The sequence below is a fragment of the Sphingomonas trueperi genome, assembly GCF_040545665.1.
GTDB classification, from domain to species: Bacteria; Pseudomonadota; Alphaproteobacteria; order Sphingomonadales; family Sphingomonadaceae; genus Sphingomonas; species Sphingomonas trueperi_B.
The window spans coordinates 452120-506791 of sequence record NZ_JBEPMH010000004.1; the positions used below are offsets into that span (position 1 = coordinate 452120).

A 54672-nucleotide genomic window follows, 5' to 3' on the forward strand; every position below is an offset into this window, starting at 1 on the left:
CCCCGCAGCTTCCACGTTACGCCCGAAGTTCGGTGCTGCAACGCAACAATCCATGCCTCGGGTCTAGGCCGTCACTTGGGTCCAAAACATGGCGGGTCCATGGATTCTTGTGGCGTACATCCGGCAGAAAGGTTGCCGGTGGCATGCCGCGCCACTCGCCTCTAGAAAGGGCTTCATGTTCTCACGTCCGCGCATGCCGCGCTTCGCCCTGCTTCTCCTCGCACTCGCTGCTCCGTCGCTGCCCACCCCGGTGCTGGCGCAAGGCCGGCCCGAGGGCGTCCAGACCGCCGAGGATCCCTGGCTCTACAAGGGCAGCGACCTCGTCCATGACGATAAATGGAAGTTCGGGCGGCTTTCCAACGGCGTGCGCTATGCGGTGCGCAAGAACGGCGTGCCGCCGGGGCAGATCTCGATCCGCGTGCGCATCGACGCCGGCTCGCTTATGGAGCGCGACTCGGAGCGCGGTTTCGCCCATCTGCTCGAACATCTCAGCTTCCGCGGCTCGACCTATGTGCCCGATGGCGACTCGAAGCGGATCTGGCAGCGTCTGGGCGTCACCTTCGGCTCGGACAGCAACGCCGCGACGACCTTCATCAGCACGACCTACAAGCTCGACCTGCCCAACGCGACGCCGGAAGGGCTGGACGAAAGCTTCAAGATCCTCTCCGGCATGATGGCCAATCCGGCGATCACGCAGGCGTCGCTCACTGCCGAGCGGCCGGTGGTGCTGGCCGAGGGCCGCGAGCAGCCCGCGCCGCAGAAGCGGATGCAGGACGCGCTCTACCAGCTGATCTTCGCCGGCCAGCTGCTCGCCGATCGCGAGCCGATCGGCACCGTGGAGGCGCTCAACGCCGCGACGCCCGCCAGCGTCCAGGCGTTCCACGATCGCTGGTACCGCCCCGAACGCGCCACCGTAATCGCGATCGGCGACGTCGATCCGGCGGTGCTTGAGGCGATGATCAACAAGTATTTTGCGAGCTGGCAGGGCAAGGGCGAGGCGCCCAAGACGCCCGATTTCGGTAAGCCCGAGGCCGATCACCCTATCGCCGCCAGCATCGTCGAGCCCGCGCTGCAGCCGGTCGCGCTGATGGCGATCGTGCGGCCCTGGACGGTCTATGCCGACACGGTGATCTTCAACCAGAAGCGCATGATCGACATGGTGGCGATCCGCATCCTCAACCGCCGCCTCGAATCGCGCGCGCGCTCGGGTGCCTCGTTCCTCGGGGCGGGGGCGGATCTCGACGACATCGCGCGCTCGGCCAACGTCACGACGCTTACGGTGCTGCCGACCGGTGACGATTGGGAAAGCGCGCTCCGCGACGTCCGCGCCACCGCCGCCGAGCTGATGGCCGCCCCGCCGAGCCAGGCGGAGATCGACCGCGAACTCGGCGAGATCGACGCGGTGATGCGCAACCGCATCTCCACCGCACCGGTCGAGTCGGCCGTGTCGCTGGCGGACGACCTCGTCCAGGCGGTCGACATCAACGAGACGGTCACCACGCCCGAGGCCTCCTACGCGATCTTCAAGGGCGCGATCGCGGCGCGCATGTTCACGCCGGCGGCCGTCCAGGCTTCGGCCAAAAAGGTGTTCGAGGGCACCGCGACCCGCGCGCTGGTCAACACCCATGCCCCCGATCCCGACGTGGTCCGCAAGGTGACCGCCGCGCTCCAGGCAGACGTGAAGGCGGCGGTGATGAAGCGCCGCGCGCTCAACGTGAAGTTCGACCAGCTGCCGCGCATCGGCGCGCCGGGCAAGGTGGTCGAGCGCAAGCGTATCGACCCCGATCTCGCCATCGACGAAGTGACCTACGCCAACGGCGTCAAGCTGCTGATGCGCGAGGACACGTCCGAGACTGGCAAGGTGTGGGTCAATATCCGCTTCGGCCGGGGCCTGCGCGCGCTGCCGGGCGACAAGCGGGTGCCGGGCTGGGCGGGCAAGACCGCGCTGATGGCCAGCGGCATCGGCAAGTTCGGCCAGGAGGAGCTCGACGCGCTGACCGGCAACCGCCAGATCGGCCTCGGCTTCGACATCGAGGAAGACGCCTTCGTCTTCCAGGCGCAGACCAACAAGCAGGACCTCGCCGACCAGCTCCGCCTGTTCGCGACCAAGCTCGCAGCGCCCGGCTGGGATCCCAACCCGATCACCCGCGCCAAGGCGGCGACGCTCGCGTCGTACGCGGGCCTCTCGTCCTCGCCCGACGCGGTGCTGGGCCGCGACCTCGACGTGCTGCTCCACGACGGCGATCCGCGCTGGGGCGTGCCGAGCCGCGAGGAAGTTTCGGCGCTCACCCCGCAGGCGTTCCGCGCCTTGTGGGAGCCGCTGCTCCAGACCGGCCCGATCGAGGTCGAGATCTTCGGCGACATGAACGCCGATGCGACGGTGCAGGCGGTGGCGGCCAGCTTCGGCGCGCTGAAGCCCCGCGCCGAGGGCAAGGAAAGCGGTGCGCCGGTGCGCTTCCCCGCGCATGTCGCGACGCCGGTGGTGCGCACGCACACCGGTGCGGTGGATCAGGCCGCGGCGGTGATCGCCTGGCCGACGGGGGGCGGCAGCGCGGGTCTCGCCGAGAGCCGCAAGCTAGAGATCCTGACCGCGGTGTTCCGCGACCGGCTGATCGAGCAACTGCGCATCCAGGCGGGCGTGAGCTATTCGCCCAACGTGATGAGCGACTGGCCGCTGGGCTTGGCCGCCGGGGGCAAGATCGCAGCGCTGGGCATGGTGCCACCGGAAAAGACCGACTTCTTCTTCAAGCTCGCCCGCGACATCGCGGCGGACCTGGCGGCGAAGCCGATCGACGCCGACGAGCTCAACCGCGCGCTGACCCCGCTCAAGCAGCAGCTGCTGCGCATGTCGAGCGGCAACATGTTCTGGATGAACCTGGTCGAGGGCGGCACCCAGGATCCGGCGCGGATTGCTGGCATGCGCAGCCTGGCGAAAGACTATGCGGCGACCACGCCGGCCGAGCTGCAGGCACTGGCGGCCAAGTATCTGCGGTCGGACAAGGACTGGACCATGGTCGTGCTGCCGGAGAAGGCGGCGAAGTAAGGTTTGGATCCTCCCCGTTTTGGGGAGGATCTATCAATACAGCTCGTCCAGCCGTTCCGCGTACACCGCCTTCAGCACGTGGCGCCGGATCTTCATGCTCGGCGTCAGCTGCTCGTTTTCGATGGTGAAGGCCTGATCGGCGAGGATGAACTTGCGCACCCGCTCGATCACCGAGAGATCCCGGTTCACCCGTTCGACCGCCGCGCCGATCGTCGCCTTGAAGTCGGCGTCCCGCGAGAGGTCGCGGAACTTGCACGGCGTCGCGGTCTTGGCGCAAAACTCCTGCACCCATTCGGGATCGGGGACGATCACCGCGGTCATGTAGGGCCGCTTGTCGCCATAGATCATCGCCTGCAGGATCTCGGGCTGGAGCGTCAGCATGCCCTCGATCTTCTGGGGCGAGACATTGTCGCCCTTGTCGTTGACGATGATGTCCTTCTTGCGATCGGTGATCTTGATGCGACCCTTGGCGTCGATCTCGCCAATGTCGCCGGTGTGGAGCCAGCCGTCCTTCAGTACGCGCTCGGTCTCGGCCTCGTTGCGCCAATAGCCGTGCATCACCAGCTCGCCGCGCACCAGGATCTCGCCGTCCTCGGCGATGCGGACTTCGACATCGTCCATCGGCGGCCCGACCGTGTCCATCTTGAGGCCGACCTTGGGGCGGTTGCACGAAATGACCGGGGCGGATTCGGTCTGGCCATAGCCCTGGAGAAAGGTGAGACCGAGCGACTCGAAGAAGATGCCGACTTCCGGGTTGAGCGGCGCGCCGCCCGAGACCAGCGCCTTGATTCGGCCGCCGAAGCGCTTGGCGAGCTTGGGACGCAGCGTGGCGTTGAGCAGCAGGTTCATCGGCGCGTCGGCGATGCCCGACTTGCCCACCGCCTTGCGCGCACCGATCGCCACCGCCTTTTCCAGCAGATAGGTGGCGAAGCTGCCCTGCTTCTCGACCTGCTTGGTGATGCGGGTGCGCAGCACCTCAAACAGCCGCGGCACCACGACCATGATGGTGGGGCGCACCTCCTCGATGTTCGAGGCGAGCTTTTCCAGCCCCTCCGAATAATAGATCTGCCCGCCCAGCGCGATCGGGAAGAACTGGCCGCCGGTATGCTCATAGGCGTGGGAGAGGGGGAGGAAGGACAGGAACACCTCGTCCGCCCAGCCGAAATCCTCGGAGATGATCGCGGTGCAGCCCTGGCAATTGTGCAGGATCGCACCGTGGTGCTGCATCACCCCGCGCGGCGATCCGCCGGTGCCGCTGGTGTAGATAATGCAGGCCAGGTCCTCGCGCCGGAACGTCGCCTGTGCGGCGGCGGTGGCGGCATCGCTGGGATGCGCTGCGATCAGTTCGCGGAAATCATGGACTTCGAGCGTCCCCTGCTGGCCGAGGCGGACATCGTCGATGCCGATCACGATGCGGCCCGCCGAGGAGCGCAGCATCGCCGGCAGCAGCGTCTTGGCGAGCTTGGTGTTCGAGACGATCACCGCGCAGGCGCCCGAATTCTCGAGAATGTGCTGGTGATCGCGCTCGGTATTGGTGGTGTAGGTCGGCACCGTCACGCAGCCCGCCGCCATGATCGCGAGGTCGCTGATGCAGAATTCGGGGCGGTTTTCGGAAACGAGCATCACCCGGTCGCCCGGTTTCAGTCCCAGCGCCTTGAGCGCCGCGGCGAGGCTCGCCACCTGCCGCGCCGCCTCGGCCCAGCTGGTCGGGTGCCAGATGCCGCCGGCCTTGTACCAGAGGAACGGCGCGTCGCCCTTCTCCGCCGCCCGCGTGAAAAACATCGCCACCAGATTATCGAAACGTTCGAGCTTGCGCATTCCTACTCCCCCTGCAGGCGCCCCATCTTATCCTTGGGCGTCCCGCGTCATTCCGACGGGCGGTTGGGCTTGGCGCCCACCCGCTGTATAACCGTTACCGCGCCGTTCTGATCCATCGCCACGCCTTCGCTGCGCGGATCGGCAGCACCGACCCAGCGGCCGCCCACGCGCTCGATCGCATTGGCCTTGAGGCCCATCGGCGCGGTACGGACGTCCTCGCCGAGCGCGCGCAGCGCCGGCAGCATCGCGTCGAGCTGGGTGCCCTGCTCGGCGGTCGCGGTCCTGCCCGGCGCATAGAGCAGCCCGAGCCCGATCGCGTCCTGCGCGGAGAGCTTCCAGTCAACGACGCCGACGATCGCCTTCGCCACCTGCGCGATGATCGTCGATCCGCCCGCCGCGCCCACCGCGAGGCGCACCTTGCCGTCGGGGCCGAACACGATCGTCGGCGCCATCGAGCTGCGCGGCCGCTTGCCGCCCTCGACTCGGTTGGCGACCAGATACCCATCCTTCACCGGCACGATGTCGAAATCGGTGAGCTGGTTGTTGAGGATCATGCCGTCGACGGTCAGCCCGGAGCCGAACGGGCCTTCCACGGTGGTGGTGACTTCCGCGACATTGCCTGCCCCGTCCGTCACCGCGAGATCGGTGGTGCCGGCGACTTCCTGCACCTTGGCCAGCACGCGCTTCGGCGCACCCGACGGGGTGCCGGCGGCGATGCGGGTCATCGTCCTGGCGGGATCGATCAATTTCGAACGGCTGGCGATGTAGCGGCGGTCGAGCAGCCCCTTCAGCGGCACCTGCACGAAGTCCGGATCGCCGAGATACAGGTCGCGATCGGCATAGGCGAGGCGCGAGCTCTCGGCGAACAGGTGCCAGGCGGTGGCCGAATCCTTTCCGAGCTTCGCCATGTCGAAGCGTTCGAGCTGCGCCAGGATCATCAGCACGGTGATGCCGCCCGAGGATGGCGGGCCCATCGAGCAGACCTTGTAGCCGCGATAGCGCCCACACAGCGCCGGCCGTGCCTTGGCGTCATAGGCGGCAAGGTCGCCGGCGGTCATCTTGGAAGGATTGCGCGCCGCGCCGTTGACCGCCGCGACCAGCTTGGTCGCCTGCGGACCGACATAGAAGCTGTCGGGCCCCTGGCTTGCGATGCGTTCGAGCAGTGCGGCCTGCTCCGGGTTGCGCACCGTGGTACCGGCGGGCAGCGGCTTGCCGTCTGCGCCGAAGAACAGCGCGCGATAGGCGGGATCGACATGGCCCGAGAACTGGGTCAGCGAATTGTTCATCCGCGGGCTCAGCACGAAGCCGTCGCGGGCAAGGCGGATGGCGGGGGCGAACAGCTGGGCCCAGGCGAGCTTGCCCGAGCGGCGGTGCGCCAGCGCCATCGCGCGCACCGCGCCGGGCACGCCGACGCTGCGCCCACCCGGCACCGCGGCGAAATGGCTCAGCGGCTGGCCGTCGGCGCCGTAGAACCAATGGTCGTCGGCGGCCATGGGCGCGGTCTCGCGGCCGTCCACGGTGGTCATCGCCTTGGTCCTGGCGTCGTAGAGCACCAGGAAGCTGCCGCCGCCGAGCCCCGAGCTCTGCGGCTCGACCACGCCCAGCGCCAGCATCGTCGCGATCGCGGCATCGGTGGCGCTGCCGCCTGCGCGCAGGATCTCCACGCCCGCCGCCGCTGCGCGCGGATCGGCGGCGCTCACCATGCCCTGGGCATGGGCGAGCAGCGGCGTGAACAGCAGGAGGAGCAGCGCGACCATTTTCTTCATGGCGCCTAGGCGTAGCGCGCTTTGCCCCGGAGGCAAGCGGTCAGGCGAGCGCCTTGGCGATGCTCCGTGCCAGACCGGTGCCGCGATAGAGCAGCGCCGAATAGACCTGGACCAGCACCGCGCCCGCCTCGATCCGGCGCTTGGCCTCGTCCGGCCCGTCGATGCCGCCTGCCGAAATCAGCGGCAGCTGCCCGCCCGAGGCCTCGCGCGCCTCGATCAGCTTGGCGCGGGCGAGCTCCTTGAGCGGCTTGCCCGAAAGCCCGCCCGCCTCCCCGGCCTGGGGCGAGGCGAGGGGCGGGCGCGAGATAGTGGTGTTGGAAACGATCAGCGCGTCGACATGATGGTCGATCGCCGCGCGCACCGCGCCTTCCAGCCCAGCGCGGTCGAGATCGGGCGCGACCTTGAGGAACAGCGGCGTGGTGCCGCGCGCGGCATGCGCGGCCGCCAGCAGCTCGTCGAGCGCGGGGCGCGATTGCAGGTCGCGCAGGCCCGGCGTGTTGGGGGAACTCACGTTGATCGTGATGTAATCGGCGTGCGGCGCGGCCTTGGTGACGCCCAGCGCGTAATCGGCGACGCGGTCGGTCGACTCCTTGTTGGCGCCGACATTGATGCCGAGGATGCCGGGCCGCTGCTTCAGCCGGGCGATCCGGGCCAGTGCGGCGTCGATCCCGCCATTGTTGAAGCCCATGCGGTTGATCACCGCCTCGTCCTCGACCAGGCGGAACAGGCGGGGCTTGGGATTGCCGGGCTGCGGGCGGGGGGTGAGCGTGCCGACCTCGACCGCGCCGAAGCCGAGTCCGAACAGGCCGGCGATCGCCTCGGCATCCTTGTCGAGCCCCGCGGCCAGGCCGATTCGATTGGGGAAGGTCAGCCCTGCCAGCGTCACCGGCGTCGCCGACTCTGGCCCGCCACCGAAGGGCGCACCCGCGCCGCCCCAAAGCGCCAGCGCGCGAATCGCAGCGCGATGTGCCCGCTCCGGATCGAGCGTGAAGACCATGTTGCGAAGAATCTTGCCCATGAAAGCGCTCATGCATCGCAAGGCAAACGTCGTCAAAGGCCAGAATGTCGATTCCGTACAATACCGGGCCTCCCGAATCGGGTAGAGCATCCTTGCGACCCGAGGGGTTCCGCTTAACGGGGGGAACCCTTTCCTTTGGGCCCGGCCGGGCAACCGGCCGGGCCTCTTTTCCGTTGCGCTTTTCGCGCGTCCATGCTCCAGCTGTGCGACGAACCGAAGCACAGGGGAACAGCTTCGCATGCGTGGCGCCGACGAGGGCCAGGTTGCAATTGCCGCGCGCAGTGGCGCGGGGGCGGGACAGCCTTTGGATATTCGCTTTCAACCGTCCACCGGGCGGCTGATACCGCATGTCGAGAGCTTTTATCTCGCCCATATCGACGCGCCGTGCATCGAGGGCGTCGAGCGCGTCGATCTCGGCCAGTGGCGCTTCTGCCTGGAGGGGGAGGGCGTTGTCCGCTTCCCCGACGAGCATAGCGAGACAACGCTGCCGGTGATGGTCAACGGCCCCGGCACTGCGCACTGGACCTACCGGATCCAGGGGCCCTTCCGCTGCTTCGGCATCTCCCTGCGCGGCATCGGCTGGCGCACGCTGGTCGGCCGGCCTGCGGACCAGGTGGCCGATCGGCTGGTGGATGGCGGCGAGATTTTCGGGGCGGAGGTGCATGCGCTGCACGCTCAGCTCCGCACGCTCGATACGCTGGAGGCGATGGTCGCCGCGGTCGAGCCGTTCCTGCTGCGCCGGATCGACACCGCGCGGCGCGTGCCCAAGGCGCATGTCGCCTTTCTACGCATCGTCCGCGAATGGGCGGCCTCGGGCGATCCGACGATCGACGCGCTCTATGACGCGATGGAAGCCGAGACCGGCATGGGCCAGCGCCAGGTCCAGCGGCTGTGCAAGGAATATTTCGCCGGCCCGCCCAACCATCTGCGCCGCAAGTTCCGCGCAATCGGCGCGGCGATGCGCATTCACCAGGGCGCGCCGCTCGCCGAGGTGGTGGCGCCCTTTGCCGACCAGTCGCACATGATCAATGAGATCAAGCATTTCACCGGCCAGACACCTGGCCTGCTCCGCGACAGCATCGATCCGGTGCTCGCCGCAACGCTCGAGCACGAGAAGTTCCACTTTCTCCCCGATGTGATCCCCGAGACAGTTGACCTCGGCGGTCGCTAGGCCCACATGCCCAATCGGATCAACTTTGTCCGATTGGGAGTCGATGCGTCTTTCGAGCCTTGCCGACTATGCCGTGGTGATGTTGGCCGCTGCTGCGCGCCACTGCGGTGCGTCGTGCCGGCTCAACGCGACGCTGCTGGCGAACGAGACCGGCCTGCCGCTGCCGACCGTGCAGAAGCTGGTGAGCAAGCTCTCCGCTGCAGGCCTGATCGAAAGCGCGCGCGGCACCGGCGGCGGTTTCCGCCTCGCCCGGCCGCCCGCGGCGATCAGCCTTGCCGAGATCGTCGAGGCGATCGAGGGACCGATCGCGCTGACGGTCTGCGTCGATTCGGCGCGGCATGATTGTGCCGTCGAGGGCAACTGCCGGGTAAAGCCGCACTGGGGCGTGGTGAGCGATGCGGTCCGCTCGGCGCTCGCCCAGGTCAGCCTTGCCAGCCTCAGCAGTCCTCCCGCGCTTGCAGCGCCGGCACTGCCGGTGCATGGGCTCGCGCCTTCCACTTCCGACCTTTCTTCTCCTTCTCCGGCGCTCGTCGGGGAAAGCCAGGTATCTTTCTGATGGCCACCAAGAATGCTGAGGCGCTCGCCGCCGCGAACAAGAAGTACGAATGGGGCTTCGCCTCCGACGTCGAACAGGAGTTCGCGCCCAAGGGGCTGAGCGAGGATACCGTCCGCTACATCTCCGCCAAAAAGAACGAGCCGGAGTGGATGCTCGACTGGCGGCTCAAGGCCTTCCGCCTGTGGCAGACGCTGGAGGCGCCGGACTGGGCCAAGCTCAACGTGCCGCCGATCGACTATCAGGACGCGTATTACTACGCCGAGCCGAAGCAGAAGAAGACGATCGCGAGCCTCGACGAGCTCGATCCGGAAATCCGCCGGACCTATGAGAAGCTCGGCATCCCGATCGAGGAGCAGAAGGTGCTCGCCGGCGTCGAGGGCGCGCGCAAGATCGCGGTCGACGCGGTGTTCGACTCGGTCTCCGTGGCGACGACCTTCCGCGCGGAGTTGAAGGCGGCGGGCGTCATCTTCCTGTCGATCAGCGAGGCGATCCGGGAGTATCCCGAACTGGTCCAGAAGTGGCTGGGCAAGGTGGTGCCGCAGCGCGACAATTATTTCGCCACGCTCAACAGCGCGGTCTTCTCCGACGGCACCTTCGTCTATGTGCCCGAGGGCGTCCGCTGCCCGATGGAGCTTTCCACCTATTTCCGCATCAACGCGGAGAATACCGGCCAGTTCGAACGCACGCTGATCGTCGCCGACAAGGGCGCCTATGTCTCGTATCTGGAAGGCTGCACCGCGCCGATGCGCGACGAGAACCAGCTGCATGCCGCGGTGGTGGAACTGGTTGCGCTCGACGATGCCGAGATCAAATACTCGACCGTCCAGAACTGGTATCCCGGCGACGAGAACGGCAAGGGCGGCATCTACAATTTCGTCACCAAGCGCGCGCTGTGCCAGGGTCGCAACTCCAAGGTGAGCTGGACCCAGGTCGAGACCGGCTCGGCGATCACGTGGAAATACCCGAGCTGCGTGCTGGCGGGCGAGAACAGCGTCGGCGAGTTCTATTCGGTGGCGGTGACCAACAATCGCCAGCAGGCCGATACCGGCACCAAGATGATCCATCTCGGCAAGGGCAGCCGCTCGACCATCGTGTCGAAGGGCATCTCGGCCGGGCGCAGCGACAACACCTATCGCGGGCTGGTCCGCGTGGCGGCGAGCGCGGAGAATGTCCGCAACTTCACCCAGTGCGATTCGCTGCTGCTCGGCGACCAGTGCGGCGCGCACACCGTGCCGTACATCGAGGTGAAGAACCCGAGCGCGCAGATCGAGCATGAGGCGACCACCAGCAAGATCAGCGACGACCAGCTGTTCTACGCGCTCCAGCGCGGGCTGGACCAGGAAGCCGCGGTGGCGCTGATCGTCAACGGCTTCGCGCGCGAGGTACTGCAGCAGCTGCCGATGGAGTTCGCGGTCGAGGCGCAGAAGCTGCTCGGCATCTCGCTCGAAGGCTCGGTGGGGTGAGCCGCCCCGCTGCCCCCGCTCAGCCTGCGCTCATGTCGGCTGATATAGTGACGACGCAGGGCCGCGTTCCGGGTCCGCAGGAGTATCGTGCATGTTGAACGCCCTTCTTGCCGTTGCCTTCGCCCTCCAGGGCGGCGTCGCGATCGACAGCGCGGCGCAGTTCGGTGCGGCGACCAACCACGCGCGCTGCATCGTCCGCGCGATCGGCACCGCGCCGGCGGACGCGGCCGCGCGCACGGCCAAGGTCGCCGGCGCGATCAAGCAGTGCCGGGACTTCCTCGATTCCGACTTCCAGGCCGGCCGCCTGCTGCTCAACGATCGGCCCTACCAGCCGAGCGCCTGGCACAAGCTGACCCCGGTGCTCGATGCGATCGAGGCCGACATCAAGGCCAGCGTCACCGCGCCGAAGCAGTACAAGATCATGTGGAAGCTGCCCGACGGCGCCATGGTCGATGCCTATGATGCGGGCGCCAAGCCCAAGACCCTTTCTCTCGTGACCGTGGCGATCTGAACCCCATGCTGAACATCCAGAACCTGCACGCCGAAATCGACGGCAAGGAAATCCTCAAGGGCCTGACCCTGTCGCTGAACGCGGGCGAAGTGCACGCGATCATGGGGCCGAACGGTGCCGGCAAGTCGACGCTGGGCTACGTCCTCGGCGGCCGCAACGGCTATGACGCCACCAGCGGCAGCGTCACCTTCGACGGGCAGGATCTGCTGGAGCTGGCGCCGCACGAGCGCGCCGCCGCCGGCCTGTTCCTCGGCTTCCAGTATCCGGTCGAGATCCCCGGCGTGTCGAACGTCCAGTTCCTGCGCGAGGCGGCCAACGCCCAGCGCCGCCACCGCGGCGAGGCGCCGCTGTCGGGCGCCGAGTTCCTCAAGCTGGCGCGCCCACAGGCGGCCGCGCTCGGCATGGACGCGGAGATGCTCAAGCGGCCGGTGAATGTCGGCTTTTCGGGCGGCGAGAAGAAGCGCAACGAGATGGTGCAGATGGGGATCCTCAACCCCAAGCTCGCGATCCTCGACGAGACCGACAGCGGCCTCGACATTGACGCGCTCAAGGCGGTGGGCGAGGGCATCAATCGCATCATGCGCGCGCCCGACAAGGCGGTGCTGCTGATCACCCATTACCAACGCCTGCTCGATTACGTGAAGCCGGACTTCGTCCATGTGCTCGCCGATGGCCGCATCGTCCGTTCGGGCGGGCCGGAACTGGCGCACGAACTCGAGCGCGAAGGCTATGGAGCGCTGGCGGCGTGACCGTGCTCGATCTTCCCTCCACCCGGCAGGAAGCATGGCGCTGGGCCGATATGGCGACCTTGCGCGCCGCGGCGGCCTTGCCACCTACCCCTGCCGGGGTGGATCCGGCAGCGCTTTTCCTCGATATCGACGGCCCGCGCCTCTGCTTCGTCGACGGCGTGTTCGAACCCGCGCATAGCCGCCCGGGTCCGGTGGAAGTCACCCGCCAGATCGCCGCGACGGATCACCCGCTCGGCAGCCTGGCGATCGGCGAGGGTTGGGCGCTGCACCGCGGCCCCGAGCATGCCGCGACCTGCATCCAGATCGTCCATATCGGCACCGGCGGCGAGAACCATGTGCCGGCACGCATCCTGCTTGCCGACGATGCCGTCGCCACGATCGTCGAGACCTATGCCGGCACCGGCTGGGCCAACCGACTGACCGCGATCGCGCTCGGCAAGGGCGCGCGGCTGATGCGCTCAGTGCGACTGGTGCAGACCGGCGGCTTCGTCTCGATCCGCGACGAGGCCGAGATCGGCGAGGCAGCGAGCCTGGTCTCGATCTTCCTCGGCGCGGGCGGCATGGGCAGCCGGATCGATGGCGCGCTGACGCTTACCGGCAAGGGTGCCTTCGCCGAGATGGGCGGGGCGCTGCTCACCAGCGGCACCCAGCGCCAGGAGGCGGCGGTCGCGGTCCGCCACGAGCAGATCGAAGGCACGTCGCGCCAGATCTGGCGCGCGGTCGCGGCCGACCAGTCGGTGGCGAGCCTGGCTGCGCGGGTGGAAGTCGCACGCGGCGCGCAGCAGACCGATGGCGAACAGTCGCTGCGCGGGCTGCTGCTACAGCGCACGGCAACGGTGAACCTCAAGCCCGAACTCGAAATCTTCGCCGACGACGTGAAGTGTGCGCATGGCGCGACGGTGGGCGAGCTCGATCGCAACGCGCTGTTCTATCTGGAGAGCCGCGGCATCCCGGACGCGCAGGCCAAGGCGCTGCTGACCCACGCCTTTGTCGCGGACGCGCTCGCCCGGATCGGCGAGGAGCCGGTGCGCGAAGCCTTTGCGGCGGACGCCGCGGCCTGGCTGGAGGCGGCGCTGTGAGCGAGATCAATTCGATCCTCCCCGGAACGGGGAGGGGGACCGCGTCGCGGAGCGGCGTGGTGGAGGGGGGCCTCCACGAGTCCATCGCCCGGTCGAGCTCCCCCTCCACCACCGGCTTCGCCGGCGGTCCCCTTCCCCGTACCGGGGAGGATCGGAGCGCCCCGCTCGACGTCCTCGCGGACTTCCCGGCCATTCCCGCCGGCTGGGCCTATCTCGACACCGCGGCTACCTCGCAAAAGCCCCGCCCGGTGCTCGACGCGATCGCGCGCGGCTATGGCGAAACCTATGCCACCGTGCACCGCGGCGTGTACCAGCGCTCGGCAGACATGACGCTCGCCTTCGAGGCGGCGCGGGCGCGCGTGGCGAAGTTCATCGGCGGCAAGCCCGAGGAAGTCGTGTTCGTTCGCGGCGCGACCGAGGGGATCAACCTCGTCGCGCAATGCTATGCGGCCACCCAGCTCAAGGCCGGCGACCGCATCCTGCTCTCGGCGCTTGAGCACCACTCGAACATCGTGCCGTGGCAGATGGCCGCCGAAAAGATCGGCGCGCAGATCGACGTGATGCCGCTCACCGACGATCACCGTATCGACCTCGACGCGATGGCGGCGATGCTGACCGACCGGCACAAGCTGGTCGCGCTCGCCCATGTCTCCAACGTGCTCGGCTCGGTGCTCGACGTGCGGCGGGCGACCGAACTGGCGCACAAGGTCGGCGCCAAGATTCTGATCGACGGCTGCCAGGCGGTCGCCCGTCTGCCGGTAAACGTCGGCGAGCTCGGCTGCGACTTCTATGTTTTCTCAGGCCACAAGCTCTACGGCCCGACCGGCATCGGCGTGCTTTGGGGCCGGTACGACCTGCTCGACGCGATGCCGCCCTATCAGGGCGGCGGATCGATGATCGACCGGGTCAGCTTCGCCAGGACCACCTATGCCCCGCCCCCGGGCCGCTTCGAGGCGGGCACCCCGCACATCGTCGGCGTGGTCGGGTTGCATGCGGCGATCGACTATGTCGACGGCATCGGGTTGGACCGCATCCACGCGCACGAGACCGCGCTGGTCACCGAGACGCGCGCCGCGCTCGCGGGGATCAACAGCGTGCGGCTGTTCGGGCCCGAGGACAGCGCCGGCATCGTCAGCTTCGCGGTGGAGGGCGTCCACCCGCACGACGTCGCGACGATCCTCGACGAGGGCAATGTCGCGATCCGCGCCGGGCATCACTGCGCCCAGCCGCTGATGGAATTGCTGGAGGTCCCCGCCACCGCGCGGGCGAGCTTCGGCGTGTATAACGGGCCGGCGGACGTCGCCGCGCTCGTACGAGGAATCGAGCGAGTGACGAGGATCTTCGGATGAACGAAGAACGCAGGATCGTGGTGGAAGAAGTCGACGCGGTCGAGGCGCCGCCCAAGGCGCGGGTCGACGAGGCCGTCGAGCCCGCCGCCGAGCGCAAGCGCGACTATCTCTCCGGCTTCCTTTCGCAAAAGCCCGTCGAGGCGGGTGCAGGCGAGCCCGGGGGGCCGCTCTACGAAGCGGTGATCGACGCGCTCAAGGAGATTTATGACCCGGAGATCCCGGTCAACCTCTACGATCTGGGGCTGATCTACGGCGTCGACATTACCGCCAACGGCCATGCCGCGATCACCATGACCCTGACCACGCCGCATTGTCCGGTCGCCGAATCGATGCCGGGCGAGGTCGAGCTGCGGGTGAGCGCGGTGCCGGGCATCGCGACGGCCGACGTCAATCTGGTGTGGGATCCGCCCTGGGACCCGCAGAAGATGAGCGACGAGGCCAAGCTGGAACTGGGGATGTTGTGACCCATCTAAGCCCCTCCCCTTATAGGGAGGGGTTGGGGGTGGGGGACTCTCCACGAGCGACCAACTTGTGGATCGGTCGGCCCCCACCCCAACCCCTCCCCTGAAGGGGAGGGGCTCAAGAAGGTAGAAGAGACGATGACCACCGCGACGACCTCCCGCCAGCGCCCCGCCGCGCTGCTCCTCACCCCCTCCGCCGAAGCGCGCATCGCCGCGCTGATGGCGAAGGCACCGGAAGGCACGGTCGGCGTCAAGCTCTCCACGCCCCGCAAGGGTTGCTCAGGGCTGGCCTATTCGGTCGACTATGTCGCCGAGGCCAAGCCGTTCGACGAGAAGATCGAGACTCCGGGCGGCACCTTCTTCGTCGATGGCGGATCGGTGCTGTACCTGATCGGCTCGACGATGGACTGGGTGGAAGACGATTTCACCGCCGGCTTCGTGTTCACCAACCCCAATGCCAAGGGCACCTGCGGCTGCGGCGAAAGCTTCATGGTCTAATCGCGCGCGCTGGAGTACAGCCGCCGAAATGACTGAAGCTGCGGATACTGCCGCGCTGCCGATCCGTGTGGCGGCGCTCTACCAATTTACCCGGTTCGACGATCCGGCGGCGCTGCAGGGCCCGCTGGCCAGGCTCTGCTGTTCGCAGGGCGTGAAGGGCACGTTGCTGCTCGCACGCGAAGGCGTGAACGGCACGATTGCCGGCAGCGACGACGCCATCGCGGCGGTGGTCGACCACGTTCGCGCGCTGCCGGGCTGCGCCGGTCTCGACGTGAAATATTCCCGTGCCGCCGAGCAGCCCTTCTACCGGATGAAGGTGCGCCTCAAGCGCGAGATCGTGACCATGGGCCAGCCGGACATCGATCCGCTGGCGAGCGTCGGCACCTATGTCGCGCCCGAGGACTGGAACGCGCTGATCGCCGACCCGAACACGATTCTGATCGACACGCGCAATGATTACGAGGTCGCGGCGGGCACCTTCCGCGGCGCGATCGACCCGCACACCAGGAGCTTCCGCGACTTCCCAGAGTGGTTTCGCGCCCACCGCGAGGAACTGCTGGGCCGCGGCGAGACGCCGCCCAAGGTCGCGATGTTCTGCACCGGCGGCATCCGCTGCGAGAAGTCGACCGCCTTCCTCAAGTCCGAGGGCATCGAGGACGTGTTCCACCTCAAGGGCGGCATCCTCAACTATCTGGAAAAGGTGCCCGAGGCGCAGAGCCTGTGGGACGGCGAATGCTTCGTGTTCGACCAGCGGGTGACGGTGGGCCATGGCCTGGCGCCCGGCAGCTACGAACTCTGCCACGCCTGCCGCCGCCCGGTAAGCGTCGAGGACCGCCGCTCGCCGCGCTACGAGGCGGGGGTAAGCTGTGCCGCCTGCTATGACGAGCGCACCGATGAAGACCGCGAACGCTACCGCGAGCGCCAGCGCCAGGAGAGTTTCGCTGCCACGCGCGGCGAGCCGCATGTCGGCAAGGTCTATCCCGCCACCGATCCCGACGCCTGAGCGGAACTTCGGCGCCGGCAACACAGGGTTTCCCGCGCGCCGCTTGATCCGGCGCAAGGACGCGCCCATGTGGGCGGCATGCTGATCGAGACCGAAGCCACGCCCAACCCCGCCACGCTCAAGTTCCTGCCCGGCAGGATCGTGATGGAGGCGGGCACCCGCGACTTCGCCAGCCCCGAAGAGGCCGAAGCCTCGCCGCTCGCCACCGCGCTGTTCGCGCTGGGGGATGTGACCGGCGTGTTCTTCGGCCGCGACTTCATCTCGGTGACCGCCGCGCCGGGCGTCGAGTGGCTGAGCCTGAAGCCCGACGTGCTCGGCATCCTGCTCGATCATTTCTCGGCCAACATGCCGCTGTTCATGGCCGGCTCGGCCGCCGGCTTCAGCGTGCCCCCCGAAAGCGCCGATTTCGGCGACAATCCCGAGGATGCCGACATCGTCGCGCAGATCCGCGAGCTGATCGATACGCGCATCCGCCCCGCGGTCGCCAATGACGGCGGCGACATCGTCTATCGCGGGTTCAACGAGGGCAAGGTGTTCCTCCAGATGCAGGGCGCCTGTTCGGGCTGCCCCTCGTCCACCGCGACGCTGAAGAACGGCATCGAGCAGCTGCTCAAATATTATGTCCCCGAAGTCACCGAGGTGCGCGCGATCTGATCGCGCACCCGCTTCCCGCCTCCCCAGCACGAAAGGACCGCAGGCCATGGGCCAGCCGCTGAACGACGTCGCCCTCGATACGATCTTCCGCACCGCGCGGAGCTTCAACGGCTATACCGATACGCCGGTCACCCAGGCCGATATCGAGGCGATCTACGACCTGCTCAAAATGGGTCCGACGTCGATGAACCAGCAGTCGGCGCGGTTCGTTTGGGTGACGAGCCAGGAAGCCAAGGACAAGCTCGCCAGCCTTTCCAGCGGCAGCAATGCCGAGAAGATCCGCAAGGCGCCGGCCAGCGTGATCATCGGCTATGACGTGAACTTCACCGAGCATCTGCCCGAATTCTTCCCGCACGCGCCGGAAGCGAAGAACTGGTTCCCGACCGAAGAGTCGCGCCAGCCGCACGCCTTCCGCAACTCGTCGCTGCAGGGCGCCTATTTCATCATCGCCGCGCGCGCACTGGGCTTCGACACCGGGCCGATGTCGGGCTTCGACAATGCCAAGGTCGACGAGGCCTTCTTCGCCGACCAGCCGGGCGTGAAGTCGAACTTCATCTCGACGCTGGGCGTCGGCGATCCGTCGACCGTCCATGCGCGTCTGCCGCGCCCGGCGTTCGACAAGTTCAACCGGGTGATTTGACCTGCCCCCATTTCTTTGGCTAGCGCGGGGCGATGGCTGAAGCCCCGCGACTGCTCGTGATCGAAACCGCCACTGCCGCCTGTTCGGTGGCCTTGCTGGTGGATGGTGCCGTTCTTGCCGAACGGCACGAACTTGTCGGCCGCGGCCATGCCGAACGGCTGATCCCGATGATCGGGGAACTGCCCGGCGGCGGCCGTGCCGATGCGATCCTCGTCGATGTCGGCCCCGGCAGCTTCACCGGGGTGCGCGTGGGCCTCGCCGCCGCGCGGGGCCTCGCGATCGGCTGGGGCGTGCCGGTGCACGGCTATTCCTCGCTCGCGCTGATCGCGGCTGCCGGGTTCGCCGGCGATTCCACGCTGGACCGGCTGTCGGTGGTGCTCGAAGGTGGGCACGGCGAGGTCTTCGTTCAGCATTTCGCGACCCCGCTGGTCGACACTACCCCGCTCGCCTCGCTCCAGCCCGAGGCAGCGCTCGCCGCGCTCGACGGCCGCGCCGCGTTCGGCAGCGGCGTCCACCGCCTCGCCGCGCTGGCCGAGGGACTGGACCTGCGCGAGGTGCTGCCCCGTGCCGCTGAGGCAGTGCTGCTGCCGCCCGATTTCGCCACGCTGCCGCCGCGCCCGCTCTATGGCCGCGGTCCCGATGCCAAGACGCTCGCCGAGCGGGGCCTCGCATGAGCGCCGCGCCCCAGCCGATCGAGCTGCGCGAGGGCGGGGTGCACGACCTGATCTCGGTCAACCGGATCATGCAGTCGGCCTTCGATCCCGAATTCGGCGAGGCCTGGACCCAGTCGCAATGCGTGGGGATGATGGCGCTTTCGGGCGTTTGGCTCGTTGTCGCCAGCATCGGTGGTCGCGACGTCGGCTTTGCGATGGCGCGGGCGATGCTCGACGAGGCCGAACTGTTGTTGCTGGCGACCAGTCCCGGCGCGCGTGGGCGGGGTGTTGGCGGCGCGTTGTTGCGCGCGGTGATCGCGGAGTCGCGCAATCGCGGGGCAACCAAGCTCCATCTTGAAGTCCGCGCAGGCAATGAAGCGATCCACCTCTATCACCGCGAGGGTTTCGAGAAGATCGGTGAACGTCGAGGCTATTATCGCGGTACTAGCGGTCTGGCTCTCGATGCTCTCACTTTGGCACGTCCGCTTGCGTAAAAATTACAACCATTGCGACGTTGATCTCTTGCCAATCACCAAGCTTCGCACGATAGGACGCTGCAGGCGACATCCAGAATAGTCGCCATGAACGGGTCGAAAGGAATATCATGGAAGCTTCATCTGAAATTCAGGAAACCCTGATCGCGCTGACCGCCGATATTGTCGCTGCGCATGTCAGCAACAACAGCGTCGCCGTGTCGGACCTGCCGCAGCTGATCCAGAACGTGCACGGCGCGCTCACCGGTCTCGGCACCGTGCAGCCGGAGCCGGAAGTCAAGCAGGAGCCGGCCGTTTCGGTGCGCGCTTCGGTGAAGCCCGACTATATCGTCTGCCTCGAAGACGGTAAGAAGCTGAAGATGCTCAAGCGTCACCTGATGACCCATTATCAGATGACCCCGGAACAGTATCGCGCCAAGTGGAACCTGCCGGCCGACTATCCGATGGTCGCCCCGAACTATGCCGAGCAGCGCCGCAGCCTGGCGAAGAAGATCGGCCTCGGCACCAAGCGTCGCAAGACCCGCTGAGCCAACGTCCCCAGGGACAAGGCATGAAGCGCCGGCCCGGACCTCCGTCCGCGGCCGGCGTTTTCGCATTTGGTCGATCAGCATGAGCGAGCGGCTTGCCCTTTTCCGATGACGTCAATGGCGCTACAGCGGTGTCATGGTTCGCAAGATTGATCTCGAAGCGCTCTGCCACGAAAAAGGCCTGCGCATCACCGAACAGCGCAAGGTGATCGCGCGCGTGCTTTCCGACGCCGACGACCATCCTGACGTGGAAAAGGTCTATGAGCGCGCCGCCGCGATCGATCCGGGCATCTCGATCGCCACCGTCTATCGCACGGTGCGGCTGTTCGAGGAGGCGGGCATCCTGGACCGCCACGATTTCGGCGATGGTCGCGCGCGCTACGAGCCCGCGCCCGAGGCGCACCACGATCACCTGATCGACGTCGAGAGCGGCAAGGTGATCGAGTTCGTCGATCCCGAGCTGGAGCTGCTGCAGAAGCAGATCGCCGAGCGGCTCGGCTTCCGCCTCGTCGACCACCGCATGGAACTCTACGGGGTTGCGCTCGAGCGCAAGAACTGAGCGCGCCCGGCGCCGCCGCGAGGAAGCGACCCAGGGAGTGCCGACCCGGCTGACCGGGGCGGAGCAGGCACGCTTGTGGTTCCGCATCGCGCGGCTGGCGCTGGCGCTGCTGGTCCACGTGCCGCTGCACTATCTGTTCCGGCTGGTGCGGCTGCCCTCGCCCTGGCCGCGGCTGTTCCTGGGCAGTGCCGCGCGGATCGCCGGCGCCCGGGTGAAGCGCGTCGGCACGCCCCTGAAGCGCGACGTGTTCTATGTCTCCAACCATCTCAGCTGGATCGACATCCTCGCGCTGGGCGGGGCGAGCGGCACCGCCTTCGTCGCCAAGGCGGAGATCGGTGCCTCGCCGCTGGTCGGCTGGCTCGCGAGCCTCAACCGCACCGTGTATGTGAAGCGCGAGAACCGCATGGGTGTGGCCGAACAGATCAATCAGCTGCGCGAGGCGCTGGCGGAGACCTGGGCGGTCACGATCTTCCCCGAAGGCACCACCACCGACGGCCAGTCGCTGCTGCCGTTCAAGACGCCGATGCTGCGCGTGCTCGAGCCGCCGCCGCCGGGCGTAATGGTCCAGCCGGTGATGCTCGATTACGGCGCGGCGGGCGAGGACATCGCCTGGATCGGGCAGGAGCGGGGCCTCAACAACGCCAAGCGGGTGCTGGCGCGCAAGCAGCGCTTCCGGCTGCGCGTGCATTTCCTCGAGCCCTTCGACCCGCGCGACTTCCCCGGCCGCAAGGCGATCGCGGCGGAGAGCCGGCGGCGGATCGAGGAAGCGCTGGTGCGCACGCTCGGCCAGCCGCTGCGGCCGTTTAGGTTCGCCGAGGATCCGATCGGGTACAAGGCGCCGGCGCAGGGTGCATCCGACCCTTCCGCCTAAACCGTCATCCCGGCGAAAGCCGGGATCCATTCGCCTGTCGCTATCAGAAAGAGCCCGAACGGAGACCCCAATGGATCCCGGCTTTCGCCGGGATGACGAACGAGCCGGGCGCCTGCGCAAAGACGTAGAAGGCCTGTTTTTCGCCGCCTTTCCCGCGTATAGGCGCGCCGATCATGACCACCCCCAAGACCTATCACGTCAAGTCGTACGGCTGCCAGATGAACGTCTATGACGGCGAGCGCATGGGCGAGCTGATGGCCGCCCAGGGCCTTGTCGCCGCCGAGGCGGACCAGGCCGATCTCGTCGTCCTCAACACGTGCCACATCCGCGAGAAGGCGACCGAGAAGGTCTATTCGGAGATCGGTCGGCTCAAGCTGCGCGAGGCGGGCAGGCCGATGATCGCGGTGGCCGGCTGCGTCGCGCAGGCCGAGGGCGAGGAAATCGCCCGCCGCGCCAAGGTGGACGTGGTGGTGGGGCCCCAGGCTTATCACAATCTGCCGGAGCTGGTGGACAAGGCCGCCAGGGGGGAGCTCGGCCTCGACACCGACATGCCGATCGCCAGCAAGTTCGGCAAGCTGCCCACGCGCCGCAAGGTGGGCGCGAGCGCATTCCTCACCGTGCAGGAAGGCTGCGACAAGTTCTGCACCTATTGCGTGGTGCCCTACACCCGCGGCGCCGAGGTCAGCCGGCCCTATGCGGCGATCGTCGACGAGGCCAAGGCGCTGGTCGATGCAGGCGCGCGCGAGATCACGCTGCTCGGCCAGAACGTCAACGCCTGGGGCGATGACGACGGCCGCGGCCTGCACGACCTGATCGTGGCGCTCGACCGGATCGAGGGCCTGGCCCGCATCCGCTACACCACCAGCCATCCCAACGACATGGCCGAAGGGCTGATCGAGGCGCACGCCCATGTGGCCAAGCTGATGCCGTTCCTGCACCTGCCGGTGCAGGCGGGCAGCGACCGCATCCTCAAGGCGATGAACCGCAGCCACACGCGCGATTCCTACCTCCGGATCCTCGAGCGCGTCCGCGCTGCGCGGCCGGACATCGCGCTGTCAGGCGACTTCATCGTCGCCTTCCCCGGCGAGACCGAGGCCGAGTTCGAGGAGACGCTGCAGCTGGTCGACGCCGTCGGCTACGCCCAGTGCTTCAGCTTCAAATATTCGCCGCGCCCGGGCACGCCGGCGGCCGATCTGGTCGACCAGTTCCTGCCCGAGGCAGTCGCCGACGAGCGGCTGCAGCGACTGCAGGCGGCGCTGGCGCGCCATTCGCAGGCGTTCAACGAGGCGAGCGTCGGCCGGCGCTGTTCGGTGCTGATCGAGCGGGTGGGGCGCCGCCCCGGCCAGATGATCGGCAAGTCGCCCTGGCTGCAATCGGTGCATTTGGAAACGAACGCCAGGATCGGCGACCTGATCGAGGTCGAGCTGGTCAGCGCCGGTCCCAATTCGCTGGCCGGCCGGGAGCTGCTCACGGTTTCGGGATGACCCGCCGCTCGGATCCGGCCTAGGGGTGCTGCCTCGGATCCGGGGGAACCAGAATGTTCAGGCGGGTGGTGGCGTTCGCGGTGCTGGCATGTGGGGTGGCAGGTGCCGCCAACGCGCAGGGCGTGCTGCCGCCCCCCGCCGAGGGCCTGACCTTCGCCGCCAGCGAGCGCGTGCGCTACGAGGCGATCGACGGGCAGGCGCGGGCCGGCTTCAACGAGAGCGACCAGCTCGTCAATTTCCGGACGACCCTGCTCGCGCGCTACCAGCATGGGCCGGCGAGCATCGTCGGCGAATTGTGGGACAGCCGCGTGTATAACGGCAACCGTGGCTCGCCGGTGACGACGGGCGAGGTCAACACGCTCGAGCCGGTGCAGGCCTATGTCCAGCTCGATCTCGGCGCGGCGCTGGGGCGCGGATCGAAGCTCAAGCTGCAGGCCGGGCGCTTCATGCTGAACCTGGGCTCGCGCCGGCTGGTCGCGGCCGACGACTACCGCAACACGACCAACGGCTATACTGGCGTGCGCGCCGACTGGAGCAGCGGGCGCTGGGCGGCGACCGGCATCTACACCATGCCGCAGCGCCGTCGGCCAGACGATCTCGATTCCCTGCTCTCGAACGAACCCGCGATCGATCGCGAAGGCTCGGCGCTGGTGCTCTGGGGCGGGCTGGTCAGCCGCGCGCGGACGATCGGCCCGGCGATGGTCGAGGCGAGTTACTTCCACCTCGGCGAGCACGACACCCCCGGTCGCCCGACGCGCGATCGGTCCCTGGATACCGCCGCCATCCGCATCGTGCGCGATCCGGCGCCGGCCAGGCTCGATTATGAAGTCGAGGCGATCGGCCAGACCGGCTCGCAATCGGTGAGCCTGCTGGCCGGTGGGGCGCGGCAGCCGGTGCGCGCTTGGTTCGTCCATGGGCGGGTGGGCTATAGCTGGCAGGGCGATTGGAAGCCCCGGCTGATGGCTGAGTTCGATTATGCGAGCGGCGATGCAGCGGGCGGGCATTATGGCCGCTTCGACACGCTGTTCGGCATGCGCCGCGCCGACCTGGCGCCGGCGGGGCTCTACAACGCCATCGCGCGCAGCAACGTCGTCGCGCCCTCGCTCCAGGTCGAGGCCGCGCCCGATGCGCGGATCGAGCTGATGCTGAGCTACCGGCCGATGTGGCTGGCGTCGCGTACCGACAGCTTCTCCAGCACCGGCGTGCGCGACGTGCGCGGGCGCTCCGGCGACTTTGCCGGGCACCAGCTCGACGGGCGGGTGCGCTATCGGCTGAGCAAGGCGGTGCGGCTGGAGGCCGATGCGGTGCTGTTCGCCAAGGGCCGCTTCCTGCGCGATGCGCCGGGCGCCCCGCCGGGGCGCTGGACGAAATATGGCGCGCTCAACCTGATGGTGAGCCTGTAGCCGAGGCCGGGCGCGGCATCGCCGTCCCGGCCCGGTCGGGTTTTCAGGCCAGCGCCCCCGGACGCTTGCGGCGGGTGCGGATCGCGCCGCCGGCGAGGCCGAAGCCGCCGATCAACATTGCCCAGCTTGCCGGTTCGGGTACCGCGCCGCCGGTGGTGCCGGTCAGGCGGATGCCGAGATTCTGCTCGCGCAGACGGCGCCAGTCGCCCTCGCTGCCGTGGAGGTACGCCACCAGCGGGTTGGACGCGCCGCCCGGCATGTAGCTGGTGCGATCTTCGTCGGCGGCCGAGAAGACGACCCAATAGGAGCCTGCCTTGAGGTTCCACCTCAGCGAATCGGCGCCCTGCCAGTCGACGGTGCCCCGGTTGATGAAGGCGGTGGAGAAGAGCTGCTTGGCGGGGACGAAGTCGATTTCGCTGTAGATGCTGGCGGTGAGGCGCGCGCCTTCGTCGCCGCCGATCCAGCCGTAGATGCCGTCGACGGTCACGTCGCTGGCCAGCTCGAAATAGCCGGCAAGGCTGCGCGACCCGGCAATGTCCATCGCGCGCGCCGTGGTGGCGTTGCCCGCGCCGGTATCGAGGATCGGGGCTGCCCGGGCGACACCGGTCGTGGCGAGCAAGGCGGCGGCGAACGCCGCAACAGCGAACTTCATTCTTCTTTTCCTTTGAAAATAGACGTGAAGACGCTTGTACAAGCTGCGGGCATTTCGCTCGACGGCAGCGTTGGGGGAAGGCGTCTCACCAGCGTGGAGGAGCGTCTCAACGCTGTCCCGCTTTGGGCATTTTGCCCGGGCGTTATGCGAGCGACGAGCCCGCGTACAGCAGGAGCGCACATGCGAACGCGCCCCGAAGCAGATACTTCATGGAAGACCTTGGTTGTTACTGATGCGTGGCCGTGCAGATAGCGACGGTGTCGCGTATTTCCAACCCCAGGGCTCGCTCCGGTCGTTCCCGTTTCGGCACGCGCGGGGCAAGGGGAGCGCCGAGGCGAACCGCGGCAGAGTGTCGCAACCGCGTCACACGCGCGCGGCATTGCAGGGGCAATCAACACGCCCCCTGTGCAGCCGCGCCCGCGTCTGCCATCTTGTTCGTCGACATGCGCCAAGGAACCTCCGCACGATGCCAAGGTTTGCCCCTCCGGGGCCGCGTGATCCCCGCGCCCCGCGCCAACACCGAAAGGACCGCATGAGCCGCAAGCCTGTCCCCGCCCAGTCCGGCGAACGTTCCCGGGTAGAGGTGACCTTCGACAAGCCCCAGCTCCTGCCGCAGCTCTTCGGAGAGTTCGATTCCAACCTGCTGATGCTTGAGGAGCGGCTGGGCGTGTACATCCACGCGCGCGGCCAGCGGGTGGTGATCGAAGGCGGCACCGAAGCCGTGGCGCATGCCCGCGAGGTGCTCCAGGAACTGCACAGCCGTGTGATTCGCGGCGAGGAGGTCGATGGCGGGCTGATCGATGCGGTGATCGCGATGTCGACCGAACCGATGTTCACCGGCATCGTCCGCGCCGAACCGACCGGTGGCGGTCCCAAGCCCTCGATCATGATCCGCACGCGCAAGAAGACGATCGTGCCGCGCTCGGTGACGCAGACGCATTACATGCGCGAGCTCGCCTCGAACGACCTGATCTTCGCGCTCGGGCCCGCGGGCACCGGCAAGACCTATCTGGCGGTGGCGCAGGCCGTGGCGCAGCTGATCACCGGCAGCGTCCAGCGGCTGATCCTGTCGCGCCCGGCCGTGGAGGCGGGCGAGCGGCTCGGCTTCCTGCCCGGCGACATGAAGGAGAAGGTCGATCCCTATCTCCGCCCGATCTACGACGCGCTCTACGACTGCCTGCCCGCCGAGCAGGTGGAGCGGCGGATCGCCTCGGGCGAAATCGAGATCGCGCCGATCGCCTTCATGCGCGGCCGCACGCTGGCCGACGCGTTCGTCATCCTCGACGAGGCGCAGAACACCACGCCGATGCAGATGAAGATGTTCCTGACACGATTCGGCCAGAACAGCCGGATGGTGATCTGCGGCGATCCCAACCAGACCGATCTTCCCGGCGGCCCCAATGCCTCTGGCCTCAACGATGCGGTCAACCGGCTGGAGGGCGTGGAAGGCATCTCGATGGTGCGCTTCGGCGTGGGCGACGTGGTCCGCCACCCGATCGTCGGCCGCATCGTCGCGGCCTATGAGGGCGAAGGTTGAAGGCCGGGATATCCCGTTCTACATTCGGGATATCCCTTTCGGAGGCGCGGCGTGGCATCGCTCTACATCAAGGATCCGGACACCGCGGCGCTTGCCGCCGAGGTCGCGGCCGCGCTCGGCACCACCAAGACCGAGGCGGTGCGCGACAGCCTGTTGCGGCGCAAGGCCGAGCTTGAGGCCAAGGGCCGCGCGCAGGACGTGCTGCGCAAGCTCGACGCGCACCGCCGCGCGCATCCGCTGCCGCCGCCGACCGGGCTGCCCGCCGACAAGGCCTTTTTCGACGAGCTGTGGGGCGAGGCTTGACGCTGTTCGTAGACGCATCGGCGATGGTCGCGATCATTGCCGAGGAACCCGAGCGCGATCGGCTGGTGGTCGAAGCGGTCGAGGGCGCGCCGGCGCTCTGGTCGGCGATGGCGGCCTGGGAAACCGTCGCCGCACTCTCGCGTTCGCGCGAAATGGATATCGCGGCGGCACGCCAGGAAGCCAGTCTCTACGCCGACCAGCTTGGGTTGACGCTGGTGCCGATCGGCGCCCGCGAGCTGGAACTGGCGCTCGATTCCTATCAGCAGTTCGGCAAGGGACGGCACCCGGCCGGACTCAACATGGGCGACTGCTTCGCCTATGCCTGCGCCAAATCCCATGATGCGCGTCTGCTCTACAAGGGCGACGATTTCTCCAAGACGGACCTCGCCTGATGCTCGACGTTGCCGCCCTTCCCGAATCCCCTTGGCCGGACGGCGAGTGGGAAGCGCTCGCGCTGCGGGCGGCCGAGGCGGCGCTGGCGCAGACGCCCTATGCCGATTGGCGGGGCGCGCCGACCGCGATCGAAGTCGCGGTGCGCTTCACCAGCGACGAGGAAGTCCAGACGTTCAACCGCCAGTATCGGGGAAAGGACAAGCCGACCAACGTGCTGTCCTTCCCGATGATCCAGCCGGATCTGCTCGATACCGTCACCCAGAACAGCGATGATGGCGAAGTATTGCTGGGCGATATCGTGCTTGCGCACGGCGTCTGTTCGGTGGAAGCGGAAGAGCGTGGCATTTCCGTGGAAGACCATGCCACGCATCTGATTGTCCATGGCATGCTGCATCTGCTAGGCTATGACCATATCGAGGATGGCGAGGCGGAAGCCATGGAGGCGATGGAACAGGCCGCCATGGCGGCGCTGAACCTGCACGATCCCTATCCCGTACGCGAGGACTGACCACCAACATGAACGAGGGCCCTAGTACCGGCTCGCCCGAACACCGACACGAAAATGGGGGCATCTGGCGCAGTCTGCGCGCACTCCTGTTCGGCGAGGAACAGGAAGAAACGCTGCGCGAGCGGCTGGAAGAAGCCATTGACGAGCATGAGAGCGATGGCGGCACGCCACCGGCCGGGGACCTCGCCCCGATCGAGCGCCAGATGCTCAAGAACCTGCTGCATTTCGGCGAGCGCGATGCCGGCGACGTGGGTGTGCCCCGTGCGGACATCGTCGCGGTGGAGGAGCAGACCAGCTTCGCCGATCTCGTCCAGCTCTTCGCCGAGGCAGGGCACAGCCGCCTGCCGGTCTATCGCGAGGAACTCGATACGATCATCGGCATGGTCCACATCAAGGACGTGTTCGAGATCCTCGCGAAGGGCGAGGCGCATCCGCCGAGCATCGCCGGGCTGATCCGCCAGCCGCTCTACGTGCCGCAATCGATGGGCGCGCTCGATCTGCTCGCGCAGATGCGGGTGAAGCGCACCCATCTTGCCGTTGTGCTCGACGAATATTCGGGGACCGAGGGCCTGATCACGATCGAGGACCTGATCGAGGAAATCGTCGGCGAGATCGAGGACGAGCATGACGAGGCGCCCGCCGCGCTGATCGTGCCGATCGACGGCGGCGGCTGGGAAGCCGATGCCCGTGCCGAGTTGGAAGACGTCGCAGAGACGGTCGATCCGCGGCTGGCCGAGGTGGAGGAGGATGTCGACACGATCGGCGGCCTCGCCTTCGTGCTGGCGGGACATGTCCCGACGGTAGGCGAGTGCCTCGAGCATGAAAGCGGCTGGAAGCTCGAGGTCATCGATGCCGACGAGCGCAAGGTGAACCGCCTGCGGCTGCATCCCCCCGAAGTGCGGGTGGAAGACGCAGCCTAGGGGAAAACCCCTCTACCGTCATCCCGGCGAAAGCCGGGATCCAGTCGCCTCTAGGTCACAGCAAGAGCCGCAATGTAGGCCCCAATAGATCCCGGCTTTCGCCGGGATGACGGCGTTTCTCTTGTCCGAGTGGCCTAGTCCGCCAGACCGATCAGGCTGATCTGCCGGCCGTAATCGGGCTCGCCGCGATGCGTGGCGCGGCGGAAGCTGAAGAAGCGGGCCTCGTTCGCATAGGTATCTGTGCCCAGCGCCTCGATCGTCCGCAGTCCGGCCAGCGCCAGCCGGTGGACGACATAGGCCTCCAGGTCGAACTGGAAATGCTCCGGGCGGCCATCGGCGAAGAAGCGTTCATTGGCCGGATCCTGCTCGCAGAAGCGCTGGAAGAAGCCAGCATCGACCTCGTAGCTGGCCCGGGCGATGCACGGCCCGATCGCGGCGGCGATCCGCTCGCGGCGCGCGCCGAGCGCTTCCATCGCGGCGATCGTCGAATCGGTGACGCCGCCGATCGCGCCCTTCCAGCCCGCATGCGCGGCCGCGACCACGCCTGCCGCGCGATCGGCGAACAGCACCGGCGCACAGTCGGCGGTGAGGATGCCGAGCAGCAGCCCCGGCTGGTTGGTGACCAGCGCGTCGGCCTTGGGGCGCAGCGCCTCGTCGAACGGGACGAGTACGGTCACCGCATCGGCCGAATGCACCTGGTAGACCGTCACCAGCTTGGCACCCGGCAGCACGGCCGTGACGGCGCGGCAGCGATTCTCGGCAATCGCCGCGGGATCGTCGTTCGACCCGGTGCCGACGTTGAGCCCTGCGACGACGCCCGTGGAGACGCCGCCGACGCGGCCGAGAAAGCCGTGCGGCACGCCGTCCAGCGCGCGGGCGCAGGTGACCTCGACGTCGCTCACAGCGCCAGCCGCATCAGCCGATCCTCGTCGGCATGGTTGCCCACCATGAAGGCATAGGGTCCGCGATCCTCGAAGCCGTAGCGCTGGTAGAAGCGCTTGGCGCGGTGGTTGTCGGTATAGACGGAAAGCCAGAGCTCGCCGGCGCCCCGCGCGCGGGCGGTGGCGAGCGCCCAGTCCATCAGCGCCTGCGAGGCGCCGCTGCCCTTGGCGCGCTCCAGCAGATAGAGCTGGCGGAGTTCGAGTGCAGGACCCTCGGGGGTTGCGGGCAGGCTGATCGGCCCGAGCTTGCAATAGCCGGCGACTCCCTCCGCATCCTCGATCACCCGCAACGCGAAGGCCGGATCGGCGATCTCGTCCGCCCAGCCTTCGACCGTGAACTTCGCAAGGAAGGTGGCGAGATCCTCCGGCGCATAGAGATGCCCGAAGGTCGCCTGGAAGCTCGCCCGGAACACCGCGTCGATCGCCGCGGCATCGGCAGGGGTAGCGTCGCGGAAGCTCATGCGAACCCCGCAGGCATTGGCCAGCCCGGCGCCGTGAGTGCGATCACCTTGAACAGCGAGCCCATCTGGTCGTCGCCAACCAGCCGGTTTCGATCGGCCGCGATCGAATCGCCGCGTTCGGGCGCCACGCGCGCCAGCGCTCGGGCACGCTCGTCGATGCCGAGTGCCTTGAGGAAATCGCCCTGCGTCACCGGGCCGTGGACGGTCAGCCCCTCCGCCTCGGCGGCTTCCTTGAGCGTGCCGAAATCGACATGCGCGGTAAGGTCCGCCTCGCCCGGCGCGTCGAACGGATTGGCGAAGGCGTGGCCGCGCACCGCCTGCAGCGTGTCGCCGATTGCCGGGCCCTCATAGCCATAGTCGAGGATCAGCGCCGCGCCGCCCTGCGCCAGCAGCCGCTGGGCGAGCGCGCGCAGCAGCGAGACGCTGGCCGGCGACGTTTCGAGGATCGATCCGGGCGCCGCATCGCGTAGCGCCGGCGGGATCACGGGATCGAAGCCGCGATCGCCGGTCACCGGCAGGAACAGCGTGTCCTGGCAGGCAACCAGCCGCTCGCGCCAGCCCTGCGCGGTATGCACCAGCTGGCGGATCGGCAGCGCGTCGAAGAATTCGTTGGCGACGACCAGCAGCGGCGCATCCTCGGGCAGCCCGACCAGGTCGAGGTGCCATTCGGCGTGCGGTACGCGTTCCTTCTGCGCCGCGCGCAGTACGGGGCTCGTCTCGAGGAAGTCGACCGGCGGGGTGAACCCGGCCTTGCCCATCGCCCGCAGCGCATCGCTCGCCAGCGTACCGCGGCCGGGGCCGAACTCGACATAGCGGGCGGCTTCGGGCCGTCCGGCGCGGTCCCACAGGTCGGCCAGCCACAGCCCGATCAGCTCGCCGAACATCTGGCTGATCTCGGGCGCGGTGGTGAAGTCACCGCGCGCGCCCAGCGGATCGCGGGTCGCGTAATAATGCGCGTTGGCCGCGCCCATGAACTGCGAGAGCGGGATCGGCCCGGCGAGCGTGATCGCCCGCGCCAACCGCTCGGGCAGGGCGGCTTCGGCGGCGTTGTCGCGGCGTTCGTCGGGCTGGGCGTCGAGCGGGTTGGTCATGGCGTCCAAATCAGGCGACGCTCGGCCCGGTGATCGCCTCGATCCGCTTGCGGCGGCCGGGCGCGGTGGCGATCAGGAACAGGCCGCCTGCGATCATCGGCAGGCACAGCCACTGGCCCATGTGCAGGCCGGTGAGGTCGACCAGCCAGACCAGCTGGCGATCGGGCTCGCGGAAGAACTCGACGAAGAAGCGGCACATGCCATAGCCGAGCAGGAAGATGCCGGCGAGCTTGCCCGGCTGGTAGCGCGCATCGGTGCGCCAGAAGAAGAACCACAGCACCGCGAAAAGCAGCAGGCCTTCCAGCCCCGCCTCGTAGAGCTGGCTGGGGTGGCGCGCCGGCTCCGGAATGCCCGCCGGCACGGTGCCGCGGAACACGATCGCCCAGGGCACGTCGCCGGGCTTGCCCCAAAGTTCGCCGTTCACGAAGTTGGCGAGGCGGCCGAAAAACAGCCCGAGGGGCGCGCAGCACACCACATAATCATGCACGCGCAGCCAGTTGAGCTTGTTCTGCCAGGATAGATAGAGGATCGCCAGCGAGGTGCCGATCACCCCGCCATGGAAGCTCATCCCGCCTTCCCACAGCATCAGGATCTGCAGCGGGTTCTGGAGCATCTCCGGCGCGTAGAACAGCACATAGCCGATGCGGCCGCCGAGGATGATGCCGAGCGTGGCGTAGAACACCAGATCATCGGCATGGCGCTTGGCCATCGGCGCGCCGGGCTGGGCCAGCAGCTTCATCAGATACACCCAGCCGAGCAGGATGCCGGTGATATAGGCCAGCGAATACCATTTGATCTGGAAGAAGCCCAGATTGATCGCCACCGGATCGAGGTGGAGATCGGTGAAATGCAGATGTCCGCCGGCAGCGGCAAGCAGGGTGGGCAGCACGATATTCCCCGGCGTGAGAAGCGACTTTGCCCCGCGATAGAGCCAAAACGCCGCAAACCCAAGGGGGAGCGATCAGGCTGATCGAAAGCCCATGCTGGCGTGGGGCCTCGGCGCGCGATAGAGCCGGCGGATGGCTGGCAGAACTCCACCCCGCATCAGGCTCGATCGGCGCAGGCTGTTGATCGGTGGCGGCGCGGGACTGGGGCTGGTGGTCGCCTGGGGGCTGTGGCCACGCAGCTACGCGCCGAACCTCAGCGCCGGGCCGGGCGAAAGCCTGTTCGGTGCCTGGCTCAAGATCGGCAAGGACGGGCAAATCCGGGTCGCGGTGCCGCAGGCGGAGATGGGGCAGGGCGTCTATACCGCGCTCCCGCAGATCCTCGCCGATGAACTGGGCGCGGACTGGAAGCTGGTCGGCGTCGAACCCGCGCCGCTCAACCCGCTTTATGCCAATCCGCTGGCGGCGCAGACGCTGTTCGCCGCCGCGCTGGGCGGCCTGCCCGAGAAGGTGCAGCGCAGCCATGCCGCCCGCGCCGACCTGATGCTCACCGCCGCTTCCACCTCGGTGCGTGCCTTCGAGGACGATCTGCGCCAGGCGGGCGCGGCGGCGCGGGTGCTGCTGTGCAAGGCGGCGGCGCGGCGCTGGGGCGTCGACTGGCAGGCCTGCGGTACCGCCGGCAGCACGGTGATCCACGGCGACCAGCGGCTTGGCTTCGGCGAGCTCGCCGGGGCAGCCGCGCAGGAAAGGGCGCCGGCGCAGCTTCCCTTGCGCGGCGGCGAGGCCGGGCGGCTGCTCGGCCAGCCGCTGCCGCGGCTCGATGCCCCGGCCAAGCTGGATGGCAGCGCGAACTTCGCTGCCGATGTGCGCCTGCCCAACATGGTCTTTGCCGCGATCCGCCAGGGGCCGGTGGGCGAGACCGCGCTGGTCCATGTCGACCGCGCGGCGGCGAACCGCGTGCGCGGCATGCTGTCGATCGTCACCACCAAGCAATGGGTGGCGACCGTGGCGAGCAACTGGTGGGCGGCCGAGCGTGCGCTCCAGGCGCTGCGGCCGCGCTTCCGCAATCCCGCGGCGGTGGTCAACGACGACAGCATCGATGCCGCGCTCGATGCCGCGCTGGAAGGTGAAGGTGCGCGGATCGAAGCCAAGGGCGACCTTGCCGCCGAGTTCCGTGGGGCCAAGGTGGTAACGGCGGACTATCGCGTCGGGCTCGCGCCGCATGCGCCGCTCGAGCCGATGACGTGCACCGCCAACTATGCGCATGGCCGGCTGGCGCTGTGGCTGCCGACCCAGGCGCCGGGTCTCGCGCGTGCCGCGGCGGCCAAGGCGATGGGAGTCGACCCGGCGCGGGTGACGGTGCATGCGATGCTCGGCGGCGGATCGTTCGGTGCCAAGCTGGAGGTGGATGCGGCGGTGCAGGCTGCGCTCATTTCCCAATCGGTTGGCCGCCCGGTGCAGCTGACCTGGCCGCGCGACGAGGACCTGCGGCGCGATCGCTTCCGCCCGGCCGCCGCGGCACGGCTCACCGCCAAGCTGGGGCAGGGGGGTACCGTCTCGGCCTGGCTGGCGAAGATCGCCGCGCCGTCGACCGGCCGCGAATTGGCGGCGCGGCTGCTCGCCGGCGATACGGTTGCAGCGGCGGGGCTGGCGCTGCCGGGCAGGCAGGATCCCTCCGCGGTCGAGGGCGCGGCGCCTGCATACGCGATCCCGAACCTCGCGGTGGACCACCACCCGGCGGAGATCGGCGTGCCGACCGGCTATTGGCGTTCGGGCGCGCACAGCTACACCTGCTTCTTCGCCGAGAGCTTCGTCGACGAGCTGGCGCATGTCGCCAATCGCGATCCGCTGTCGTTCCGCATGGCGATGCTCGGCGACCAGCCGCGGCTCGCGCGCTGCCTGCAGACCGCGGCGCAGCTCGGCGGCTGGCAGGGCGGCGAGCCGGGCAGCGGGCAGGGCCTGGCCGCGCACGCCTTTCGCGGATCGTACATCGCGGTGATGGCCGAGGCGCATCTGACCCCCCAGCGCGAGATCGTCGTCGAGCGGCTGGTCGCCGCAGTCGATTGCGGGCGGGTGGTCAATCCCGATCTCGTCCGCCAGCAGATCGAGGGCGGGCTGCTGTTCGGCCTCGCCGCCGCGCTGGGCGCGCCGACGACGTTCAGCGAGAATATCGCCGATGTGCAGAACCTTGCCGATCTCAACCTCCCGACGCTGGCCAACACGCCCGACATCACGGTGGAAATCGTGCCCAGCGGATCGGATCCGGGCGGGGTAAGCGAACTCGCCGTGCCGCCGACCGCACCCGCCATCGCTAACGCGTTACAAACCGCCACCGGCACGCGATTCCGTCGCCTGCCCTTGCTATCGGATGCCGAATGACCCTGCCTGCCGACCATCCGAAGATCCCGCCCGCCCGTATCGGCGTGCTGCTGGTCAATCTCGGCACCCCCGACGCGCCCGATGCCGGGGCGGTGAAGCGTTATCTGGGCGAGTTCCTGTCCGATCGCCGGGTGGTCGAGATCTCGCCGCTTCTCTGGCAGCCGATCCTGCGCGGCATCATTCTGCGCACCCGGCCGAAGAAGTCCGCGCATGCGTACAGCCAGGTATGGCGCGAGGACGGATCGCCGCTCGCCGCGATCACCAAGGCGCAGGCGCGTGGGCTGGAGGGGGCGTTCGGGCCGGGCGTCACGGTGCTGCACGCGATGCGCTACGGCAAGCCCTCGATCGGCGAGCAGATCACCGCGCTCAAGGCGCAGGGCTGCGAGCGCATCCTGGTGGCGCCGCTCTACCCGCAATATTGCGCAGCGACGACCGCGACCGCCAACGACGTCGCCTTCGCGGCGCTGATCGCGATGCGCTGGCAGCCGGCGCTGCGCACGCTGCCGCCTTATTATGACGACCCCGCCTATATCGCGGCGCTCAAGACCAGCGTCGAGGAAGGGCTCGCCGGGCTCGATTTCACCCCCGATGCGGTGATCGCCAGCTTCCACGGCATGCCGCAGCGGACGCTGGGGCTGGGCGACCCCTATCACTGCCATTGCCGCAAGACCGGAAGGCTGCTCGGCGAGGCACTCGGGCGCGAGCTGATCGTCACCTTCCAGTCGCGCTTCGGACGCGCCAAGTGGCTGGAGCCGGCGACCGACACGACGCTCGAAGCGCTGCCCGCCAAGGGCATCCGCCGCGTCGCGATCGTCGCGCCAGGTTTCTCCGCCGACTGTCTGGAAACGCTGGAGGAACTGGCGATCCGCGGCCGCGAGGCGTTCCTCCATTCCGGTGGCACCGACTTCGCATATTTACCTTGTCTTAACGACGGCGCGGCGGGCATGGGGTTGCTGCGACAGATCATCGGGCGCGAACTTGCCGGCTGGGTGGACCCCGCCTAGCCATTTCTTGGGTTTGATTTGGAGAGGAATGTACATGGCACGTGTAGCGGTCGTCACTGGCGGCACCCGCGGTATCGGCGAGGCGATCAGCCTGGCGCTCAAGGAGGCCGGGGTCACCGTCGCCGCCAATTATGCCGGTAATGACGAGAAGGCCGCCGCCTTCACCGAACGCACCGGCATCAAGGCGTACAAGTGGGACGTGGGCGATTTCGACGCCTGCGCCGCCGGCGTGCAGCAGGTCGAAGCCGAGCTGGGTCCGGTCGACATCGTCGTCAACAATGCCGGCATCACTCGCGACGGCACCATCCTGAAAATGACTCGCGAGATGTGGGAAGACGTGATCCGCATCAATCTGGGCGGTTGCTTCAACATGGCGCACGCGGTGTTCCCGGGCATGCGCACGCGCAAGTGGGGCCGGATCGTCAATATCGGCTCGATCAATGGTCAGGCCGGCCAGTACGGGCAGGTGAACTATGCTGCCGCCAAGTCGGGCATCCATGGCTTCACCAAGGCGCTGGCGCAGGAAGGTGCGCGATTCGGCGTGACCGTCAATGCGATCGCACCGGGCTATATCGATACCGACATGGTCGCTGCGGTGCCGGCGGATGTGCTGGAGAAGATCGTCGCCAAGATCCCCGTCGGCCGGCTCGGCCAGGCGCACGAGATCGCGCGCGGCGTTGCCTTCCTCTGTTCGGACGACGCCGCCTTCGTCACCGGATCGACGCTGTCGATGAACGGCGGGCAGCACATGTATTGAACGAACAAGGGGGCCGGATCCTTTCGGTTCCGGCCCCCAACGTCTCTCGATACGCTACGCGAGAGCAACTGTACGCGTACAACCCGCTCTGGATAGAGCGGTTCCCTTGAGCGAACGCTGAACGAGTTGGTTATTTCCCGTTCATCTTCGCACCTGCAGCACTGGCGGTCGGCACGCTAGGCGCTAAGAGGGGCGGATGCGCTTCCGGCTCCGCACGCTCGCTTTTCCGCCGCTGGCGCTCTCCATCCTGTTCCTCACCGCCTCGGGGAAGGAGTTGCGAACGCCGCTAGGCACCGACCCCGTGATGCAGGTGGCGCGCGTTCCGCTCGCGCCGGACGACCCTGCCCGGCAGGGGATCGGTCGGCTTCGCTATATCGGTGGCGTGCGGCTCACCAGTCCCGATCTAGGCTTTTCCGGGTTCTCCGCGCTCAGCGTCGTCGGCGATCATTTCACCTTGCTCAGCGATCGGGGGAATCTTGTCCAGTTTCGCATGGGCACGGACTGGCAGCCGGCGCATGTGCGATTCGCGGAGGTTCCGGGCGGGCCGGGGAGCAGCGCCTTCAAAGGCGACCGCGATTCCGAATCGCTGACACGCGATCCGGTGACCGGCGAATTCTGGGTCGGCTTCGAGTCGCAAAACGCGATCTTCCGATTCGATCGCGATCTTCGGCGCACTTTGGGGCAAGCCTATCCGGAGGCGATGAAGCGCTGGCCGCGTAACGGCGGTGCCGAATCGATGGTGCGACTCGCCGACGGGCGGTTTCTGGTGATCGGCGAGACGGCGCGGCTGCGCGGAGGTTCTGTGGAGCAGCGCGAGGTGCTGTTGTTCCCCAGCGATCCCACCATGGGCGATCGGCAGCCGATCCACTTCGCCTATGTCCCGCCCGCGGGCTATGATCCGAGCGATGCGGCGCTGCTGCCCGACGGGCGCCTGCTGGTGCTGGTGCGGCGATTCGCCGCGCGCACATTGTTCACGGTAAAGATCGAACTGGTCGATATCCGAGGCGTCAAGGCCGGACAGGTGCTGCACGGCACCGAGCTCGCCGATTTCTCCCCGCCCTTCCAGCATGACAATTTCGAAGGGCTGGCGGTGCAGCGCGAGGGTGATTCGATGGTGCTGTGGATGGTATCGGATGATAACGAGCAATGGTGGCAGCAGACGCTGCTGCTCAAGTTCCGGCTGGACCTCTAGGCGCGGCGATCCCGAACGCCGGACACGGAAAAACCCGCCACTGCCGTGCAGTAGCGGGCCAAACCGTTGGTCTGAAGAGAGATCAGGCCGCTTCGGCGGTGCCGGCGGTCGCCTTGCGCACTTCGCGCTTCAGGCGACGCGCGCGCAGCGACAGATCGTCGTCGCTGCTCTTCAGGAGCCAGTTGTCCAGGCCGCCGACATGCTCGACCGAGCGCAGGCCGTGCGTCGAGACGCGGAGACGGATGCTCTTGCCGAGCGAATCCGAGATCAGCGTCACGTTCTGCAGGTTGGGCAGAAAGGTGCGCTTGGTCTTGTTGTTGGCGTGGGAAACATTGTGTCCCACCTGCCGGCCCTTGCCGGTCAGCTCGCAAATGCGCGACATCGCTTCAAATCCTGAGTTGGGCGGTAAGCCGGAAAGGCCGCGCTGTTAGCGTCGATGCGCGTCGCAGTCAACCGATTCACGGCGGAATGCGCGCAACCTGCTCGCCACCGGGGCGTTGGGCAGGTGAAACGATAGGAGGAGATTGGGATGCGCGCAATCCTGGGGCTGTTGGGAATTCTGGTGCTGGTTGCCGTCGTGCTGATCGCGCTGGGCTTCCTCAATGTCGACGTGCGCGGCGGCAAGCTGCCGACGGTGGCTGCCGAAACGGGCAAGGTTTCGGTCGGCGAATCGAACAGCACGGTGCGCGTGCCCACCGTCGAGATGAAGGACAAGCAGGTGAAGCTGCCGACCATCGACGTGCAGAAGGCGCCGGAGCCGACGGCGACGCCGGCAAAGTGAAACCGGCGCCTGCCCGAATCGCGGCGGCGGCGTTGCTGCCGCCGCTCGGCGTCTATCTGGAAGAGGGCGCCGGCCGCCCCTTTCAGATCGCCTGCGGGCTGACGGTGTTCGGCTTCCTGCCGGGCGCGGGCTATGCCTTGTGGCGACTGCTGCGCCGGCCGGAGCCTGCCGCCGCCTGAGCAGGGCGTGACCGGGCGGCACGCGGCGGCTAAGCCGGGCGCGATGTTTCCTTTGCCCCCTCCCATGCGCGCTGCACTTGCCGCCGCCCAGGCTGCCGCCGAGCAGGGCGAGGTGCCCGTAGGCGCCGCGATCGTGCGGCACGGCGAGGTGATCGCCACCGCCGCCAACGCCCCGCGCGCGCTCCACGACCCCACCGCCCATGCCGAGATGCTGGCGATTCGCGCGGCGGCGGCGCTGCTCGGCCGCGATCGGCTGGAGGATTGCGACCTGTGGGTCACGCTCGAGCCCTGCGCGATGTGCGCCGGCGCCATCGCCCATGCCCGAATCGCCCGGCTCTATTACGGGGCCAGCGATCCGAAGGGCGGGGCGGTCGAGCATGGCCCCCGCTTGTTCGGCCAGCCCACCTGCCATCATCGCCTGGAGGTCTATCCCGGCATCGGCGAGGCGGAGGCGGGGGCGGTGCTGCGCGCCTTCTTTCGCGCCCGCCGCTGAGCCCATTGGGCTTTTGCACCGCAAAAGGTTGTGAACAGGGCGTCGCTGCGGATATGAGGGCGGTGCACCATGAGCGCACCTTTTCCCTGGATCGACGTAGCGATCATCTTCGTGCTGATCGCGATCAACGGCATTTTCTCGATGTCGGAGTTGGCAATTGTCTCCGCCCGCCCGGCGCGGCTGGAGGCGCTGGCCCGGCTGGGCAATCGCGGCGCCAAGACCGCGATCGAGCTGGCGGAGGATCCCGGCAAGTTCCTTTCCACCGTTCAGATCGGCATCACCCTGATCGGCATCGTCGCCGGCGCCTATTCGGGCGCCAGCCTGGGCGAGCCGGTGGGCAAGCGGATCGAGGCGCTGGGGCTTTCCGCCGAACTCGCCCACACGCTGGGCCTCACGCTGGTGATCGGGCTCACCACGTTCGGCTCGCTGGTGATCGGCGAGCTGGTGCCCAAGCAGTTCGCGCTGCGCTCGCCCGAGCCGATCGCAGCGGCGATGGCGCTGCCGATGCGCTGGCTCTCCTGGGGCACGGCTCCGGTAGTGTGGCTGCTCGATTCGTCGACCGGCCTCGTCTTCCGCCTGCTCCGCCTCAACCGCGAATCGGAAAACCGCGTCACCGCCGAGGAACTGCATCTGATCGTGGCGGAGGCCAGCAAGTCGGGCGTGATCGAGGAGCATGAGCGCTCGATCATCTCGGGCGTGGTCCGCCTCGCCGATCGCCCGGTGCGGGAGGTGATGACGCCGCGCACCCAGGTCGACTGGCTCGACGTCAGCCTGGACGGCGCCGGCATCCGCGAGGAGCTGCTCGCCACGCCGCACACCCGCCTGCCGGTGGCGGAGGGCTCGATCGACTCCGTGATCGGCGTGGTGCAGGCGCGCGACATCGCCGCCGCGCTGTTCCGCGGCGAGCCGCTCGACCTGCGCAAGCTGATGCGTAAGGCGCCCGTGCTGCCGGACCAGGTCGACGCGATGGACGCGCTCACCGCGCTCCGCCAGGCCGAGGTGCCGATGGGGCTGGTGCACGACGAATATGGCCATTTCGAAGGCATCGTCACGCCGGCCAACCTGCTCGCGGCAATCGCGGGCGAGTTCGCGTCGGACGCGGAGCCAGGCGACAACCCCAATATCGTCGAGCGTGAGGACGGCTCGCTGCTCGTCGCTGGCGCCACGCCGGCGGACCAGCTGGCCGAGCGGCTCGGCATCGATCTGCCCGAGGATCGCGACTATGCGACCGTCGCGGGGCTTGCGCTGGCGGTGTTCAAGCATCTGCCGGTCGAGGGCGAGGTGTTCGAGCAGCAGGGCTGGCGGTTCGAGATCGTCGACCTCGACGGCCGCAAGATCGACAAGCTGCTGGTGAGCCGCGAGGGCGCGTAGATTTGAAGGCGTATCCTCCCCCGCCAGGGGGAGGTCGGCTGCGCAGCAGGTCGGAGGGTGAGGAAGCACGACGGCCCGCGAGGTTCTGGCGTCCTCCCCCTCCGTCGCCGCCTCCCCCTGGCGGGGGAGGAAACGCACTACCGCGAGGTGCAAGCCGCAAGATCGTCCAATTCCGGAAATCCCGCCGCGCCCCCTTATAGTTGCGCCCTCATCCCTCGCATGGTAGCGCCCGCGGCTTGAATGGGGCCATTCCGCGTCCCTAACTTCAGGCTTTTCGGGAACCCATGTTCGCCACTCCAGCATATGCACAGGCCGCAGGCGCGGCTGGTCAGGGTAGCACTCTGGCCGGGATCGCGTCGGTAGCGCCGCTCGTCCTGATCTTCATCGTCTTCTACTTCCTGATGATCCGCCCGCAGCAGAAGCGGATGCGGACCCTGCAGGATTCGCTCAAGGCGGTGAAGAAGAACGACACCGTGATCACCGCCGGCGGCCTGATCGGCAAGGTCACCAAGGTCGACGAGACGGAAGTCGAGATCGAACTCGGCCCCAACGTGAAGGTCCGCGCGATCAAGTCGACGCTCGCCGAAGTGCGCCCGCACGGCGCCAAGCCTGCGAACGACTGATGCTGGATTTCCCGCGCTGGAAGGTCTGGTCGATCACCCTCGGCCTTGCCCTGATGGTCCTGCTCGCGGTGCCGAGCCTGGTGCCGGAGAGCATCCGCAACACCTGGCCGCACTGGGTGCCCAAGCCCGCCGTCAACCTCGGCCTCGATCTCGCGGGCGGTTCGTACCTGCTCCTCGAGGGCGATACGAGCGACGTGCAGCAGACCAAGCTCGAGCAGATGCGCGAGCAGGTCCGCCTGGCGATGCGCCGCGACCCGCGCGTGGAAATCGGCGACATCTCGATCGCCGGCGGCAAGCTGAGCTTCATGGTCCGCGATCCCGGCAAGGTGGATGCGGCGCGCGAGAAGCTGCTGCCGATGACCAACGGCGTCGGCACCACCGGCCAGCGTGACTGGGAAATCCAGGTCGTCGATTCGACCCGCTTCGTGCTGACCCCCACCCAGGCGGGGCTGGCGCAGCAGATCGAAACCGCGATGAACGACGCGCGCGAAGTGGTCGACAAGCGTATCAACGCGCTCGGCACCCGAGAGCCGACCGTGATCCGCGAAGGCAGCAACCGCATCGTCGTGCAGGTCCCCGGCCTCCAGGATCCCAGCCAGCTCAAGGCGCTGCTCGGCAAGACTGCCAAGCTGGAATTCAAGCTGGTCGACACCAGCGTGACCCCGCAGCAGATCGCCTCGAACGACATCCCCGTCACCTCGCAGCTGCTCCAGTACGAGAATGGCGCGCCGATCGTGGTCAACCGCACCGCGATGATCACCGGCGACATGCTGGTCGACGCGAAGCAGAGCTACGACCAGCAGGGCCGTCCCGACGTGACGCTGCAGCTGGACGGCGCCGGCGCCAAGCGCTTCGCTCGGGTGACCACCGAAAATACGCAGAAGCCGTTCGCGATCATCGTCGACAACAAGGTGATCTCGGCGCCGAACATCAACGAGCCGATCCTCGGCGGCAGCGCTTCGATCTCGGGGGGCTTCACCGTGGACAGCGCCAACCAGCTCGCCATCGCGCTGCGTTCGGGCAAGCTGCCGATCAACCTGAAGGTCGTGCAGGAATCGACCGTCAGCCCCGAGCTCGGCAACGACTCGATCCGCGCCGGCGTCACCGCGTCGGTGATCGCGATCGTCGCGGTGATCGTGTTCATGGTGCTCACCTATGGCCGCTTCGGCGTCTATGCGAATATCGCCGTGACGCTCAACGTGCTGGTGATCCTGGCAGTGATGGGCATGCTCAGCGCGACGCTGACGCTGCCCGGCATCGCCGGCTTCGTGCTGACCATCGGTACAGCGGTCGATGCCAACGTGCTGATCAACGAGCGTATCCGCGAGGAACGTCGCCGCGGCCGCAGCGTGATGCAGGCGGTCGAGCTCGGCTACAAGGAAGCCAGCCGCACCATCTTCGAGGCCAACGTCACCCACGCGATCGCCGGCGCGATCATGCTGGTGCTCGGTTCGGGCCCGATCCGCGGCTTCGCGGTGGTGCTGCTGATCGGCATCGCCAGCTCCGTCTTCACCGCCGTGGTGTTCACGCGCATGCTCGTCACGCTCTGGCTGCGCCGCAAGCGCCCGAGCGAGATCCATATTTAAGGAAGCGCCGACATGCGGCTCCTCAAGATCGTACCCGACAACACCAATATCGGCTTCGTCCGCATCCGGTTCATCGCGTTCGCGGTCACCGCGCTGCTGACCGTCGCCGCGATCGGTCTGGTCGCGGTGCATGGCCTCAACTTCGGCGTCGACTTCGTCGGCGGCGTGTCGATCGAGGAAAAATTCACCTCGGCGCCCCCGCTCGACGAGCTGCGCTCGACGGTGAACGAGCTCGGCTATGGCGAGGCGGTCCTTCAGGACATGGGCGGCAAGAACGTCGTCACCATCCGCCTGCCGGTGCCCAAGTCGAACGATGCGGGCGCGACCAACGCGATGGTCGAGCGGGTCAAGGGCGCGGTGGCGGCCAAGTTCCCGGGCGCGACCTTCTCCACCTACTCGACCGTTTCCGGCAAGGTTTCGAACGAGCTGATCCGCAACGGCGTGCTCGCGGTGGCGCTGGCGATCATCGGCATCGCGATCTTCTCCTGGCTGCGCTACGAATGGCAGTTCGGCGTCTCCACCGCGGTCGCCATCCTGCACGACGTGCTGATGACGCTCGGCTTCTTCGCGGTGACCGGCATGGTGTTCGACCTGAACATCGTCGCCGCGGTGCTGACGATCATCGGCTATTCGATCAACGACAAGATGGTGATCGACGACCGCATCCGCGAGAACATGCGCAAGTACCGCAAGATGGGGATGAGCGAGCTGATCGACCTCTCGGTCAACGAGACGCTGCCGCGTACCGTGATGACCTCGCTCACCATCCTGCTCGCGCTGGCGTCGCTGCTGGTGTTCGGCGGGCACGTGCTGCGCGGCTTCACCTCGGCGATGATGCTCGGCATCGTGGTCGGCACCTATTCGTCGATCTACGTCTCGTCCTCGCTGCTGATCACGCTCGGCCTCAAGCCCGGCGTGAAGCCCGAAAAGGGCGATTCGATCGCCGACAATGCCGAGCGCGTGGCGCCGCGCGAGCGTCCCTGACGTGAAGATCGAGCGGCGTAGCGCAGAAGGACCGCTGATCTCCGGGTTTTCCGGCGGCGGCTTTCGCGTCGACGAGAATGTCTATCACGGGCTGATCATCACGCCGCAGCGCGCGGACGGATGGTCGCCCCCGACGGTGGCCGAGCTGACCGAGGCGGACCTCCAACCCGCCTTCGCGCTGGATCCGCAGCCGGAATTCCTGCTGCTCGGCACCGGCGCCACGCTGATCCGGCCGCCGCTCTCCCTGGTGAAGGCGCTGGAGAAGCGCGGCATCGGCATCGAGGCGATGGACAGCCGCGCGGCGGCGCGCGCCTGGGGCGTGCTCCGCGCCGAGCTGCGCTGGGTGGCGGGCGCGCTCTACCCGCTCGCCTGAGCTTCCTCGGCGAACAGCGCCGGCAGGGTGCGCGCCAGCCGCGTTAGCGCCGCCTCCCAGCGATCCGGATCGAACGGCCGGGCAAGGCGGGCGAGCAGATCGTCCCCGGGCGCCAGCGGATCGAAGGCATCGTTCAGCAGATATTGCGCGAACCAGAGCCGCGCCGCTTCGAGATCGGGGCGCCGCGCGGTGCCGGCGGCGACGCCGGCCACGAACGGCGCCAGCGCGCCATAGGCGTTCAGCCACCCGCCGCTGTCGAAGCGCGAGTGACGATGCATCGGCACCCCGAAGAACGCGGCCAGCGCAAAGGTCTTGGAGTCGCCGACCAGCATGCCGTCGGCGTGGCGGGCCATCGCCAGGGTCGCGGGCTGCATGCCGATCCGGGGCGGCAGCAGCACGACATTGTCGCAATCGCCCACTGCCTCGATGAGCGCGGCGGCATCGACATGCGCATCGTTGAGCGGGTGGTTGGTCACCGCCAGCGTGCACCGATCGCCCAGTAGGGCCGACAGTTCGCGAACCAGCGCGGCATTGGGCTTGGTGCCCAGCCGGTGCATCGCGAAGAAATTGTCCTCGGTCTCGCATTCGAGCGGGAGGAGCAGCAGCGGGCGATCCGCGGGCATACCGAGCCGCGCGAACAGCATGGCGCGCTCGTCCGGCGCGGGCGCGAGGCTGCGCTGGAGCCGCTCCCAGGCAGGCGCGATCATGGCCCGCAGGCGATCGGCCTCGGCGGGCGTCATCTCCGCGAGCAGGCCATGGTCGTGCGGGCGCTCGGCGAGCAAAATCCAGCGCGGCGGCGGCGCGAAGGGCTCGTAGCGCCCCTCCATCAGCAGGCGGACGGTGCCGGGGAAGTGGCGCGTGGTTTCGTAATCGGCGGTGCGGCACAGCACCATGTCGGGCGCGAGATCGCGGACAAAGCCGATCAGCCCCTCGGCATCCTCGGGCGCGGTGCGGGTGCTGGGATGGTCGGGGCCGTCCATGATGTACCAGCGCAGCTCCGGCAGGTCCGCGCAGCGGGCGAGCTCGTCCTGGCCGATGCCGGTGCCACGCCAGGGCGCGGGGGCGAGGACATGGACCTCATGGCGCTCGCCAAGGCGGCGCAGCATCGGCTCGACGATGTGGACGAACCACCAGTTGGTCACCATCGGCAGGTAGAAGAGGATCCGCTGGCGCTGCTCGGGGTGCGGGAGGGGCGGCAAGGGAACTCCGTTGGCGAGGGGACCTGCCTTGCTTATAGGCCCGCAGGACGCCGGAGGACATGCGGTCGACGCAATTTGCCGCGGCTGCCCAGCAGGTGAGATTCAGGCATGGCCTACCGATTCGAGCGCTGCTTCGGCAGCCGCCGCATCGGGCGCCAGCAGCCAGGCTTCGGCGCCCTCGATGCTGTCGAAATAATAGGCCTCGCGGTCGCTCGCTGCCCGCTTGATCTGCATCCGCGCCAGCGACTGGGCGACGACGATGGCGAGGCGCCGCGAGGCGAATTTGGGGTTGTTCAGCACATGCTTGAACGATTCGACGCTGTCCTGCGACTGGATCTTCATCCCGCGGATATCGACCAGCGTGACATGCGCGTTGGGCGCGCATGTCAGTTGGCGATGCGCCTGGTCCCGCGCCGCCACGAAGCGGACGATGTCCTCCACCGCGAAGAAGCCGGACATCACGATGCGGACGAGGCTGTTGGACGCGTCGACGTCGATGGAGAAGGCAGCTTCCATGGGTTCCGATCCGGCAGCGTCGCGCACCCGTTGGAACGGGCTTGGCGGGGGAGAACCTATGGGTGCACGGGGTGGTCCTCAATTCCGTATCGTTCCGAAGGGGTTGGGAAGGTGGGTTGCTTCGCTGCAGTTCGGCGCGGCGTAGCTAGGCGACTGGTTAAGCCCCGGGTACGGACTTTCCCTCTCCCGCCTGCGGGAGAGGGAGGGAGCCGCCGACAGGCGGCGGAAGGGTGAGGGTGTGTGGGACGAATGCGGCCCTCTCCTTCGCCCGACTCACCCTCACCCCGGCCCTCTCCCGCAGGCGGGAGAGGGAGATATCGATGCCGCTCTACCTCGACTGCGGACAGGCGATGCGCCGCGACACCGCTCGGGAATTCGTCGCCGAACACACGCCCGTCCGCCGCCTGAGGCCGTCTGAATTCAGTTTTGATGACATAGCGTATGACCGCTCTCCACAAATCCTTGCCATCAGCCGCACGCTAGCTTCCGCGGCGGATCCCGTCGGCTGACGGCAGAACCGTGACGATGACGCGCCGATACCGGGTGAGCGCCGGCGTGCCCTTGTCGGTCACCGCGACGACGAAATGCACCGTCTCGGGCTTCTCCACTACGGGTGCCGTCGCGTTGGCGCGGTAGATGTTTTCGGGACGGTTGATCGGCACCGGCTGCTTCCAGCTGCCCGCCTCGGGATAGGGGAACCAGGCGAAGGACAGGCTGTCGCCGTCTGGATCGGTGCTTGGGGACGCATCCAGCACGATCGTCTCGCCCGAACGGACGGTCAGCCGATCGGAATGGGCGAGGTGGGGGACCGGCGGGTGGTTGGCCTCGGCGAACGGACGCGTCGTCCAGGCGATGCGCGCGGCCATGTCGTTCTGATAGGCCGCGCGCCAGCGCCACACCGTCACCATCGGCCCGCGAAAGCTCTTCTCCGACGCGACCGGCCGCGAATAGGGCGTCGGCACCATCGGCGTGTAGGCGTCGTCGGCGTTGGTCCAGATCGGCCGCGTCTCGGGCGCGAGCGGGATGCCGCCGGTCACCGTCTCGCCGGGCGGGAAGGGGCGGGGGACATAGCGCTCGTAGCGACCGCCCCAGCCGCCCCATTCGGGATGCTCGGGGTCGCCGAGGCCGGTCGGGATAAGGTTGAGGAACGAGGGTGTGTCGCCCTCCATCGTCCAGGCGACGTCGGGATAGAGCGCGCCCATGGGGCCGTGGCCCTGCTGGATGTTGCGGGCGATCCAGTCGTTGGAGACCGACCCGTTGTCGATCCCCTCGATCGGGGTGCTCATGCCCGTCCAGCTGCCGTTGCTGTAGGGGCCGGTGCTGACGATGTAGAAGAGGTTCGGGAATTCCCGGCGCAACCAGGCGCCCGAATCGTCCTGGTCGGAGATGGTGTAGACGCGCAGCTTGGCGATCAGCCGGGCCGCCTCGGCCGGGCTGCGGGTGGCGCGCAAGGTGTGGAGCGCCTGTGCCAGCGTGTTCGCGCCGCCCCACACCGCCACCCAGAGCGGCCGCGGATCGGGGCGTTCGAGCGCGCGGAGGAGCAGCGCCGACCCGGCGCTGTCCTTGCCCGCGCCGACGCCGGCCATGCCATAGCCGGGCTGGCCGCTCTGGATCAGCGCCAGCAACTGGGCGGCAGAGGGATAGCCGGGCGCGTGGCGCAGCAGGTTGGGCTGGACCTTGCCATAGCCGGCGACGATCCGGCGCATCGTCTCGGGCTGCGGATCGGTCTTCAGCCAGATCGAGGTGGTGGCGATCAGCCCCTCGATGTCGATCTCGTTGGCGTAGAGCAGCAGGCGGATCAGCGACTGGCTGTCGTCCGCCTCGGCCTCGATGTCCGAGAGGACGATCAGCCGCTGCTTCTCGACCACCGGGTCGCCCGCCGCCTGCGCAGGTGCCGCCACGGCGAGCACCACCGCCAAACCGATGCCGAACTGTCGCATGCGCCGCCCCTCTCCCGTTTGGCGGGAGCCTAGAGGGGCGGGGCGGCGCCTGTCACGGAAAAGCTGGCGGTTTCAGCCCTGCTTCGCCAGGTACCTCGCGCGGAAGTCGTTGGCGAAGGCGGTGAGCCGCTGTTCCTCGATCGCCGCGCGCAGGTCCGCCATCAGGGCCTGGTAGAACCAGAGATTATGCTCGGTCATCAGCATCGCGCCCAGGATCTCGCCGGCGCGGACGAGGTGGTGGATATAGGCGCGGCTCCAGGTGCTGCAGACCGGGCAGGCGCAGGCGGGATCGAGCGGGCCCTGGTCCTCGGCGAACTTCGCGTTGCGGATGTTGATCGGCCCTTCGCGCGTGAACGCCTGGCCGGTGCGGCCCGAGCGGGTCGGCAGCACGCAATCGAACATGTCGATGCCGCGCTCGACCGCGCCGACGATGTCGTCGGGCTTGCCGACGCCCATCAGGTAGCGCGGCTTGGCTTCGTCGAGCTGGCCGGGGGCATAGTCGAGCACGCCGAACATCGCCTCCTGGCCCTCGCCCACCGCGAGGCCGCCGACCGCATAGCCGTCGAAGCCGATATCCTTCAGCGCGTCGGCGCTGGCCTTGCGCAGGCCCTCGTCGAGCGCACCCTGCTGGATGCCGAACAGCGCGGCGCGGGCGGCATGGTCCTCGCCCGAATCGAAGCCGGCGCGGCTGCGCCTGGCCCAGCGCATCGAGCGCTCCATCGCCTTGGCCTGCACGTCGCGGGCCGAGGTGGTCGGCACCAACTCGTCGAACGCCATGACGATGTCCGAGCCCAGCAGCCGCTGGATCTCCATCGAGCGCTCGGGGCTCATCATGTGGCGCGAGCCGTCGAGGTGCGAGGCGAAGGCGACGCCTTCCTCGCTGCGCTTGGTGAGTTCGGACAGGCTCATCACCTGATAGCCACCCGAATCGGTGAGGATCGGCCGGTCCCAGCCCATGAACTTGTGCAGCCCGCCCAGCCGCGCGACGCGCTCGGCGGTGGGGCGCAGCATCAGGTGATAGGTGTTGCCGAGCAGGATGTCGGCGCCGCTGGCGCGCACGTCCTGCGGCTTCACCGCCTTGACGGTGGCGGCGGTGCCGACCGGCATGAAGGCCGGGGTGCGGATCTCGCCGCGCTGCATGGCGATGGTGCCGCGGCGCGCCTTGCCGTCGGTGGCGTGGATGGTGAACTGGAAACGGGGCATGCGTGGCTATTGGCGCGTTTGGGCCGGGAATCCAAGGGAGGGCCGTGTGGCGGAACAGGACGACGAGCTGCGGGCGATGGCGACGCATCGCGGGCTGAAGCTGGTCAAGTCACGGCGGCGCAAGGCCGGGGGCGACTTCGGGTTGTATGGGCTGAAGGATGCGGGCGGGGCGGAGGTGTTCGGCTTCGGGGCCGACGGGCTGACGGCGGATGCCGAGGCGATCCGCGATTTCCTGCGCGGGGGTGTGCGGAGCGACTGGAGCACGTCGGTCGAGACCACGCCGGGGCCCAGGCGCCCGGCCAAGCCGAAGCCTGCTCCCAAGCCCAAGCCCGCACCGCCGCCCAGGCCGCGCTTCAAGCCCGAGGTCGCGAACCTGTTGCGCGACCTGCCCGAGGCGAACGACGAGGAGGTGTTCACCGATTTGCTCAAGCGCCCGGGGGTGCGGATCGAGCGGATCGTCTCGCGCGGGCAGGCGACGCCCGGGGATGCGCCGATGGTGCAGGACTGGGACGAATGGGTGGTGGTGCTCGAAGGCGCTGCGGGGATTCGGATCGAGGATTCGGCCGAGGTGCGGCTGGGCCCGGGCGACCATCTGCTGATCGCCGCCGGCCAGAAACATTGGGTGACATGGACCGCGCGTGACCGGCCGAGCGTTTGGCTCGCCATACATCTCGACGGATAGGAGCAAGACCCATGGCCGAACCCCTCAACCCCGGCGACGACGCCGCCCCCGGCACGCCCGGCACCGGCGAGGATATCTGCCGCCGCTGCGGCGGGTCGGGCCGGATCGACGGTGGCGTTTGCCCGAATTGCGGCGGCACGGGCAAGGTGATCGAGGGGATGGGCGGGGGGTAATCGGCATAGAGCTACGCCGAGCTTCTGCGTCACCTCCGTGCCCCTGCGAAAGCAGGGGCCCAGGGTCGCGGGCGACTCGCTCTCCTACCCTGGGCTCCTGCTTTCGCAGGAGCACGAGGAACTACGGCAGCAGCAGCCCCGCGAGCGCCGCCGACATCAGGTTCGCCAGGCTCCCCGCGATCAGCGCCTTGATCCCCAGCCGCGCGATCACCGGCCGCTGGTTGGGCGCCAGGCTGCCGGTGGTCGCCATCTGGATCGCGATCGAGCTGAAATTGGCGAAGCCGCACAGCGCGAAGGTGATGATCGCCTTGGAACGCGGCGCCAGGTCGGTCGCCTTGCCGAGCTCGATGAAGCCGACGAACTCGTTGAGCACCACCTTGGTGCCGAACAGACCGCCCGCGGTGAGCGATTCGTGCCACGAGATGCCGAGCAGGTACATCACCGGCGCGAAGATCGCCCCGATGATCGCCTGGAAGCTGAGGTGCGGATAGCCGAACCAGCCGCCAACCATCCCGAGCAGGCCGTTGGCGAGCGCCACCAGTGCCACGAAGGCGAGCACCATTGCGCCCACTGCCACCGCGATCTTCACGCCGGTCGAGGCGCCATTGGCCGCTGCCATGATGATGTTGGCGGCGCGTTCCTCCTGGAAATCCTCCTCGGCGACGCGGATCACCTCGTCCTCGCCCGACATCGGCGCGTCGACGACGGCGGGCTCGTCCGGCATGATGATCTTGGCCATCATCAGCCCGCCCGGCGCCGCCATGAACGACGCGGCGAGCAGATAGGGGAGCGAAGCCGGCCCGAGCAGGCTGGCATAAGCGGCGAGGATCGTGCCCGCGACGCCCGCCATGCCGACGCTCATCACCGCGAACACCTGCGAGGGGGTGAGGCGGGCGAGATAGGGGCGGATCACCAGCGGCGCCTCGCTCTGGCCGACGAAGATGTTCGCCGCCGCGCAGAGCGATTCGACCTTGCTGACTCCGGTCACCTTCTCGATCGCGCCGCCGATCCAGCGCACGACCAGCTGCATGATGCCGACATGGTAGAGGATCGAGACGAGGGCGGCGAAGAAGATGATCACCGGGAGCGCTGCGATCGCGAGGCTCTGCCCGCCCAGTTCGGGCTTGGCGAGGTTGCCAAACAGTAGCTGGGTGCCCGCGCTGGCATAGCCGAGCAGCGCCGAGACCCCGTTTGCCATGCTGTGCAGCGCCACCTGGCCCCAGCCGGTGCGCAGCACGATGACCGCAAGGCCGGCCTGGAGCAGGAAGGCGGGCCCGACGACGCGCAGGCGGATCGCCCGGCGATTGCTGGAAAGCAGGAAGGCGATCGCCAAAATCGCCAGCACCCCGAAAATGCCGATCGGGAAATGAGTCATTCTGAAGTGTTCGTCCCCATCGCCGGCGGAATCCAGGCCAGCAAACCCGCCGACCATACACGCGGCGGCGCATCTTGCCAGCCGCTTGCGTTGGCCGGGGCTGGGACAGGCGCGCCGCGCTAGTCGTCCAGCCCGACGGCAAAGGCGAGCCGCAGCGCTTCGGAAAGGCTGCGCGCACCCAGTTTGGCCATGGCGTTGGCGCGGTGGACCTCCACCGTGCGGGGCGAGATGCCCAGGTCATAGGCGATGGTCTTGTTCGGGTAGCCGCGCGCCAGCCCGCGCAGCACGTCCTGCTCGCGCGGGGAGAGCAGGGCGATGCGCCGTTCCGCCTCCGCCCGGCTGGCAAGCGCGGCATCGCCTTCCTCCAGCCGCTCGAAGCCGCGTTCCAGCGCTTCGACCAGCGCGTCCCTCTCGAACGGCTTTTCGAGGAAGTCGATCGCGCCGCCCTTCATCGCCGCCACGGCGGTGCCGACATCGCCGTGCCCGGTCAGCACGATCACCGGCAGCTTGACGCCGCGCTTGGCGAGCTCGGCCTGCACCTCGATCCCGTCCATCTCGGGCATGCGCACGTCGAGCAGGATGCAGCCGGGCTTGGCGTCGGCCACCTTCCCCAGGAAATCGACGCCCGAGCCATAGGTGTCGACGTCGTATCCCGAGGTGCGCAGCATGAAGCTCGTCGAACGCCGGACCGACTCCTCGTCGTCGACCAGGTGGATGCGCTTGCGCTCGCTCATGCGGGTTCCTCGTGTGCGGACATCAGGGTGAAGTTGAAGATGGTGCCCCCCTCGGCGCGGGGCTCCGCCCAGATGCGGCCGCCATGCGCCTCGACGATGGTGCGGCAGATCGACAGGCCGAGGCCCATGCCGCGCTCCTTGGTGGTGGCGAAGGCCTGGAACAGCCGCGGCGCCTGCTCTGGCGCGATGCCCGGGCCGGTATCCGCCACCCAGATGCGGACCAGATTGCGCGGCGCCACTTCCGAGCCGATGGTGATCTCGCGCACCGGGCTCTCCGCCATCGCCTCGATCGCGTTGCGGATCAGGTTGACCAGCACCTGCTGGATCTGCACCCGGTCGCACAGCACCGCGGTGGCGTGCGGATCGAGTGCGTAGAAGGCGCGCACGCCCAGCTCGCGCGAACCGGTGAGCGCCAGCCGGCTGGCCTCGTCGATCAGGCGGGGCAGGTCGACCAGCCCCATGTCCGCCTCGCCGCGCGCGACGAACTCGCGCAGCCGCCGGACGATGTTGCCCGCGCGCAGCGCTTCCTTGACCGACTCCTCCATGGCTTCCTGGATCATCGCCTGATCCTCGGGATCGTCGTTGTCGCGCGCCATCAGGTTGCGGCCGGCCTCGAGATAATTGGCGATGGCAGTGAGCGGCTGGTTGAGCTCGTGCGCCAGCGTCGAGGCCATGGTGCCCATCGCCGAGAGCCGCGAGACATGAATCAGCTCGGACTGCAGCTCCTTGAGCCGCAGCTCGGAGCGCTGCTCGTCGGTGAGGTCGCGGATGAAGCCGGTGAAGATCCGCTGCCCCTCGCTACTCGCCTCCCCGACCTGCAGCTCCATCGGGAAATCGGTGCCGTCGCGGCGCTGGCCGACGACGATGCGGCCGATGCCGATCACCCGCCGCTCGCCGGTGGTGAGGTAGCGCGAGAGATAGGAGTCGTGCAGTTGCGCGTCGGGCGCGGGCATCAGCATGCTGACGTTGCGGCCGATTACGTCCGCCTCCGTCCAGCCGAACAGCCGTTCGGCGGCGGCGCTGAACGAGAGGATGACGCCCTGGTCGTCGATCACCACCATCGCCGAGGGCACGGTGGCGAGGATCGAGCGCAGGTGCAGCGCGCTGCCGGCGAGCGCGGTCTGCGACGCCTTTTGGTCGGTGATGTCGCGAAACACCTCGGCATAGCCGCGCAAGGATCCGTCTGCAGCGACCAGTGCCGTCAGCTGCACTTCCGCAAGATATTCGCTGCCGTCGCGGCGGATGCGCCAGCCTTCCTCGATCAGCCGGCCAGCGGCGCGGGCACGCTCCAGGTCCCGCCTCGGCTTGGACGCCTTTGCCTCGGCCGGGGGGTAATGGAGTGCGACCTCGGCGCCGGCCAGATCAACGGGCATCCAGCCGTCGAGCAGCTCAACGCCGCGGCTCCAACTGGCGATCCGGCCCAGCGCGTCGAGCAGCAGCACGCCGCGATCGGTCGCCGCCTCGAACAGCAGCGCCATCGCCGCAGGATCATGGGCGGGTCTATCCGTCATAAACTCCGATGCTTGTACGCGGTCGTTCGCATATCTGTACGCCGCCTCCCGAACGCACGCTAGGATTTGATCATCGTCAAAGTAAAGGGCGGTTAACTACGGGATATCTCTGCACTTCTTTGATGGAGGCGGAAATGCTCGACGTCATTGGCAGCAATTACCTGTACATGGTGGTGGGGGCGATGGGGGTGTTCACCCTGGCGCTCGCGTTCGTCAGCCTCAGCGAGTACATGCATCCGCGCGACCGGTGAGCGCACACGGGCTTCCCCCGCGCGGCGGGGCACGCTAGCGCGGTTGCATGACTGCGAACCTGTCGATCGCCGGCCTCGAACTGGGCGGCACCAAATGCGTGGCGACCTTGGGCAGCGGCCCGGGCGACATCCGCGAACAGCATGTCGTGCCGACCACGGATCCGGCGACCACGCTCGCCGGACTCGAGGCGGTGCTCGACGGCTGGTCCTTCGACGCGATCGGCATCGCCAGCTTCGGCCCGATCGAGCTCAACCCGGCACGCCCCAATTTCGGCTCGATCATCGCGACGACCAAGCCCGGCTGGAACGACACCGATCTTACCCGCCGCCTCTCCGCGCGCTACGGCAAGCCGCTGGCGATCCAGACCGACGTCAACGGCGCGGCGCTTGCCGAAGCGCGCTGGGGGGCCTCGGCGGGGCTGTCGACCCACGCCTATATCACCATCGGCACCGGGGTGGGCGTCGGGCTGGTCGCCAATGGCCGGCCGATCATGGGCTATGCGCATGGCGAGGCGGGGCATATGCGCTCGGCCCGCGCCCCCGGCGACACGTTCCAGGGCTGGTGCCCCTATCATGGCGATTGTGCCGAGGGGCTGCTCTCCGGCCCGGCGCTGGCGGCGCGATTCGGCCGGCCGGGACAGGATGTCGCCGACGACGCGCCCGAATGGGACTATTTCGCGCACGATCTGGCGGCGCTGCTCCACAATCTGATCGTCAGCCTGGCGCCCGAGCGCATCGCGATCGGTGGTGGGGTGATGACGCGGCGGCCACAGCTGTTCGGCGCGGTGCGCGCGAAGGTGGCGGCGAGCATCAACGGCTATGGCGCGCTGGCGGGCTATTGCGAGGAGCTCGACACGCGGGTCGGCCCCCCGGGGCTGGGCGACATGGCGGGGCCGCTGGGCGCGATCGCGATGGGGCTCGAAGCGCTCGATCGCTGAGCGCGCGCGCTTTGGGGGTTGCGTCCTGCGGCCAAGCGGCATACAGGGCGCACCCTCGGTCGGGGCGTAGCGCAGCCTGGTAGCGCATCACACTGGGGGTGTGGGGGTCGCAGGTTCGAATCCTGTCGCCCCGACCAAGCCACACCCAAGCAATCCTGAAATCGCCGGATCGTTGCGCGGACGCGACCTTAGGGGAACGCCCCCTTTGCACGCCCGCACCCGCCACCCATATGCGCGTCCATGAGTGACAAGAACGCTGCGTGGCACGGCACGACGATCCTTTCCGTGCGCAAATCCGGCAAAGTGGTGATTGCAGGCGACGGCCAGGTTTCGGCCGGAAACACCGTGATGAAGCCCAACGCCCGCAAGGTGCGTCCACTGGGCGACGGCAAGGTGATCGCGGGCTTCGCCGGCGCCACCGCCGATGCCTTCACCCTGTTCGAGCGGCTCGAGGCCAAGCTGGAGCGCCACCACGGCCAGCTGCTACGCGCGGCGGTCGAGCTCGCCAAGGACTGGCGGACCGACAAATATCTCCGCAATCTGGAGGCGATGCTGCTCGTCGCCGACAGGGACGTCACGCTGGTGATCACCGGCAATGGCGACGTGCTCGAGCCCGAGGCGCACGAGCATGGCACCGTCGCGGCGATCGGCTCGGGCGGCAATTTTGCGCTCTCCGCGGCGCGCGCGCTGATCGAGTACGAACCCGATGCCGAAGTGGTCGCCCGCAAGGCGATGGCGATCGCCGGCGAGCTGTGCGTCTACACCAACGACCGGCTGACCGTGGAAACGCTGGACGCGGCGTGATCCTTCTTCTTCGCCCCTCCTCCTGGGAGGAGGGGTTGGGGGTGGAGGGATGCCAGACCCGATGTTGGTCTCGGTGAGACTCGGGCCCCCCCCCCACCCCCCCCCCCACGGGGGGGGGGTTAAGAAAAACAAGGGAAAAAGAAAAACAAAAAAAACCCCACCAC

General features: G+C 68.1%; 58 protein-coding genes and 1 tRNA gene. 43 read left to right on the forward strand and 16 right to left on the reverse strand.

The window, feature by feature from the left end; all coding sequences use genetic code 11:
• Positions 1 to 175 precede the first annotated feature (175 nt).
• Positions 176 to 3043, forward strand: a complete 2868-nt coding sequence (locus ABIC65_RS15495; protein ID WP_354309925.1) for a M16 family metallopeptidase — start codon at positions 176 to 178, stop codon at positions 3041 to 3043.
• Positions 3044 to 3076: 33 nt separating this feature from the next.
• On the opposite strand, the gene ABIC65_RS15500 is transcribed toward ABIC65_RS15495, so the two are convergent.
• The 3 genes from ABIC65_RS15500 to ABIC65_RS15510 are packed head-to-tail and all read right to left on the reverse strand — an operon-like array spanning position 3077 to position 7645.
• Complete coding sequence (locus tag ABIC65_RS15500; protein ID WP_354309926.1) at positions 3077 to 4861, reverse strand: AMP-dependent synthetase/ligase; 1785 nt, start codon at positions 4859 to 4861, stop codon at positions 3077 to 3079.
• A gap of 47 nt (positions 4862 to 4908) precedes the next feature.
• Positions 4909 to 6627 carry a gamma-glutamyltransferase gene (gene ggt, locus ABIC65_RS15505; protein WP_354309927.1) on the reverse strand — a complete coding sequence of 573 codons (1719 nt, stop codon included), beginning with the start codon at positions 6625 to 6627 and terminating at the stop codon, positions 4909 to 4911.
• A gap of 40 nt (positions 6628 to 6667) precedes the next feature.
• Positions 6668 to 7645: a quinone-dependent dihydroorotate dehydrogenase gene (locus ABIC65_RS15510; RefSeq protein ID WP_354309928.1), complete on the reverse strand. Its 978-nt coding sequence runs from the start codon at positions 7643 to 7645 to the stop codon at positions 6668 to 6670.
• Positions 7646 to 7883: 238 nt separating this feature from the next.
• Between ABIC65_RS15510 and ABIC65_RS15515 the strand changes: the two genes are divergently transcribed.
• The 19 genes from ABIC65_RS15515 (at position 7884) to ABIC65_RS15605 (ending at position 23770) form a co-directional block, all read left to right on the forward strand.
• Positions 7884 to 8816: a helix-turn-helix domain-containing protein gene (locus tag ABIC65_RS15515; RefSeq protein ID WP_354309930.1), complete on the forward strand. Its 933-nt coding sequence runs from the start codon at positions 7884 to 7886 to the stop codon at positions 8814 to 8816.
• A 43-nt stretch (positions 8817 to 8859) separates the two neighbouring features.
• Entirely contained in the window at positions 8860 to 9372 is a 513-nt protein-coding gene (locus ABIC65_RS15520) for an SUF system Fe-S cluster assembly regulator (RefSeq protein WP_354309931.1), read from the forward strand.
• Positions 9372 to 10835: a Fe-S cluster assembly protein SufB gene (sufB, locus tag ABIC65_RS15525; protein ID WP_264606687.1), complete on the forward strand. Its 1464-nt coding sequence runs from the start codon at positions 9372 to 9374 to the stop codon at positions 10833 to 10835. Before ABIC65_RS15520 ends, sufB begins: the two co-directional genes overlap by 1 nt.
• A 91-nt stretch (positions 10836 to 10926) precedes the next feature.
• Positions 10927 to 11346, forward strand: coding sequence for a hypothetical protein (locus ABIC65_RS15530; protein ID WP_354309933.1), 420 nt, complete (start codon positions 10927 to 10929; stop codon positions 11344 to 11346).
• 5 nt (positions 11347 to 11351) lie between these two features.
• A complete protein-coding gene (gene sufC / locus ABIC65_RS15535; RefSeq protein WP_354309935.1) occupies positions 11352 to 12095 on the forward strand; it encodes a Fe-S cluster assembly ATPase SufC in 744 nt (247 codons plus the stop codon).
• Positions 12092 to 13174 (forward strand): SufD family Fe-S cluster assembly protein, encoded by a 1083-nt coding sequence (locus tag ABIC65_RS15540; RefSeq protein ID WP_354309937.1) that lies wholly within the window; start codon positions 12092 to 12094, stop codon positions 13172 to 13174. Before sufC ends, ABIC65_RS15540 begins: the two co-directional genes overlap by 4 nt.
• 191 nt (positions 13175 to 13365) lie before the next feature.
• On the forward strand, positions 13366 to 14523 hold the full coding sequence (locus tag ABIC65_RS15545; protein WP_354310033.1) for a cysteine desulfurase: 1158 nt from the start codon (positions 13366 to 13368) through the stop codon (positions 14521 to 14523).
• A complete protein-coding gene (locus ABIC65_RS15550; protein WP_354309939.1) occupies positions 14520 to 14987 on the forward strand; it encodes an SUF system Fe-S cluster assembly protein in 468 nt (155 codons plus the stop codon). Before ABIC65_RS15545 ends, ABIC65_RS15550 begins: the two co-directional genes overlap by 4 nt.
• Before the next feature lie 135 nt (positions 14988 to 15122).
• Positions 15123 to 15482 carry a HesB/IscA family protein gene (locus ABIC65_RS15555; protein ID WP_354309940.1) on the forward strand — a complete coding sequence of 120 codons (360 nt, stop codon included), beginning with the start codon at positions 15123 to 15125 and terminating at the stop codon, positions 15480 to 15482.
• Between the two features lie 28 nt (positions 15483 to 15510).
• Positions 15511 to 16485 (forward strand): oxygen-dependent tRNA uridine(34) hydroxylase TrhO, encoded by a 975-nt coding sequence (gene trhO / locus ABIC65_RS15560; protein WP_354309942.1) that lies wholly within the window; start codon positions 15511 to 15513, stop codon positions 16483 to 16485.
• A gap of 78 nt (positions 16486 to 16563) precedes the next feature.
• The gene (locus ABIC65_RS15565) at positions 16564 to 17139 is read left to right on the forward strand and encodes a NifU family protein (protein WP_125976082.1); all 576 of its coding nucleotides are present in this window, start codon (positions 16564 to 16566) and stop codon (positions 17137 to 17139) included.
• A gap of 46 nt (positions 17140 to 17185) precedes the next feature.
• On the forward strand, positions 17186 to 17779 hold the full coding sequence (locus tag ABIC65_RS15570) for a malonic semialdehyde reductase (protein WP_354309943.1): 594 nt from the start codon (positions 17186 to 17188) through the stop codon (positions 17777 to 17779).
• A 32-nt stretch (positions 17780 to 17811) separates the two neighbouring features.
• Positions 17812 to 18453, forward strand: a complete 642-nt coding sequence (gene tsaB, locus ABIC65_RS15575) for a tRNA (adenosine(37)-N6)-threonylcarbamoyltransferase complex dimerization subunit type 1 TsaB (protein WP_354309945.1) — start codon at positions 17812 to 17814, stop codon at positions 18451 to 18453.
• Positions 18450 to 18926, forward strand: a complete 477-nt coding sequence (gene rimI / locus ABIC65_RS15580) for a ribosomal protein S18-alanine N-acetyltransferase (RefSeq protein ID WP_354309947.1) — start codon at positions 18450 to 18452, stop codon at positions 18924 to 18926. The genes tsaB and rimI overlap by 4 nt, the downstream gene beginning before the upstream one ends.
• Positions 18927 to 19036: 110 nt before the next feature.
• Positions 19037 to 19453, forward strand: coding sequence for a MucR family transcriptional regulator (locus tag ABIC65_RS15585; protein ID WP_064310290.1), 417 nt, complete (start codon positions 19037 to 19039; stop codon positions 19451 to 19453).
• 136 nt (positions 19454 to 19589) lie between these two features.
• Positions 19590 to 20012: a Fur family transcriptional regulator gene (locus ABIC65_RS15590; RefSeq protein ID WP_066724328.1), complete on the forward strand. Its 423-nt coding sequence runs from the start codon at positions 19590 to 19592 to the stop codon at positions 20010 to 20012.
• Between the two features lie 37 nt (positions 20013 to 20049).
• Positions 20050 to 20883: a lysophospholipid acyltransferase family protein gene (locus tag ABIC65_RS15595; protein ID WP_354309948.1), complete on the forward strand. Its 834-nt coding sequence runs from the start codon at positions 20050 to 20052 to the stop codon at positions 20881 to 20883.
• A 173-nt stretch (positions 20884 to 21056) separates the two neighbouring features.
• Entirely contained in the window at positions 21057 to 22367 is a 1311-nt protein-coding gene (gene miaB, locus ABIC65_RS15600; protein ID WP_354309950.1) for a tRNA (N6-isopentenyl adenosine(37)-C2)-methylthiotransferase MiaB, read from the forward strand.
• A 53-nt stretch (positions 22368 to 22420) separates the two neighbouring features.
• Positions 22421 to 23770, forward strand: coding sequence for an alginate export family protein (locus ABIC65_RS15605; RefSeq protein ID WP_354309952.1), 1350 nt, complete (start codon positions 22421 to 22423; stop codon positions 23768 to 23770).
• A 43-nt stretch (positions 23771 to 23813) separates the two neighbouring features.
• On the opposite strand, the gene ABIC65_RS15610 is transcribed toward ABIC65_RS15605, so the two are convergent.
• The gene (locus ABIC65_RS15610; protein ID WP_354309953.1) at positions 23814 to 24422 is read right to left on the reverse strand and encodes a PEPxxWA-CTERM sorting domain-containing protein; all 609 of its coding nucleotides are present in this window, start codon (positions 24420 to 24422) and stop codon (positions 23814 to 23816) included.
• 532 nt (positions 24423 to 24954) lie between these two features.
• On the opposite strand from ABIC65_RS15610, the gene ABIC65_RS15615 reads away from it, so the two are divergent.
• From ABIC65_RS15615 to ABIC65_RS15635, 5 genes are read left to right on the forward strand one after another with little or no spacing between them, the layout of a single operon-like run.
• On the forward strand, positions 24955 to 25959 hold the full coding sequence (locus ABIC65_RS15615; protein WP_354309955.1) for a PhoH family protein: 1005 nt from the start codon (positions 24955 to 24957) through the stop codon (positions 25957 to 25959).
• Between the two features lie 51 nt (positions 25960 to 26010).
• Positions 26011 to 26262, forward strand: coding sequence for a type II toxin-antitoxin system VapB family antitoxin (locus ABIC65_RS15620; RefSeq protein WP_010543707.1), 252 nt, complete (start codon positions 26011 to 26013; stop codon positions 26260 to 26262).
• A complete protein-coding gene (locus tag ABIC65_RS15625; RefSeq protein ID WP_354309956.1) occupies positions 26259 to 26654 on the forward strand; it encodes a type II toxin-antitoxin system VapC family toxin in 396 nt (131 codons plus the stop codon). The genes ABIC65_RS15620 and ABIC65_RS15625 overlap by 4 nt, the downstream gene beginning before the upstream one ends.
• A complete protein-coding gene (gene ybeY / locus ABIC65_RS15630; RefSeq protein WP_354309958.1) occupies positions 26654 to 27163 on the forward strand; it encodes an rRNA maturation RNase YbeY in 510 nt (169 codons plus the stop codon). The genes ABIC65_RS15625 and ybeY overlap by 1 nt, the downstream gene beginning before the upstream one ends.
• Before the next feature lie 8 nt (positions 27164 to 27171).
• On the forward strand, positions 27172 to 28083 hold the full coding sequence (locus tag ABIC65_RS15635; RefSeq protein ID WP_354309959.1) for a hemolysin family protein: 912 nt from the start codon (positions 27172 to 27174) through the stop codon (positions 28081 to 28083).
• Between the two features lie 134 nt (positions 28084 to 28217).
• Here ABIC65_RS15635 and pgeF read toward each other — a convergent pair whose 3' ends face one another.
• Genes pgeF through lgt form a run of 4 tightly spaced genes read right to left on the reverse strand, consistent with a single transcriptional unit; the run spans position 28218 to position 31468 of the window.
• Positions 28218 to 28985, reverse strand: coding sequence for a peptidoglycan editing factor PgeF (gene pgeF, locus ABIC65_RS15640; protein WP_354309961.1), 768 nt, complete (start codon positions 28983 to 28985; stop codon positions 28218 to 28220).
• Entirely contained in the window at positions 28982 to 29485 is a 504-nt protein-coding gene (locus ABIC65_RS15645) for a GNAT family N-acetyltransferase (RefSeq protein ID WP_354309963.1), read from the reverse strand. Before ABIC65_RS15645 ends, pgeF begins: the two co-directional genes overlap by 4 nt.
• Positions 29482 to 30576 (reverse strand): class I SAM-dependent methyltransferase, encoded by a 1095-nt coding sequence (locus ABIC65_RS15650; protein ID WP_354309964.1) that lies wholly within the window; start codon positions 30574 to 30576, stop codon positions 29482 to 29484. Before ABIC65_RS15650 ends, ABIC65_RS15645 begins: the two co-directional genes overlap by 4 nt.
• Before the next feature lie 10 nt (positions 30577 to 30586).
• Positions 30587 to 31468 (reverse strand): prolipoprotein diacylglyceryl transferase, encoded by an 882-nt coding sequence (gene lgt / locus ABIC65_RS15655; protein ID WP_436286737.1) that lies wholly within the window; start codon positions 31466 to 31468, stop codon positions 30587 to 30589.
• A gap of 127 nt (positions 31469 to 31595) precedes the next feature.
• On the opposite strand from lgt, the gene ABIC65_RS15660 reads away from it, so the two are divergent.
• The 4 genes from ABIC65_RS15660 (at position 31596) to ABIC65_RS15675 (ending at position 36792) form a co-directional block, all read left to right on the forward strand.
• Positions 31596 to 33839 carry a xanthine dehydrogenase family protein molybdopterin-binding subunit gene (locus ABIC65_RS15660; protein WP_354309968.1) on the forward strand — a complete coding sequence of 748 codons (2244 nt, stop codon included), beginning with the start codon at positions 31596 to 31598 and terminating at the stop codon, positions 33837 to 33839.
• Positions 33836 to 34843: a ferrochelatase gene (gene hemH, locus ABIC65_RS15665; protein WP_354309970.1), complete on the forward strand. Its 1008-nt coding sequence runs from the start codon at positions 33836 to 33838 to the stop codon at positions 34841 to 34843. Before ABIC65_RS15660 ends, hemH begins: the two co-directional genes overlap by 4 nt.
• 34 nt (positions 34844 to 34877) lie before the next feature.
• On the forward strand, positions 34878 to 35600 hold the full coding sequence (phbB, locus tag ABIC65_RS15670; RefSeq protein ID WP_354309971.1) for an acetoacetyl-CoA reductase: 723 nt from the start codon (positions 34878 to 34880) through the stop codon (positions 35598 to 35600).
• 196 nt (positions 35601 to 35796) lie between these two features.
• Positions 35797 to 36792 (forward strand): esterase-like activity of phytase family protein, encoded by a 996-nt coding sequence (locus ABIC65_RS15675; RefSeq protein WP_354309973.1) that lies wholly within the window; start codon positions 35797 to 35799, stop codon positions 36790 to 36792.
• An 82-nt stretch (positions 36793 to 36874) separates the two neighbouring features.
• Here ABIC65_RS15675 and rpmB read toward each other — a convergent pair whose 3' ends face one another.
• Entirely contained in the window at positions 36875 to 37174 is a 300-nt protein-coding gene (gene rpmB / locus ABIC65_RS15680) for a 50S ribosomal protein L28 (RefSeq protein ID WP_093296900.1), read from the reverse strand.
• Between the two features lie 147 nt (positions 37175 to 37321).
• Between rpmB and ABIC65_RS15685 the strand changes: the two genes are divergently transcribed.
• The 8 genes from ABIC65_RS15685 (at position 37322) to ABIC65_RS15720 (ending at position 43182) form a co-directional block, all read left to right on the forward strand.
• Entirely contained in the window at positions 37322 to 37573 is a 252-nt protein-coding gene (locus ABIC65_RS15685) for a hypothetical protein (protein ID WP_354309975.1), read from the forward strand.
• Positions 37570 to 37752 carry a YqaE/Pmp3 family membrane protein gene (locus ABIC65_RS15690; protein ID WP_354309977.1) on the forward strand — a complete coding sequence of 61 codons (183 nt, stop codon included), beginning with the start codon at positions 37570 to 37572 and terminating at the stop codon, positions 37750 to 37752. Before ABIC65_RS15685 ends, ABIC65_RS15690 begins: the two co-directional genes overlap by 4 nt.
• Before the next feature lie 64 nt (positions 37753 to 37816).
• Positions 37817 to 38245 (forward strand): nucleoside deaminase, encoded by a 429-nt coding sequence (locus ABIC65_RS15695; RefSeq protein ID WP_354309978.1) that lies wholly within the window; start codon positions 37817 to 37819, stop codon positions 38243 to 38245.
• 69 nt (positions 38246 to 38314) lie between these two features.
• The gene (locus ABIC65_RS15700) at positions 38315 to 39616 is read left to right on the forward strand and encodes a hemolysin family protein (protein WP_354309980.1); all 1302 of its coding nucleotides are present in this window, start codon (positions 38315 to 38317) and stop codon (positions 39614 to 39616) included.
• A 284-nt stretch (positions 39617 to 39900) separates the two neighbouring features.
• Entirely contained in the window at positions 39901 to 40239 is a 339-nt protein-coding gene (gene yajC / locus ABIC65_RS15705) for a preprotein translocase subunit YajC (protein ID WP_121072106.1), read from the forward strand.
• Positions 40239 to 41825, forward strand: a complete 1587-nt coding sequence (gene secD / locus ABIC65_RS15710) for a protein translocase subunit SecD (RefSeq protein ID WP_354309981.1) — start codon at positions 40239 to 40241, stop codon at positions 41823 to 41825. Before yajC ends, secD begins: the two co-directional genes overlap by 1 nt.
• A gap of 12 nt (positions 41826 to 41837) precedes the next feature.
• Positions 41838 to 42809 carry a protein translocase subunit SecF gene (secF, locus tag ABIC65_RS15715; protein WP_354309983.1) on the forward strand — a complete coding sequence of 324 codons (972 nt, stop codon included), beginning with the start codon at positions 41838 to 41840 and terminating at the stop codon, positions 42807 to 42809.
• A gap of 1 nt (position 42810) precedes the next feature.
• Positions 42811 to 43182 (forward strand): Mth938-like domain-containing protein, encoded by a 372-nt coding sequence (locus ABIC65_RS15720; RefSeq protein ID WP_354309985.1) that lies wholly within the window; start codon positions 42811 to 42813, stop codon positions 43180 to 43182.
• Here the strand turns inward: ABIC65_RS15720 and ABIC65_RS15725 are convergent.
• Together ABIC65_RS15725 and ABIC65_RS15730 are read right to left on the reverse strand one after the other, a co-directional pair.
• Positions 43167 to 44381 carry a hypothetical protein gene (locus ABIC65_RS15725; RefSeq protein WP_354309987.1) on the reverse strand — a complete coding sequence of 405 codons (1215 nt, stop codon included), beginning with the start codon at positions 44379 to 44381 and terminating at the stop codon, positions 43167 to 43169. The genes ABIC65_RS15720 and ABIC65_RS15725 overlap by 16 nt on opposite strands.
• A 102-nt stretch (positions 44382 to 44483) precedes the next feature.
• Positions 44484 to 44897 (reverse strand): hypothetical protein, encoded by a 414-nt coding sequence (locus ABIC65_RS15730; RefSeq protein ID WP_354309988.1) that lies wholly within the window; start codon positions 44895 to 44897, stop codon positions 44484 to 44486.
• Positions 44898 to 45217: 320 nt separating this feature from the next.
• Here ABIC65_RS15730 and ABIC65_RS15735 point away from each other — a divergent pair, with 320 nt between their 5' ends.
• Complete coding sequence (locus ABIC65_RS15735; protein ID WP_354309990.1) at positions 45218 to 45406, forward strand: hypothetical protein; 189 nt, start codon at positions 45218 to 45220, stop codon at positions 45404 to 45406.
• Here the strand turns inward: ABIC65_RS15735 and ABIC65_RS15740 are convergent.
• Both ABIC65_RS15740 and tgt read right to left on the reverse strand, forming a co-directional pair.
• Positions 45377 to 46837: a DUF1593 domain-containing protein gene (locus ABIC65_RS15740; RefSeq protein WP_354309991.1), complete on the reverse strand. Its 1461-nt coding sequence runs from the start codon at positions 46835 to 46837 to the stop codon at positions 45377 to 45379. The two genes, ABIC65_RS15735 and ABIC65_RS15740, sit on opposite strands and share 30 nt — an antisense overlap.
• A gap of 72 nt (positions 46838 to 46909) precedes the next feature.
• A complete protein-coding gene (gene tgt / locus ABIC65_RS15745) occupies positions 46910 to 48040 on the reverse strand; it encodes a tRNA guanosine(34) transglycosylase Tgt (RefSeq protein WP_354309993.1) in 1131 nt (376 codons plus the stop codon).
• A gap of 46 nt (positions 48041 to 48086) precedes the next feature.
• Between tgt and ABIC65_RS15750 the strand changes: the two genes are divergently transcribed.
• Together ABIC65_RS15750 and ABIC65_RS15755 are read left to right on the forward strand one after the other, a co-directional pair.
• The gene (locus ABIC65_RS15750; protein ID WP_354309995.1) at positions 48087 to 48722 is read left to right on the forward strand and encodes a cupin domain-containing protein; all 636 of its coding nucleotides are present in this window, start codon (positions 48087 to 48089) and stop codon (positions 48720 to 48722) included.
• 11 nt (positions 48723 to 48733) lie between these two features.
• Entirely contained in the window at positions 48734 to 48895 is a 162-nt protein-coding gene (locus ABIC65_RS15755) for a hypothetical protein (RefSeq protein ID WP_354309997.1), read from the forward strand.
• 121 nt (positions 48896 to 49016) lie between these two features.
• Here the strand turns inward: ABIC65_RS15755 and ABIC65_RS15760 are convergent, their stop codons facing one another.
• From ABIC65_RS15760 to ABIC65_RS15770, 3 genes are all read right to left on the reverse strand, one after another.
• Positions 49017 to 50270, reverse strand: a complete 1254-nt coding sequence (locus ABIC65_RS15760; RefSeq protein WP_354309999.1) for a NupC/NupG family nucleoside CNT transporter — start codon at positions 50268 to 50270, stop codon at positions 49017 to 49019.
• 119 nt (positions 50271 to 50389) lie between these two features.
• Positions 50390 to 51004, reverse strand: coding sequence for a response regulator transcription factor (locus tag ABIC65_RS15765; protein WP_354310001.1), 615 nt, complete (start codon positions 51002 to 51004; stop codon positions 50390 to 50392).
• On the reverse strand, positions 51001 to 52515 hold the full coding sequence (locus tag ABIC65_RS15770; RefSeq protein ID WP_354310003.1) for a PAS domain-containing sensor histidine kinase: 1515 nt from the start codon (positions 52513 to 52515) through the stop codon (positions 51001 to 51003). Before ABIC65_RS15770 ends, ABIC65_RS15765 begins: the two co-directional genes overlap by 4 nt.
• A 298-nt stretch (positions 52516 to 52813) precedes the next feature.
• Here ABIC65_RS15770 and ABIC65_RS15775 point away from each other — a divergent pair, with 298 nt between their 5' ends.
• From ABIC65_RS15775 to hslV, 3 genes are all read left to right on the forward strand, one after another.
• The gene (locus ABIC65_RS15775) at positions 52814 to 53704 is read left to right on the forward strand and encodes an ROK family protein (RefSeq protein WP_354310004.1); all 891 of its coding nucleotides are present in this window, start codon (positions 52814 to 52816) and stop codon (positions 53702 to 53704) included.
• Between the two features lie 60 nt (positions 53705 to 53764).
• Positions 53765 to 53841: transfer RNA gene (locus ABIC65_RS15780), tRNA-Pro, on the forward strand.
• Positions 53842 to 53944: 103 nt separating this feature from the next.
• Entirely contained in the window at positions 53945 to 54508 is a 564-nt protein-coding gene (gene hslV, locus ABIC65_RS15785; protein ID WP_354310006.1) for an ATP-dependent protease subunit HslV, read from the forward strand.
• Positions 54509 to 54672 lie beyond the last annotated feature (164 nt).

Bases quoted from the DNA above. Each gene is read 5' to 3' on its own strand.
- ABIC65_RS15495 (WP_354309925.1), top strand. From the start codon at position 176: ATGTTCTCACGTCCGCGCATGCCGCGCTTCGCCCTGCTTCTCCTCGCA.
- ABIC65_RS15500 (WP_354309926.1), bottom strand. From the start codon at position 4,861: ATGCGCAAGCTCGAACGTTTCGATAATCTGGTGGCGATGTTTTTCACG.
- ggt (WP_354309927.1), bottom strand. From the start codon at position 6,627: ATGAAGAAAATGGTCGCGCTGCTCCTCCTGCTGTTCACGCCGCTGCTC.
- ABIC65_RS15510 (WP_354309928.1), bottom strand. From the start codon at position 7,645: ATGGGCAAGATTCTTCGCAACATGGTCTTCACGCTCGATCCGGAGCGG.
- ABIC65_RS15515 (WP_354309930.1), top strand. From the start codon at position 7,884: ATGCGTGGCGCCGACGAGGGCCAGGTTGCAATTGCCGCGCGCAGTGGC.
- ABIC65_RS15520 (WP_354309931.1), top strand. From the start codon at position 8,860: ATGCGTCTTTCGAGCCTTGCCGACTATGCCGTGGTGATGTTGGCCGCT.
- sufB (WP_264606687.1), top strand. From the start codon at position 9,372: ATGGCCACCAAGAATGCTGAGGCGCTCGCCGCCGCGAACAAGAAGTAC.
- ABIC65_RS15530 (WP_354309933.1), top strand. From the start codon at position 10,927: ATGTTGAACGCCCTTCTTGCCGTTGCCTTCGCCCTCCAGGGCGGCGTC.
- sufC (WP_354309935.1), top strand. From the start codon at position 11,352: ATGCTGAACATCCAGAACCTGCACGCCGAAATCGACGGCAAGGAAATC.
- ABIC65_RS15550 (WP_354309939.1), top strand. From the start codon at position 14,520: ATGAACGAAGAACGCAGGATCGTGGTGGAAGAAGTCGACGCGGTCGAG.
- ABIC65_RS15555 (WP_354309940.1), top strand. From the start codon at position 15,123: ATGACCACCGCGACGACCTCCCGCCAGCGCCCCGCCGCGCTGCTCCTC.
- trhO (WP_354309942.1), top strand. From the start codon at position 15,511: ATGACTGAAGCTGCGGATACTGCCGCGCTGCCGATCCGTGTGGCGGCG.
- ABIC65_RS15565 (WP_125976082.1), top strand. From the start codon at position 16,564: ATGCTGATCGAGACCGAAGCCACGCCCAACCCCGCCACGCTCAAGTTC.
- ABIC65_RS15570 (WP_354309943.1), top strand. From the start codon at position 17,186: ATGGGCCAGCCGCTGAACGACGTCGCCCTCGATACGATCTTCCGCACC.
- tsaB (WP_354309945.1), top strand. From the start codon at position 17,812: ATGGCTGAAGCCCCGCGACTGCTCGTGATCGAAACCGCCACTGCCGCC.
- rimI (WP_354309947.1), top strand. From the start codon at position 18,450: ATGAGCGCCGCGCCCCAGCCGATCGAGCTGCGCGAGGGCGGGGTGCAC.
- ABIC65_RS15585 (WP_064310290.1), top strand. From the start codon at position 19,037: ATGGAAGCTTCATCTGAAATTCAGGAAACCCTGATCGCGCTGACCGCC.
- ABIC65_RS15590 (WP_066724328.1), top strand. From the start codon at position 19,590: ATGGTTCGCAAGATTGATCTCGAAGCGCTCTGCCACGAAAAAGGCCTG.
- miaB (WP_354309950.1), top strand. From the start codon at position 21,057: ATGACCACCCCCAAGACCTATCACGTCAAGTCGTACGGCTGCCAGATG.
- ABIC65_RS15605 (WP_354309952.1), top strand. From the start codon at position 22,421: ATGTTCAGGCGGGTGGTGGCGTTCGCGGTGCTGGCATGTGGGGTGGCA.
- ABIC65_RS15610 (WP_354309953.1), bottom strand. From the start codon at position 24,422: ATGAAGTTCGCTGTTGCGGCGTTCGCCGCCGCCTTGCTCGCCACGACC.
- ABIC65_RS15615 (WP_354309955.1), top strand. From the start codon at position 24,955: ATGAGCCGCAAGCCTGTCCCCGCCCAGTCCGGCGAACGTTCCCGGGTA.
- ybeY (WP_354309958.1), top strand. From the start codon at position 26,654: ATGCTCGACGTTGCCGCCCTTCCCGAATCCCCTTGGCCGGACGGCGAG.
- ABIC65_RS15635 (WP_354309959.1), top strand. From the start codon at position 27,172: ATGAACGAGGGCCCTAGTACCGGCTCGCCCGAACACCGACACGAAAAT.
- ABIC65_RS15645 (WP_354309963.1), bottom strand. From the start codon at position 29,485: ATGAGCTTCCGCGACGCTACCCCTGCCGATGCCGCGGCGATCGACGCG.
- ABIC65_RS15650 (WP_354309964.1), bottom strand. From the start codon at position 30,576: ATGACCAACCCGCTCGACGCCCAGCCCGACGAACGCCGCGACAACGCC.
- ABIC65_RS15660 (WP_354309968.1), top strand. From the start codon at position 31,596: ATGGCTGGCAGAACTCCACCCCGCATCAGGCTCGATCGGCGCAGGCTG.
- hemH (WP_354309970.1), top strand. From the start codon at position 33,836: ATGACCCTGCCTGCCGACCATCCGAAGATCCCGCCCGCCCGTATCGGC.
- phbB (WP_354309971.1), top strand. From the start codon at position 34,878: ATGGCACGTGTAGCGGTCGTCACTGGCGGCACCCGCGGTATCGGCGAG.
- ABIC65_RS15675 (WP_354309973.1), top strand. From the start codon at position 35,797: ATGCGCTTCCGGCTCCGCACGCTCGCTTTTCCGCCGCTGGCGCTCTCC.
- rpmB (WP_093296900.1), bottom strand. From the start codon at position 37,174: ATGTCGCGCATTTGCGAGCTGACCGGCAAGGGCCGGCAGGTGGGACAC.
- ABIC65_RS15685 (WP_354309975.1), top strand. From the start codon at position 37,322: ATGCGCGCAATCCTGGGGCTGTTGGGAATTCTGGTGCTGGTTGCCGTC.
- ABIC65_RS15695 (WP_354309978.1), top strand. From the start codon at position 37,817: ATGCGCGCTGCACTTGCCGCCGCCCAGGCTGCCGCCGAGCAGGGCGAG.
- ABIC65_RS15700 (WP_354309980.1), top strand. From the start codon at position 38,315: ATGAGCGCACCTTTTCCCTGGATCGACGTAGCGATCATCTTCGTGCTG.
- yajC (WP_121072106.1), top strand. From the start codon at position 39,901: ATGTTCGCCACTCCAGCATATGCACAGGCCGCAGGCGCGGCTGGTCAG.
- secD (WP_354309981.1), top strand. From the start codon at position 40,239: ATGCTGGATTTCCCGCGCTGGAAGGTCTGGTCGATCACCCTCGGCCTT.
- secF (WP_354309983.1), top strand. From the start codon at position 41,838: ATGCGGCTCCTCAAGATCGTACCCGACAACACCAATATCGGCTTCGTC.
- ABIC65_RS15730 (WP_354309988.1), bottom strand. From the start codon at position 44,897: ATGGAAGCTGCCTTCTCCATCGACGTCGACGCGTCCAACAGCCTCGTC.
- ABIC65_RS15735 (WP_354309990.1), top strand. From the start codon at position 45,218: ATGCCGCTCTACCTCGACTGCGGACAGGCGATGCGCCGCGACACCGCT.
- ABIC65_RS15740 (WP_354309991.1), bottom strand. From the start codon at position 46,837: ATGCGACAGTTCGGCATCGGTTTGGCGGTGGTGCTCGCCGTGGCGGCA.
- tgt (WP_354309993.1), bottom strand. From the start codon at position 48,040: ATGCCCCGTTTCCAGTTCACCATCCACGCCACCGACGGCAAGGCGCGC.
- ABIC65_RS15755 (WP_354309997.1), top strand. From the start codon at position 48,734: ATGGCCGAACCCCTCAACCCCGGCGACGACGCCGCCCCCGGCACGCCC.
- ABIC65_RS15760 (WP_354309999.1), bottom strand. From the start codon at position 50,270: ATGACTCATTTCCCGATCGGCATTTTCGGGGTGCTGGCGATTTTGGCG.
- ABIC65_RS15765 (WP_354310001.1), bottom strand. From the start codon at position 51,004: ATGAGCGAGCGCAAGCGCATCCACCTGGTCGACGACGAGGAGTCGGTC.
- ABIC65_RS15770 (WP_354310003.1), bottom strand. From the start codon at position 52,515: ATGACGGATAGACCCGCCCATGATCCTGCGGCGATGGCGCTGCTGTTC.
- ABIC65_RS15775 (WP_354310004.1), top strand. From the start codon at position 52,814: ATGACTGCGAACCTGTCGATCGCCGGCCTCGAACTGGGCGGCACCAAA.
- hslV (WP_354310006.1), top strand. From the start codon at position 53,945: ATGAGTGACAAGAACGCTGCGTGGCACGGCACGACGATCCTTTCCGTG.